Annotated in this window: 56 protein-coding genes and 1 riboswitch (2 of these 57 cut by a window edge); of the genes, 33 read left to right on the forward strand and 23 right to left on the reverse strand. The window is 69.6% G+C overall.

What is annotated here, in order from left to right; all coding sequences use genetic code 11:
* The 4 genes from metK to FK531_RS18100 all read left to right on the forward strand — a co-directional run.
* Positions 1–978 carry the 3' portion of a methionine adenosyltransferase gene (metK, locus tag FK531_RS18085; RefSeq protein WP_142101784.1) on the forward strand. The gene continues 237 nt to the left of window position 1, outside the view, so only the last 978 of its 1215 coding nucleotides appear in the window; the start codon falls outside the window, past its left edge; the stop codon is at positions 976–978.
* A 131-nt stretch (positions 979–1109) separates the two neighbouring features.
* A complete protein-coding gene (locus tag FK531_RS18090; RefSeq protein WP_435531063.1) occupies positions 1110–3281 on the forward strand; it encodes a primosomal protein N' in 2172 nt (723 codons plus the stop codon).
* Positions 3282–3404: 123 nt separating this feature from the next.
* Complete coding sequence (locus FK531_RS18095) at positions 3405–4136, forward strand: PadR family transcriptional regulator (RefSeq protein WP_142101786.1); 732 nt, start codon at positions 3405–3407, stop codon at positions 4134–4136.
* 131 nt (positions 4137–4267) lie between these two features.
* On the forward strand, positions 4268–5227 hold the full coding sequence (locus FK531_RS18100) for an esterase/lipase family protein (RefSeq protein ID WP_142101992.1): 960 nt from the start codon (positions 4268–4270) through the stop codon (positions 5225–5227).
* Between the two features lie 114 nt (positions 5228–5341).
* Here the strand turns inward: FK531_RS18100 and FK531_RS18105 are convergent, their stop codons facing one another.
* A complete protein-coding gene (locus FK531_RS18105) occupies positions 5342–5548 on the reverse strand; it encodes a hypothetical protein (RefSeq protein ID WP_142101788.1) in 207 nt (68 codons plus the stop codon).
* Positions 5549–5882: 334 nt separating this feature from the next.
* Between FK531_RS18105 and def the strand changes: the two genes are divergently transcribed.
* From def to FK531_RS18125, 4 genes are read left to right on the forward strand one after another with little or no spacing between them, the layout of a single operon-like run.
* Positions 5883–6425 carry a peptide deformylase gene (def, locus tag FK531_RS18110; RefSeq protein ID WP_142101791.1) on the forward strand — a complete coding sequence of 181 codons (543 nt, stop codon included), beginning with the start codon at positions 5883–5885 and terminating at the stop codon, positions 6423–6425.
* Between the two features lies 1 nt (position 6426).
* Entirely contained in the window at positions 6427–7365 is a 939-nt protein-coding gene (gene fmt / locus FK531_RS18115) for a methionyl-tRNA formyltransferase (protein WP_142101792.1), read from the forward strand.
* On the forward strand, positions 7362–8840 hold the full coding sequence (locus FK531_RS18120; protein WP_142101794.1) for an RsmB/NOP family class I SAM-dependent RNA methyltransferase: 1479 nt from the start codon (positions 7362–7364) through the stop codon (positions 8838–8840). The genes fmt and FK531_RS18120 overlap by 4 nt, the downstream gene beginning before the upstream one ends.
* Before the next feature lie 2 nt (positions 8841–8842).
* The gene (locus FK531_RS18125) at positions 8843–9208 is read left to right on the forward strand and encodes a hypothetical protein (RefSeq protein ID WP_142101796.1); all 366 of its coding nucleotides are present in this window, start codon (positions 8843–8845) and stop codon (positions 9206–9208) included.
* Here FK531_RS18125 and FK531_RS18130 read toward each other — a convergent pair whose 3' ends face one another.
* A complete protein-coding gene (locus FK531_RS18130) occupies positions 9209–9562 on the reverse strand; it encodes a VOC family protein (protein ID WP_142101798.1) in 354 nt (117 codons plus the stop codon). It lies immediately after the preceding gene.
* A gap of 393 nt (positions 9563–9955) precedes the next feature.
* Here FK531_RS18130 and FK531_RS22780 point away from each other — a divergent pair, with 393 nt between their 5' ends.
* A complete protein-coding gene (locus tag FK531_RS22780) occupies positions 9956–10207 on the forward strand; it encodes an SHOCT domain-containing protein (protein ID WP_246098246.1) in 252 nt (83 codons plus the stop codon).
* Positions 10208–10491: 284 nt separating this feature from the next.
* A complete protein-coding gene (gene lplAB, locus FK531_RS18140; protein WP_142101800.1) occupies positions 10492–11541 on the forward strand; it encodes a lipoate-protein ligase LplAB in 1050 nt (349 codons plus the stop codon).
* Between the two features lie 136 nt (positions 11542–11677).
* Here the strand turns inward: lplAB and FK531_RS18145 are convergent, their stop codons facing one another.
* The 4 genes from FK531_RS18145 to FK531_RS18160 all read right to left on the reverse strand — a co-directional run bounded on the left by FK531_RS18145 (position 11678) and on the right by FK531_RS18160 (position 18405).
* The gene (locus FK531_RS18145) at positions 11678–13222 is read right to left on the reverse strand and encodes an alkaline phosphatase family protein (RefSeq protein ID WP_142101802.1); all 1545 of its coding nucleotides are present in this window, start codon (positions 13220–13222) and stop codon (positions 11678–11680) included.
* A 227-nt stretch (positions 13223–13449) separates the two neighbouring features.
* Positions 13450–15105: an NRAMP family divalent metal transporter gene (locus FK531_RS18150; protein WP_435531068.1), complete on the reverse strand. Its 1656-nt coding sequence runs from the start codon at positions 15103–15105 to the stop codon at positions 13450–13452.
* A gap of 7 nt (positions 15106–15112) precedes the next feature.
* A complete protein-coding gene (locus tag FK531_RS18155) occupies positions 15113–16453 on the reverse strand; it encodes a magnesium transporter MgtE N-terminal domain-containing protein (RefSeq protein WP_142101804.1) in 1341 nt (446 codons plus the stop codon).
* 275 nt (positions 16454–16728) lie between these two features.
* Positions 16729–16907, reverse strand: a riboswitch (M-box (ykoK) riboswitch).
* Positions 16908–17001: 94 nt separating this feature from the next.
* Entirely contained in the window at positions 17002–18405 is a 1404-nt protein-coding gene (locus FK531_RS18160) for an FtsW/RodA/SpoVE family cell cycle protein (protein WP_435531064.1), read from the reverse strand.
* A 140-nt stretch (positions 18406–18545) separates the two neighbouring features.
* On the opposite strand from FK531_RS18160, the gene rpe reads away from it, so the two are divergent.
* The 14 genes from rpe to FK531_RS22905 all read left to right on the forward strand — a co-directional run bounded on the left by rpe (position 18546) and on the right by FK531_RS22905 (position 31775).
* Positions 18546–19229 (forward strand): ribulose-phosphate 3-epimerase, encoded by a 684-nt coding sequence (rpe, locus tag FK531_RS18165; protein WP_142101808.1) that lies wholly within the window; start codon positions 18546–18548, stop codon positions 19227–19229.
* 2 nt (positions 19230–19231) lie between these two features.
* Positions 19232–20254: a bifunctional diaminohydroxyphosphoribosylaminopyrimidine deaminase/5-amino-6-(5-phosphoribosylamino)uracil reductase RibD gene (gene ribD, locus FK531_RS18170; protein WP_181763015.1), complete on the forward strand. Its 1023-nt coding sequence runs from the start codon at positions 19232–19234 to the stop codon at positions 20252–20254.
* A gap of 59 nt (positions 20255–20313) precedes the next feature.
* Entirely contained in the window at positions 20314–20922 is a 609-nt protein-coding gene (locus FK531_RS18175) for a riboflavin synthase (RefSeq protein ID WP_142101810.1), read from the forward strand.
* 92 nt (positions 20923–21014) lie between these two features.
* Positions 21015–22262: a bifunctional 3,4-dihydroxy-2-butanone-4-phosphate synthase/GTP cyclohydrolase II gene (locus tag FK531_RS18180; protein WP_142101812.1), complete on the forward strand. Its 1248-nt coding sequence runs from the start codon at positions 21015–21017 to the stop codon at positions 22260–22262.
* Entirely contained in the window at positions 22259–22756 is a 498-nt protein-coding gene (gene ribH, locus FK531_RS18185; protein ID WP_142101814.1) for a 6,7-dimethyl-8-ribityllumazine synthase, read from the forward strand. The genes FK531_RS18180 and ribH overlap by 4 nt, the downstream gene beginning before the upstream one ends.
* Entirely contained in the window at positions 22753–23205 is a 453-nt protein-coding gene (locus FK531_RS18190; RefSeq protein ID WP_142101816.1) for a PH domain-containing protein, read from the forward strand. Before ribH ends, FK531_RS18190 begins: the two co-directional genes overlap by 4 nt.
* Positions 23206–23256: 51 nt before the next feature.
* Positions 23257–25395, forward strand: a complete 2139-nt coding sequence (uvrC, locus tag FK531_RS18195; RefSeq protein ID WP_142101818.1) for an excinuclease ABC subunit UvrC — start codon at positions 23257–23259, stop codon at positions 25393–25395.
* A 17-nt stretch (positions 25396–25412) separates the two neighbouring features.
* The gene (gene rapZ / locus FK531_RS18200; RefSeq protein WP_142101820.1) at positions 25413–26312 is read left to right on the forward strand and encodes an RNase adapter RapZ; all 900 of its coding nucleotides are present in this window, start codon (positions 25413–25415) and stop codon (positions 26310–26312) included.
* Complete coding sequence (locus FK531_RS18205) at positions 26309–27385, forward strand: gluconeogenesis factor YvcK family protein (protein WP_142101822.1); 1077 nt, start codon at positions 26309–26311, stop codon at positions 27383–27385. Before rapZ ends, FK531_RS18205 begins: the two co-directional genes overlap by 4 nt.
* Positions 27376–28359, forward strand: coding sequence for a DNA-binding protein WhiA (gene whiA, locus FK531_RS18210; RefSeq protein ID WP_142101824.1), 984 nt, complete (start codon positions 27376–27378; stop codon positions 28357–28359). Before FK531_RS18205 ends, whiA begins: the two co-directional genes overlap by 10 nt.
* Positions 28360–28473: 114 nt before the next feature.
* Entirely contained in the window at positions 28474–29493 is a 1020-nt protein-coding gene (gene gap / locus FK531_RS18215) for a type I glyceraldehyde-3-phosphate dehydrogenase (protein WP_142101826.1), read from the forward strand.
* A gap of 5 nt (positions 29494–29498) precedes the next feature.
* Positions 29499–30710, forward strand: coding sequence for a phosphoglycerate kinase (locus FK531_RS18220; RefSeq protein WP_142101828.1), 1212 nt, complete (start codon positions 29499–29501; stop codon positions 30708–30710).
* Positions 30711–30712: 2 nt separating this feature from the next.
* On the forward strand, positions 30713–31498 hold the full coding sequence (gene tpiA, locus FK531_RS18225; RefSeq protein ID WP_142101830.1) for a triose-phosphate isomerase: 786 nt from the start codon (positions 30713–30715) through the stop codon (positions 31496–31498).
* Positions 31499–31640: 142 nt separating this feature from the next.
* Entirely contained in the window at positions 31641–31775 is a 135-nt protein-coding gene (locus FK531_RS22905; protein ID WP_290367637.1) for a hypothetical protein, read from the forward strand.
* A 37-nt stretch (positions 31776–31812) separates the two neighbouring features.
* Here the strand turns inward: FK531_RS22905 and FK531_RS18230 are convergent, their stop codons facing one another.
* Entirely contained in the window at positions 31813–32328 is a 516-nt protein-coding gene (locus tag FK531_RS18230; protein WP_142101832.1) for a putative immunity protein, read from the reverse strand.
* 221 nt (positions 32329–32549) lie between these two features.
* Between FK531_RS18230 and FK531_RS18235 the strand changes: the two genes are divergently transcribed.
* Positions 32550–32954 (forward strand): nitroreductase family deazaflavin-dependent oxidoreductase, encoded by a 405-nt coding sequence (locus FK531_RS18235; protein WP_142102000.1) that lies wholly within the window; start codon positions 32550–32552, stop codon positions 32952–32954.
* 28 nt (positions 32955–32982) lie between these two features.
* Here FK531_RS18235 and FK531_RS18240 read toward each other — a convergent pair whose 3' ends face one another.
* Positions 32983–34527 carry an HNH endonuclease signature motif containing protein gene (locus FK531_RS18240; RefSeq protein WP_142101834.1) on the reverse strand — a complete coding sequence of 515 codons (1545 nt, stop codon included), beginning with the start codon at positions 34525–34527 and terminating at the stop codon, positions 32983–32985.
* A 98-nt stretch (positions 34528–34625) separates the two neighbouring features.
* On the opposite strand from FK531_RS18240, the gene FK531_RS18245 reads away from it, so the two are divergent.
* A complete protein-coding gene (locus FK531_RS18245) occupies positions 34626–35231 on the forward strand; it encodes a TetR/AcrR family transcriptional regulator (RefSeq protein ID WP_142101836.1) in 606 nt (201 codons plus the stop codon).
* Between the two features lie 7 nt (positions 35232–35238).
* A complete protein-coding gene (locus tag FK531_RS18250; RefSeq protein ID WP_142101838.1) occupies positions 35239–36897 on the forward strand; it encodes an FAD-binding dehydrogenase in 1659 nt (552 codons plus the stop codon).
* Positions 36898–36968: 71 nt separating this feature from the next.
* Here FK531_RS18250 and FK531_RS18255 read toward each other — a convergent pair whose 3' ends face one another.
* Complete coding sequence (locus FK531_RS18255; RefSeq protein ID WP_142101840.1) at positions 36969–37886, reverse strand: tyrosine-protein phosphatase; 918 nt, start codon at positions 37884–37886, stop codon at positions 36969–36971.
* 182 nt (positions 37887–38068) lie between these two features.
* Positions 38069–38983 carry a tyrosine-protein phosphatase gene (locus FK531_RS18260; protein WP_142101842.1) on the reverse strand — a complete coding sequence of 305 codons (915 nt, stop codon included), beginning with the start codon at positions 38981–38983 and terminating at the stop codon, positions 38069–38071.
* Between the two features lie 217 nt (positions 38984–39200).
* Between FK531_RS18260 and secG the strand changes: the two genes are divergently transcribed.
* The 4 genes from secG (at position 39201) to FK531_RS18280 (ending at position 42943) form a co-directional block, all read left to right on the forward strand.
* A complete protein-coding gene (secG, locus tag FK531_RS18265; protein ID WP_142101844.1) occupies positions 39201–39434 on the forward strand; it encodes a preprotein translocase subunit SecG in 234 nt (77 codons plus the stop codon).
* Positions 39435–39436: 2 nt separating this feature from the next.
* Positions 39437–39847, forward strand: coding sequence for a PPOX class F420-dependent oxidoreductase (locus tag FK531_RS18270; RefSeq protein WP_142101846.1), 411 nt, complete (start codon positions 39437–39439; stop codon positions 39845–39847).
* A 43-nt stretch (positions 39848–39890) separates the two neighbouring features.
* Complete coding sequence (gene ppc / locus FK531_RS18275; protein ID WP_142101848.1) at positions 39891–42674, forward strand: phosphoenolpyruvate carboxylase; 2784 nt, start codon at positions 39891–39893, stop codon at positions 42672–42674.
* Between the two features lie 74 nt (positions 42675–42748).
* A complete protein-coding gene (locus FK531_RS18280; RefSeq protein WP_142101850.1) occupies positions 42749–42943 on the forward strand; it encodes a hypothetical protein in 195 nt (64 codons plus the stop codon).
* Between the two features lie 4 nt (positions 42944–42947).
* On the opposite strand, the gene pgl is transcribed toward FK531_RS18280, so the two are convergent.
* The 5 genes from pgl to tkt are packed head-to-tail and all read right to left on the reverse strand — an operon-like array spanning position 42948 to position 49406.
* Positions 42948–43694, reverse strand: coding sequence for a 6-phosphogluconolactonase (gene pgl, locus FK531_RS18285; RefSeq protein ID WP_142101852.1), 747 nt, complete (start codon positions 43692–43694; stop codon positions 42948–42950).
* A 9-nt stretch (positions 43695–43703) separates the two neighbouring features.
* Entirely contained in the window at positions 43704–44609 is a 906-nt protein-coding gene (opcA, locus tag FK531_RS18290; RefSeq protein ID WP_142101854.1) for a glucose-6-phosphate dehydrogenase assembly protein OpcA, read from the reverse strand.
* A gap of 19 nt (positions 44610–44628) precedes the next feature.
* Positions 44629–46173 carry a glucose-6-phosphate dehydrogenase gene (zwf, locus tag FK531_RS18295; RefSeq protein ID WP_142101856.1) on the reverse strand — a complete coding sequence of 515 codons (1545 nt, stop codon included), beginning with the start codon at positions 46171–46173 and terminating at the stop codon, positions 44629–44631.
* Positions 46174–46176: 3 nt separating this feature from the next.
* A complete protein-coding gene (gene tal, locus FK531_RS18300) occupies positions 46177–47298 on the reverse strand; it encodes a transaldolase (protein WP_142101858.1) in 1122 nt (373 codons plus the stop codon).
* Between the two features lie 5 nt (positions 47299–47303).
* Positions 47304–49406: a transketolase gene (gene tkt, locus FK531_RS18305; protein WP_142101860.1), complete on the reverse strand. Its 2103-nt coding sequence runs from the start codon at positions 49404–49406 to the stop codon at positions 47304–47306.
* Positions 49407–49658: 252 nt separating this feature from the next.
* On the opposite strand from tkt, the gene FK531_RS18310 reads away from it, so the two are divergent.
* Complete coding sequence (locus tag FK531_RS18310; protein WP_142101862.1) at positions 49659–50642, forward strand: heme o synthase; 984 nt, start codon at positions 49659–49661, stop codon at positions 50640–50642.
* Here the strand turns inward: FK531_RS18310 and FK531_RS18315 are convergent.
* On the reverse strand, positions 50635–50910 hold the full coding sequence (locus tag FK531_RS18315) for a hypothetical protein (protein ID WP_142101864.1): 276 nt from the start codon (positions 50908–50910) through the stop codon (positions 50635–50637). The two genes, FK531_RS18310 and FK531_RS18315, sit on opposite strands and share 8 nt — an antisense overlap.
* 152 nt (positions 50911–51062) lie before the next feature.
* The gene (locus tag FK531_RS18320; protein ID WP_142101866.1) at positions 51063–52028 is read right to left on the reverse strand and encodes a quinone oxidoreductase family protein; all 966 of its coding nucleotides are present in this window, start codon (positions 52026–52028) and stop codon (positions 51063–51065) included.
* Between the two features lie 34 nt (positions 52029–52062).
* Between FK531_RS18320 and FK531_RS18325 the strand changes: the two genes are divergently transcribed.
* A complete protein-coding gene (locus FK531_RS18325; RefSeq protein WP_142101868.1) occupies positions 52063–52428 on the forward strand; it encodes a hypothetical protein in 366 nt (121 codons plus the stop codon).
* Between the two features lie 65 nt (positions 52429–52493).
* Here FK531_RS18325 and FK531_RS18330 read toward each other — a convergent pair whose 3' ends face one another.
* The 6 genes from FK531_RS18330 to mptB all read right to left on the reverse strand — a co-directional run.
* Entirely contained in the window at positions 52494–52982 is a 489-nt protein-coding gene (locus FK531_RS18330; protein WP_142101870.1) for an SRPBCC family protein, read from the reverse strand.
* Positions 52983–52999: 17 nt separating this feature from the next.
* Entirely contained in the window at positions 53000–53980 is a 981-nt protein-coding gene (locus tag FK531_RS18335; RefSeq protein WP_142101872.1) for a COX15/CtaA family protein, read from the reverse strand.
* A 51-nt stretch (positions 53981–54031) separates the two neighbouring features.
* Positions 54032–55504, reverse strand: coding sequence for a hypothetical protein (locus FK531_RS18340; protein ID WP_435531065.1), 1473 nt, complete (start codon positions 55502–55504; stop codon positions 54032–54034).
* An 82-nt stretch (positions 55505–55586) separates the two neighbouring features.
* Complete coding sequence (locus tag FK531_RS18345) at positions 55587–56384, reverse strand: ABC transporter permease (RefSeq protein ID WP_142101874.1); 798 nt, start codon at positions 56382–56384, stop codon at positions 55587–55589.
* A 2-nt stretch (positions 56385–56386) separates the two neighbouring features.
* Entirely contained in the window at positions 56387–57331 is a 945-nt protein-coding gene (locus FK531_RS18350; RefSeq protein WP_142101876.1) for an ABC transporter ATP-binding protein, read from the reverse strand.
* Positions 57328–57671, reverse strand: partial view of a polyprenol phosphomannose-dependent alpha 1,6 mannosyltransferase MptB gene (gene mptB, locus FK531_RS18355; protein WP_142102002.1) — the 3' portion only. It continues 1315 nt past the right edge of the window; only the last 344 of its 1659 coding nucleotides appear in the window; the start codon falls outside the window, past its right edge; its stop codon occupies positions 57328–57330. The genes FK531_RS18350 and mptB overlap by 4 nt, the downstream gene beginning before the upstream one ends.

Here is a 57671-nt window from a genome sequence, read left to right on the forward strand (position 1 = left end):
GGGTACGACTCCTCGGCCAAGGGCTTCGACGGCAACTCGTGCGGCGTGAACATCGCCATCGGTGCGCAGTCCCCGGAGATCGCGCAGGGCGTCGACCATTCGCACGAGGCCCGAGTCGACGGCGTCACCGACGACGAGATCGACCGTCAGGGCGCCGGCGACCAGGGTCTGATGTTCGGGTACGCCTGCACCGACACCCCCGAGCTCATGCCGCTGCCGATCGCGCTCGCCCACCGGCTCTCGCGGCGGCTCACCGAGGTCCGCAAGTCGGGTGTGCTGCCGTACCTGCGTCCGGACGGCAAGACCCAGGTCACCATCGAGTACGACGGCGACATGGCCGTCCGGCTCGACACCGTCGTCGTGTCCACCCAGCACGCCGCCGACATCGACCTCGACAACCTGTTGACCCCGGACATCCGCGAGAAGGTGCTGGGTTCGGTGCTCGCCGAGCTCGGCGTCGACACCCTTGACACCTCCGACGTGCGGCTGCTCGTCAACCCGACCGGCAAGTTCGTGCTCGGCGGCCCGATGGGCGACGCCGGCCTGACCGGCCGCAAGATCATCGTCGACACCTACGGCGGCATGGCCCGCCACGGCGGAGGCGCGTTCTCCGGCAAGGACCCGTCGAAGGTGGACCGCAGCGCGGCCTACGCGATGCGCTGGGTGGCCAAGAACGCGATCGCCGCGGGCCTGGCCGAGCGCATCGAGGTCCAGGTCGCGTACGCGATCGGCAAGGCCGCCCCGGTCGGGCTGTTCGTGGAGACGTTCGGCACCGAGAAGGTCGATCCCGCGCGGATCCAGTCGGCGATCACCGAGATCTTCGACCTGCGCCCGGGCGCGATCATCCGCGACCTGGACCTGCTGCGTCCGATCTATGCGCCGACCGCGGCGTACGGACACTTCGGTCGCACCGACATCGACCTGCCGTGGGAGCACACGGACCGCGCCGAGAAGCTGCGCGCGGCCGCCGGGCTCTAGATGCACGCTGCCGCGAGCCGCTCACCGATCGTGGTGGGCGGCTCGTGCGCTCTCGGGCGATGTTCTCTCGGGCGGAGCCTCGGGCGAGGTTTCAGCCTCGGGTCGTGTCACCGTCTCTGTGAGGGGATTCGGTGACGGCGACCCGTGAACCGGCCGAACTCCTGCCCGTCGCCCGGGTGCTGCCGATGCTGCCGCTCGCGCACCTGGACCGCGAGTTCGACTACCTGGTCCCGCGTGAGTTCGACGAGCAGGCCCAGCCGGGCGTCCGGGTCCGGGTCCGGTTCGCGGGACGACTCGTCGACGGCTTCCTCGTCGAGCGCATCGCGGTCAGTGACCATCCCGGCAAGCTCGGCTGGCTGGACCGGGTGGTCTCCGCCGAGCGGGTGTTGACACCCGAGGTCGCCGCGCTGGTCGACGCCGTCGCGGCCCGCTACGCCGGCACCAGGGCGGACGTGTTGCGGTTGGCGATCCCGCCCCGGCACGCGCGGGTCGAGGCAGAACAGATTCCCGAGGCCCCGCCCGAGGCGGTATCGCTGCCCGAGGCTTCGCCCGAGGCGGTATCGCTGCCCGAGGCTTCGCCCGAGAAGGAACCACCGCCCGCTCCGTCGCCCGGCCCAGTGGGTGTGAACGGACCGTTCAGGTCTACCGAGAGCCTGAACGGTCAGTTCACGCCGGACCAGGTGGCGGAGGTGGAGGTGGCGGCGTGGGCCGCGTACCAGCACGGCGCGGGGTTCGTCGCGGCGGTGGCCGACGGACGCGGACCGCGGGCGGTCTGGCAGGCGTTGCCGGGCGACGACTGGCCGCGGCGGCTCGCCGAACTTGCCGCGGTAGTGGCTCGGCGCGGACAGTCCGCTGTTCTCGTGGTGCCGGACCAGAAGGATCTCGACCGGGTCGCGGCGGCCTGCGTGGACGTCGCCGGGGACGACCTGGTCGTCCCGCTGGCCGCGGGCCTTGGCCCCGCGATGCGCTACCGCCGCTGGCTCGCGGCGCTGCGCGGTACCGCGCGGATCGTGGTCGGCACCCGCAGCGCGGTCTTCGCGCCGGTGCCGGACCTCGGGCTGGTCGCGGTCTGGGACGACGGCGACGACAGTCACGCCGAGCCCCGTGCCCCGTACCCGCACACCCGGGAGGTCGCGTTGCTGCGCGGGCACGGGACGGGGTGCGCGGTGGTGCTCGGCGGCCACGCGCGGACCGCGGAGGCGCAGGCACTGGTGGATTCCGGCTGGGCCCACGATCTCGTCGCGGCCCGGCCTCAGGTGCGGGCGCGGGCCCCGCAGGTCACCGCGCTCGCCGACAGTGACCAGGCGTTGGCGCGGGACCCGGGTGCGCGGGCCGCCCGACTGCCCGCGGTGGCGTTCGCGGCGGCTCGGGAGGCGTTGTCCGCGGGTGCGGGCGTCCTGGTGCAGGTCCCGCGGCGCGGGTACGTGCCGTCGCTGGCCTGCGGCAAGTGCCGGACGCCCGCTCGGTGCCGTCGCTGCAACGGGCCGCTGTCGCTGCCGTCGGCGGTCGGGCCGGACGGGGCGGGCACCCCGACCTGTCGCTGGTGCGGGGTCGCCGACGCGGCGCACCGCTGCCACGCGTGCGGTGCCCGGTCGTTGCGGGCGGTGCTGGTCGGCGCGGGCCGCACCGCGGAGGAACTCGGTCGAGCCTTCCCGGGTGTCCCGGTGCACACTTCTGGTGGCGACGCCGTGATCACTACTGTGAAATCCGGTGCAGCCCTGGTTGTTTCGACGGTCGGGGCCGAACCGGTGATGCCCGGCGGGTACGGGGCCGCGTTGCTGCTCGACGGCTGGGCCCTGCTCGGCCGGGCGGACCTGCGGGCGGAGGAGGAGACTCTGCGACGCTGGATGACGGCCGGCTCGCTGGTGCGGCCTGCGAGCGAGGGTGGTCGCGTTGTGGTGGTCGCGGACTCGGGACTGCCGACGGTCCAGGCGCTGGTGCGGTGGGATCCGGTCGGCGCCGCGCAGTCGCAGCTGGCGGAACGGGCGGAGGTCCGGTTTCCGCCCGCGGTGCACCTCGCGGCGGTCGACGGCACGCATGCGGCGATCGAGGACCTCCTCGCAGCGGCGAAACTCCCCGACGAGGTGGAGTTGCTCGGTCCGGTGCCGTTGCCGCCGGGGGCCCGACTGCCCTTCGCGGGCGACGGTCCGGAGCCCGCGGAGGTCGAGCGCATGCTCCTGCGGGCGCCGCGCGGGGCGGGCGGCGCGCTGGCGGCGGCGCTGGCGCAGGCGCAGGCTGTGCGCGGGGCCCGCCGGGAGCAGGGGTCGGTGCGGGTGCAGATGGACCCCGTCCGGATCGGCTGAAACCGTGGTGTGATCGAGTCGACCCTTGCAGTCGAGCTATTGCCGATATATCGTCGAATACGTAATCGACTGAACGGTGGCGCGGTCCGAGGATCGCGTCGGCCGACCGAGAAGGAGCACGACATGGAGAACATGCAACGACACAACGGGCGCGGACGGCGCCACCCCGGACACGTGGGCCGGGACCGTCGCGCCGACGGATTCGGTGCGGACTTCGGCTTCGGGCCGGACGCCGGCTTCGGGCCGGGACGGCGCGGGGCGCAACACGGCGGCGAGCGGCGCGGCGGCTTCGGCGGCGGACGCCACGACCACCGGGGTGGACCCGGCGGCGAGCACTTCGGCCGGGGTCGCGGGCGAGGCGGCCGGGGCAGGCGCGGAGACGTGCGGGCGGCGGTCTTGCTGCTGCTGGCGGAGTCGCCGATGCACGGCTACGAGCTGATCCAGCGGATCGCGGAACGCAGTGACGGACTGTGGAAGCCGAGCCCCGGCTCGGTCTACCCGGCGCTGGCCCAGCTCGAGGACGAGGGTCTGGTGCTGATCGAGAAGGTCGCCGGCCGCAAGACCGCCCGACTGACCGAGTCCGGCGTGACCTTCGTCGAGGAGAACAAGGGCGAACTCGGCGACCCCTGGGGTGAGGTGCGGGCCGGGGTCGGGCGCGAGGCGCGGGATCTGCGCGAGCTCGTCGGAGCACTGACCGGGGCCGTCCGGCAGGTCGCATCGGTGGGCACACCCGATCAGGCGCGGGCGGCGGGCGAGGTCCTCGTCGAGGCGCGGCGCGCGCTCTACCGCATCCTGGCCGACGAGCCGACCACGGTGGAGAGCCCGGACGAGAGCGATCCCGAGACCTCGCGTTGACCTGAACCCGGGGCAGCCCGTGCCGAGATCGTGACCGTGTCCGCGGTGGGCATCGACACAGCATCGGGCCATGATGGGCCTAGCGACTCGGCATCCTCAGGACGGGGGAGGACACGATGAGGCGAACGACGATGGCGTGCGCCGCAGCGTTGGCCGCGGCTCTCGGTGGCGGCTCGCCTGCGCTCGCAGCCGCGGTGCCGCCCGCGGTCGGGATCATGTCTGTCTCCGAGGTGCCGACGACCAGCGGCCCGCCGCAGCTCACCCACCTCGATGCCGCGAACTACTCCGACACCCATCCCGGCAGCGCACCCGCCGGCACCAACGACTTCTCCTGCCGCCCCACGTCCACGCACCCGTATCCGGTGATCCTCGCCCACGGTAGCGACGCCAGCGCCTACTCGGACTGGTCGGAGATCGCGCCCCGGTTGAAGGACCGTGGAATCTGCGTCTTCGCACTGAACTACGGCGGCAAGGCCGGCGGCCGCTCCTTCGGGACCGAGGACATGTATCTCAGCGCCGGGCAGGTCGCCGACTTCACCCACCGCGTGCTGGCCGCGACGGGAGCCGCGAAGGTCGACCTGGTCGGCTACTCGCAGGGCGCGACCGTCACCCGCTACTTCGTCAACCGGCTCGGCGGGTCCGCGGTCGTCGACCAGTGGGTCGGTCTGGCCTCACCCAGCTACGGCGGGGTGTTCTACGGGTTGGTGCCGCTGGTGGAATCGGTGCCGGGCGCCAAGGATGCGGTCGGGTTGGTCACCACTACCGCCGTCGCCCAGCAGATGCAGGGCTCGGACTTCCTGAACGGGCTGAACGCCGGCACGGACACCGTTCCCGGCGTGGGATACACCACAATCGGAACCCGGTTCGACGAGATGATCCAGCCGTTCTCGAATGTGTCGCTGCACGGTCCGGGCGCCGAGAACATCCTGATTCAGGACCGCTGCCCGCAGGACCAGACCGGGCACATGAACATGGTGTACGACCCGTTCACGGTGTCCCTCGTGGTTGCCGCACTCGACCCGTCTGCGCCGGTCGCGCCGTGCCAATCGGTGCCGCTGGGAACGGGAATGGCGGGAATGGTGGGGCGCTGACCCGGAATCAGCGCCGACCCGGAATGCAGGCTGACCCGGAAAACAGTTCGACACCGAATTCGCCCGACGCGACAGACGTCGGGCGAATTCGGTGTCGAAAGGGTGAGGCGGGGACTACTCGGCCAGCTTGGCGAACGCCTGAGCCCAGAGGAAGAACTTGTTGGTACCGAGGTCGCCGACGGTCTTGATGTTGAATGCCGCTGCCAGCTTCTCCGCGTCGCCGTCGCTCACGCCCTGCAGGGCCGTGACCGGGGCCTTGGCGATGTCCTCGATCGACTTGCCCTCCCAGGCCTTGATCAACTTGTTGTCAGTAGCGGCCATGTCAACCTCCATGTGAGTGCGCGACAATTCCAAGGGCCGGCGGACGCAATTCGACTTCCCGCGCACCGCCGGACCGAACAACACTGACAGTCAATACCGCTCGCGCCCGGTTGGGCACTATTACACGCGCCGTGTTCGCAAACATTTCGCGAATTGGTCGGTTGGTACATCTCGAATCCGGCCAATCGGTCACCGTGAGGCCGTGGCGGGCGCGGCGCCGCCTCGGACCGGTGTGGTTCGAACCGTTTCCCGGCTTCCCTAGACTGTTGCTACACCGGACCCGCTGCAACAGTGGGCGCACACACGTACACATTCGACAAGCCGGAGCAGCCTCGTGAGTATTCAGCCCGTCCGCCTGTTCGGCGATCCCGTCCTGCGGACACGCGCGGACGAGGTCGTCGACTTCGACCGGGAGTTGCACCAGCTGGTCGAGGACCTGACCGACACCATGCACGACCGCGGCGGCGCGGGCATCGCGGCACCGCAGATCGGCGTCGGCCTGCGGGTGTTCACCTACAACTGCGGCGGGCTGTCGGGGCACCTGGTGAACCCGACTTACGAGGTCCTCGGGTCGGGGGAGCAGGTCGGACCGGAGGGCTGCCTGTCGATCCCCGGGGTGCGCGCCGACTGCAGGCGCGCACTGACGGTGCGGGCCAAGGGCGTCACGATGCACGGCGAGCCGGTCAGCTTCGAGTGCGAGGGCATCATGGCGCGCTGCGTCCAGCACGAGACCGACCACCTCGACGGCGTCCTCTTCCTCGCGCGCCTCGAACCCGCCGACCGTAAGGACGCGATGCGGGTGATCCGGGAGTCGGACTGGTTCCGTGCGGGCATCACCGTCTCGACCGAGGCCGCGGCGCCGGCGGGGGGACGCTGACATGCGGATCGTCTTCGCCGGCACCCCGGAGCCCGCGGTCCCTTCGTTGGCCCGGTTGCTCGCCTCGTCGCGGCACGAGGTGGTGGCTGTGATCACCCGACCCGACGCGATCGCGGGCCGCGGACGGAAGGTGACCCGGTCGCCGGTCGGGCTGCTGGCCGACGAACACGGCATCGAGGTGCTCACCCCGGCGCGGGCATCCGATCCCGAGTTCCTCGCCCGGCTCACCGAACTCGCCCCCGACTGCGCTCCCGTGGTCGCGTATGGTGCGCTGCTGCCGCGACCGGTGCTCGACGTCCCGAAGCACGGTTGGGTGAACCTGCACTTCTCGCTGCTGCCGGCCTGGCGCGGCGCGGCGCCCGTGCAGGCGTCGATCGCGGCCGGCGACGACATGACCGGAGCCAGCGCGTTCCTGCTCGAGGAGGGTCTGGACACCGGGCCCGTCTTCGGTGTCATGACCGAGCGGATCCGCCCCGAGGACACCGCGGGCGAGCTGCTCGGCCGGCTCGCGGAAAGCGGTGCGGTGCTGCTGGATTCGGTGCTCGACGGCATCGAGGACGGAACGCTCCGGCCGATTCCGCAGCCCGAGGAGGGCGTCTCGCACGCGCCGAAGGTGACGGTGGAGTCCGCGCGGATCCGGTGGGACGGTCCGGCGCTCGCGGTGGACCGGCAGATCCGCGCCGTCACGCCGGCGCCCGGCGCGTGGACGCAGGTGGGGGAGCTCCGGCTCAAGGTCGGTCCGGTCACCCCGGTCGAGGCGGCACTGCTCGACGAATCGCTCGAACCCGGCCAGTTCCTGGTCCGCAAGGACGGCTGCTACGTCGGGACCGCGACGACCGCGGTCCGGCTGAGTCAGGTTCAGCCACAAGGCAAGAAGGCCATGGCGGCCGCCGACTGGGCGCGCGGAGCGCGCCTCGACCCCGAGGTGCGTGCACAGTGACCGAATCCCGCAGACCTTCCCGTGGAAACCGGGCGAATCCGTCGAAGAGCGGCGACGGCGGGGCCGGCAAGGCCAGGGCCGGCAAGGGCGGCCCGAACACCCGGCCGCGTCAGCCCCGCCGGCCGGACGACGCGGGAGTCGACCAGCCGCGGCTCGCGGCACGCGACGTGCTGCGCGCGGTCCGCGAACGCGACGCCTACGCGAACCTGGTACTCCCCGGCCTGCTCCGGGACCGGAAGATGGACGGCCGCGACGCCGCCCTCGCCACCGAACTTGCCTACGGCGCGAGCCGGGCCCGCGGACTGCTCGACGCCGTCATCGCGGCCGGCGCGGGCCGGTCGGTCGACGAGATCGACGGCCCGCTGCTCGACGTGCTGCGCCTGGGTGCCTACCAGCTGTTGCGCACCCGGATCGCCCCGCATGCGGCGGTCGCGACGTCGGTGGACCTGGTGCGTGGCGAATTCGGCGGCGGCAAGGCGGGATTCGTCAACGCGGTGCTGCGGCGGGTCGCCGAGAAGTCCGAGGACCAGTGGGTGGCCGAGCTCGCGCCGGACGCTGCGTCGGACCCGGTGGGGCATCTGGCGTTCGAGTACGCGCATCCGGTGTGGATCGCGCAGGCCTTCGCCGACGCGCTCGGTGCGGACGCGGCGGAGCTGGAAGCGGTGCTCGCCGCGGACGACGCCCGCCCGGTGGTGCACCTGGTGGCGCGGCCGGGGGAGATCTCGGCGGAGGAGCTGGCGCTGGTCACCGGCGGCGAGGTGGGACCGTACTCGCCGTACGCGGTGCATCTCGACGGCGGCGACCCGGGACAGCTCGACGCCGTGCGCGAGGGACTCGCCGGTGTCCAGGACGAGGGCAGCCAGCTCGTGGCGCGGGCGTTGACCCTGGCGCCGGTGGTCGGTGACGACGGTGGGCGCTGGCTCGACCTGTGTGCGGGCCCCGGCGGCAAGGCCGCGCTGCTCGGGGCGCTCGCCGACATCGAGGGTGCGCGGGTGGACGCGGTCGAGCCCGCCGAGCACCGCGCCGACCTGGTCCGCAAGACCACTCGCGGGCTGCCGGTGGACGTCCATGTCGCCGACGGCCGCGAGCCGGGACTCGCACCGGGGTACGACCGGGTGCTCGTGGACGCGCCGTGCACCGGTCTCGGCGCGCTGCGCCGGCGGCCCGAGGCGCGCTGGCGCCGCCAGCCCTCCGACGTCGCGGCGCTGGTGAAGCTCCAGCGCGAACTGCTCGCCTCGGCGATCTCGCTGGTCCGTCCCGGCGGGGTGGTGCTCTACTCGACCTGCTCGCCGCACCTGTCGGAGACGGTTGCGGTGGTCGCGGACGCCGTCCGCCGGCACGGGGTGGTCCCGCTGGACACCCGCGAGCTCGTTCCGGGCGTGCCCGACCTCGGCGAGGGCCCGGGGGTGCAGCTGTGGCCGCATCGGCACGGCACCGACGCGATGTTCATGGCTGCGCTGCGCAAGCCGGAGTAGCCATGACCGCGTTCCAGAGGTCGGTGGCCCGCGCCAACTGCCTGGCCAATCGTCTGGTCGTTCCGGCGCTCGGCGTGCCGCTCGTCGGCCGGACGCTGGGTCGCGGGATCGTGATGATCGGCTATACCGGACGCCGTTCGGGAACCCGCGTCGAACTGCCGGTCGCGTACCGGCGGCGGGGTGACCACGTGCTGATCCGCGTCGCGGTGCCGGACGGGAAGTCGTGGTGGCGCAACTTCACCGGCGCCGGCGGGCCGCTCGAGGTGCACTTGCCGGGCGGCACGAGAATCGGGCACGCCGTGAGCGGACGGGACGACGCCGGGGCAGTGACGGTGGTGGTCGCACTCGATCCGGTCGCTCCGGTGTGATCAGTCGTGGTGCGCGACGACGTTGACGACGGTCCCGTCCGGGGCCCGCACGAAGAACCGCCGCACACCCCACGATTCGGTGGTCAGCGGGTGCACGACCGCGTAGCCTGCCCGGACCGCCGCGTCATGGGCGGCGTCGACGTCGTCGACGTGCACGGAGATCGCCGAGTCCTCCGGCGCTGTGGCGTCGTGGGTGACGAGCTGAACGTGGGCGCCGGTCTCAGGAGAGGTGTAGCGGGCCACCCAGCCGAGGTTGAACTCCTCGGCGCTCAGGCCGAGGAAGTCGGTGTAGAAGACCTTGGCGGCGTCGATGTCGGCGACCGGCAGGTTGGTGGTGATTCTGGTGACGCGCATGCGGTTCTCCTGTCCGAAAGGGGTGAGGTCGATCATCGGACGGACTTCTCCGCATGTCGACCCGGAGTGATTCTGCGGCCTCGGTACCGGCCGGTTCCATGCCGATCGAATCAAGGCTGCTGTCGATCGTGTGGAGGGCAGTGGATTCGGTTGGTGGGCGGTCTGGTTGAATTCGCTGCGCGTAACGGGCATTGGTCGCATCCCCGACAGTGATCGCTGCCGGGGCCCGGTCGCCTACTGCGGTGCATTCGGTCATCGCGACGGAACTGCCCGCGACCGGGACCGGCGAACGCGGGTCAGGTTCGCCATGTCGACATCGGTGTGGCGACTGTGGCCCTTCCTGCGTCGTTCCGTCATGCCGCAATCCGGGACATTCCCAATCCCCGTGAAGCGGTGACGATCATCAACCGCGTCGCGCACGACGCGCGCCTCGCCGCGCACGACGCGCGCCTCGCCGCGCACGCCCTGGCGAACACGCGCCATCACCTGACCGGATCGTCGCAGCCCAGCGCGCCAACCCTCGAGAACGCCAGCGCAGGCGACCCGATGGAGCAGCTGGCGAAACTGGGGCAGCTCCGCGACGCAGGTGTGCTCACCGACGACGAGTTCGCAGCGAAGAAGGTCGAAATCCTCGCTCGCATGTGACGGACGGTCGAACGACCTGCGCCGCAGTCACTTTCACGACTCACCTCGAGCTTGCCGTCGGTCCGCTGCGTGAGATGTTGGCCATCCGCACCTCCCGACCAGACCCTCGACAAGCAGTCGGGCGCGCTCGACATCCGCCGCCTGCGCAGCAGTCGCTCCTCGTCGGCCGCCAGCCACGGCTTCACCCCGAACTCGGCTGCTGTGGGGATTCCGGGCGGTGCCGGTGGTGCTGGCAGTCTCCACCCCGATCGGGCCGTTGCTCGAACGTCGATAGGCTGCCCGGTATGCGTGGTGAGTACAAGGTACCCGGTGGCAAGCTCGTGGTAGTCGACGTCGAGGTCGAGGACGGTCGCCTGGCGCAGGTGTCGTTGTCGGGGGACTTCTTCCTCGAGCCGGACGAGGCACTCGACGACATCGTCGAGGCGGTGACCGACATGCCCGTTACCGCCGACGCCGCGCAGTTCGGTCAGGCCATCACCCGGGCACTCGGCGCCGAGGCGTCGATGATCGGTTTCACCCCCGAATCGGTCGGCATCGCGATCCGGCGTGCCCTCGGCCACGCGACGAGCTGGCACGACCACACCTTCGACGTGATCGCACCGGTGGTGCTCGACCCGGCGATGCACGTCGCACTCGACGAGGTGATCACCCGTGAGGTCGCCGCAGGCACCCGCCGCCCGACATTGCGGTTCTGGGACTGGGCTTCGCCACTGGTGGTGCTCGGCTCCTTCCAGTCGGTGCGCAACGAGGTGGATGAGGCGGCCGCCGCGCGGCACGGCATTGGTATCGTGCGGCGCATCTCCGGCGGCGGCGCGATGTTCATGGAACCGGGTAACTGCATCACCTACTCGCTGTCGGTGCCCACCTCGCTGGTCGACGGCCTGAGCTTCGAGCGCTCCTACGAGTTCCTGGATCAGTGGGTGATGGGCGCGCTCGCCGACGTCGGCATCAAGGCCCGCTACGTCCCGCTCAACGACATCGCCTCCGAACACGGCAAGATCGCCGGCGCCGCGCAGAAGCGGTTCGTCGCGGGCGCGGTGTTGCACCACGTGACCATGGCCTACGACATCGACGCCGACAAGATGACCGAGGTGCTGCGCATCGGCCGGGAGAAGATCTCCGACAAGGGCATCACCAGTTCCGGCAAGCGGGTCGACCCGATGTCGGCGCAGACCGGCATGGCCCGCGCCGACATCATCGCCGCCTTCGTCGCGCACTTCCGCGACCGCTACGACACCCGTGAATCCACCTACACCGACGCCGAACTGGCCGCCGCGCGGGAACTGGTCGAGGCCAAGTTCACCAACCCCGAATGGACGTACCGGGTGCCGTGACCGGTCAGCCCGTCCCAAGCTCGACCGCCTTCACGACCAGCAGGATTGCCCCGACGACGAGGTAGCCGCGCAGGGCGAGCATGCCGAGTTTGGTCCCCGACGACGAGACGGGTTCGAGTAACGACGGCCGGTCGTGCTACCGCGCAACCACGCCGGACGGCGCCGGCCGTGTACCAGGTTCCTGGGTTGGCATCCGGTTCGGCGGCACCGGGTACGGGGCGCCCTTGCCGAGGGTTCCCGTCGCCATGTTGGGTCCGCACTGCAGGACGGCGTTCCGCGTTCCCGCCGCCGGGTCGGACAGCGCCGGTTTGCCCGTGTCGGGTGGCGCGGCGAAGTTGAATGCCGACGTCATGTCCCCGACCGTTGAACGGCGCCACGGCGTGAGGTTCGGCACCGGCGCACCGAATCGTTTCTCCAGCAAACGCAGCTGGGAGGTGTGGTCGAACACCTCCGACGCGATCAGGCCGCCGCGGCTGTACGGCGAGACAACCAGGGCCGGCACGCGGTACCCGAGTCCGATCGGCCCGGCAACACCCTTCGCGGAGGACACCGAACTCAACGGAACGGTGAGGAACTCGCCGGGCGTGCCCGGCGGCGGGGTGGGCGGAGTGACGTGATCGAAGAAGCCGCCGTGCTCGTCGTACGAGATGATCAACGCGGTCTTGGCCCACACGTCGGGATTCGACGTGAGGATATCGAGTAGTTCGATGAAGCCTGCGGCGCCGAATGCCGGCGGCAGAGCAGGATGCTCGCAGTTGAGAAGGTTCGGAATGACCCAGGACACCGCCGGTAGCGTTCCGTTGGCGACGTCGCTGCGGAAATCATGGGGGTAGGTCGGATCGATTCCCTTGCGGGCCAGGGCGGAGTTGGGGTCTCGGGCCTGCTTGAAGCAGCCCATCATGCCGTCGAGAGCGACCGAGGAGACCGGACCGAAGTCCTTGTTGTTGTAAATCTTCCAGCTCACCCCCGCCTCTTCGAGGCTCTCCGGATACGTCTTCCAGGAGTACTGGAACTTCGGGATCAACGTCGGCGTCTCCACCAACGGCCCGCCCGCCAGTCCGTCGGGGTCGATGGTTCCGCTCATCCAGTACAGCCGGTTGGGGTCGGTCGGGCCGAGCACGGAGCAGTGGTAGTTGTCGCACAGGGTGAAGGCATCAGCGAGCTGGTAGTGGATCGGGATGTCTTCCCGGGTGTAGTAACCCATCGCGGCTGGGCCGTTGCCGACGCCGACCGAGGCAATGGACATGGGCATCCACTTGTCGTTGGCTCCGTTGTTCCACGCCTCGTGCGTGCCGGCCCACGAGTGGTCCGGATCGTTGATGCACTCACCGTCCAACGACGCACCCCGGGTCGTGTCCAACCGGAACGGGTTGATGAATCCCGTCGGGTCCACACCACGTTCGGGCGAGTAGCCGAACTGCTTCCACGCCGCGGACGGATCGTCGAATCCGCGTCCGCCCGAGAGTGTTCCGAAGTAGTGATCGTAAGAGCGATTCTCCTGCATCAACAGCACGAAGTGCTCGATGTCGTTGAGAGAGCCGTGGCCGATGTCGGACATGGTGTGTGCCCTGGCGATGATGGGACTCGCCCAGGAGTTGAGCATCGCCACCGAACCGACTGCGGTCGCCTTCGCGAGAAACTCCCGGCGAGACAGTCCCGCGAACGGGTTTCCATGCACCATATGGCGATGATTTCACCCGCAGTCACGACCCGCAAGCGGAGCCTCCGACGTAGCGAAGTTGGTGTGCCACAACGGGGTCGAAGAACGTGCCAGGTTGTGGGGCGATTGTCCGCTATGCCGTTTCGGTGGTCGTAGCTCAGGAGCCGAAACGACTGCGGGCGAGCCACTGCGACGGTTCCCGCTGAACCGGTCGTCCGTGGCTCGCCCGACGCTCGTCACCCGTCGGGTCAGCCCATCCCCAGCTCGACCGCCTTCACGACCAGCAGGATCGCCCCGACGACGAGGTAGCCGCGCAGGGCGAGCATGCCGAGTTTGGTCCCCGACGACCACGAGACGGGTTCGAGCAGGGCGAGCGGCGGCATCCGCCACTGCGACTTGTCGACCCCGTCGAACTCGACGGCCGGCGCCGGTGCGGCTGCACCCCGAAGCCGCTCGAGCACCTTCACTCCGAGCATCGCGGCGCAGGCCACGACGGTCATCGCGACCGCCAGGTCGATCGACACGCTCCGTACGTCGAGGTCGGGGAACAGGGTGGTGGCCATCAGGATTCCCGAGAGCAGCAGGAGGATCCCGACGATGAGACCGGCCACGATGTTGAGCCAGCGGCGGTTGGCCCAGGGCCCGAGCACCTGCCGGTCGTTGCACAGCAACAGCAGGAACACCGTGGCGCTGGGCAGCAGCAGTCCGGCGAGCGCCTGGACCGCGGTGGTGATCAACCCGAGCGGCGCCCCCGGGATCAGCGTGATGCCTGCGGCGAGGGCGATCATCGCGCTGTAGGAGAGGTAGAACTGCTTGGCGTCCTTGAACCCGCGGTGCAGCGAGTGCTTGACACCGAAGACGTCGCCGAACGCGTAGCTCGTCGACAGCGTGACGGCCGCCGCGCCGACGATCGACGCGTCGAGCAGCACGATCGCGAAGATCGACCCGAGCGTGCTGCTGCTCATGCCGAGCAGGTGTGCGACCTCACCCGCGTCGACGAAGTCACCGATGGTTCCGGTCGACCGCGCGGCGTAGTCGGCGGTCATCATCAGCGCGGCCGCGCCGATCACCACGACCACAGCACCGAGCACGGTGTCGGCCCGTTCGTAGCGGATGAAGCGCGGCGTGATCCGCTTGTCGATGATGTTCGACTGCTGGAAGAACAGCTGCCACGGCGCCACCGTGGTGCCGACGATCGCGATGATCAGCAGCACCGCGTCCGAGCTCACCCCGCCCTTGATCCCGGGGATCACGAAGTCGCGGGCGGCCTGACCCCAGTCCGGGTGGGAGAGCAGCAGCATCGGGATCTGTACGACGCTGATCGCGATGAAGACGAACATCGCCCGTTCCCACCGGCGGAAGCTGCCCGACGCCATGATCGCGATCAGGGCGACCGCCGCGGTCGGCACCACGATGTACCGCGAGATGCCGAAGTAGCTTGCCACCAAGGAGATTCCGATGAACTCGGTGACGATCGTGAGAAAGTTCAGGGCGAACAGGTCGCCCACGCTGAACCAGCCCCAGCCGCGACCGAAGCGCTCGTTGATCAGCCGCGCGTGGCCGACGCCGGTGACCGCCCCCAGGCGCACCACCATCTCCTGGTTGACGACCAGCACCGGGATCAGCAGCAGCAGTACCCACAGCAGGGAGTAGCCGTAGTTCTGGCCTGCCTGCGCATAGGTGGCCACGCCGCCGGCGTCGTTGTCGCCGACCATCACGATCAGGCCGGGACCGACGATCGCGGCCATCGTGAGCAGTCGGGTCTTGAGCGTGCGGCCGGTGTCGGGGTCGGTGACACTGATCCGGCCGAACGCGCCTTCGATGTCGCCGAGATGCGCGCTGTCGAGCACGGCGGTCCGGCGAGCCTCGGTTCGGGTGGGTTGTTCCGGTGCGGTGACGACGATCTGGTGCTCAGTCACGACGATCACCGCGCTCGCGTCCGGTCGCGGCGCCGGCCGCGGGTTCGGTGACGGGTCGTGGTGCGGGTTCGCGTCGCCGCCAGTCCTCGGGGATGGTCGCCTCGAGTACGTCGTCGACCGTCACCACGCCCAGGACCCGGTCGCTGTCGTCGACCACGGGAATGGTCGCCAGGTTGTAGTCGGCCATCAGCAGGGCGACATCGGTCAGGTCGGCGTCGGCCGACACCCGGACGGGGTCGGAGTCCATGAGTTCGGCGACGGGGACGGCCGGATCGGCCTGCAGGAGGCGGATCACCGAGACGACACCGACCAGTTGCCCCGTCCCGGTCACCACGTGCACCTTCAGCAATGCCTCGGACTGCATCGACTTTGCGCCGGCGATCACCGAAAGTCCTTGGGCGGCACTGTCGGTGACGCCGCACGACGCGACGTCCACGGTCATCAGACCGCCCGCGCTCGAGGGGTTGAACCCCATCAGCGTGACGACCTTGGTGCGCTGACCGGGGGGCATGAGCTCGAGCACCCGCCGGCGGCGGGACTGGCGGAGGTCCGCGACGGCGTCGGCCGCGTCGTCGGCCTGCATGCGGCCGAGCACGCCCGCCACCTCGGCGTCGGTCATCTCTTCGAGCAGCTTGGTGGCCTTGTCGGGGTCGAGCTCCTCGAAGACGTCGGCCTCGAGTTCGGGGTGGGTGTGGACGCGGTCGAGGATCTCGCCACCCTCACGCTTGGTGGCGTCCTCGAGCAGGTCGGCGATCTGGGCGGGCTTGAGCGTGCTCAGTCGTTCGCCCTCCTGCCGCACCTCGACCGACTGGTTGTGACCGATCAGCGGCTCGAACGCCTTCCAGTCGCGACTCGCCTGTCCGCCTTGGCTCTTGATCAGGCCGAACAGTCGGGCGGGTCGGCGGGTGTCGAGGCGGGCGAGCACCCAGCCTGCGCCGGAGTCCTCGATCTCGATGTCGTAGGCCTGGACCAGTTCGGCCGCCGGAACGTCGATGAGGCGGTGGTCGAGGAGGTCGGCGCCGAGCAGGACCTCACCCTCGCGCCGGGCGAATCCGCGCAGGTCCACCTTGTTCCTGGACAGGTTCACCAGGTCGGGGGTGAGGTCGCTGACCTGGTCGGTCGACAGGTACACCCGGCGTCCTCCCATGTCGACGACCAGGCCGGTGACGAGTGGATAGGCGTCGACGCCGCGGAGACGGACGACGACGTCGTCGACGCGACCGACGGTCTCGCCGGACAGGGCGACCACCGGCAGCCGGCGCAGGCGGGAAAAGTAGACAACCCGGGTACTGCCCGGCGGTGACGTCGACTCGTTCGAATCGAATGTGTTCATGGGAGGCTCTCTGGCTCGATCGGCGCCGCGACTCGGCGGCGCCGCGCGGCACGCCGCGGCCGGTCGAACCCGGGAACGGGTGCGGGGGGACGCGAGCGATCAGGCGGTGCGGTTGTGGCCGCGGAAGTGGAACGCGGATGGGTTCGGATCAGGATGCGGACTGTCGCCGGTACTCACGTCGTTCCTCACCTCCTCGCGGTCGGGACGCACGGGGGCGTCGTTCGTCGCACAGCGTCGTCACACGCAGGGGAGGGGCCCAGGCGAGCACGCCTGAGCGGGCACCCCTCTCGTCAGAGCTTCGGCACTGCACGGCGTATCCGCTGACCGTCCGGTCGCGAAAGCCACTTGGGCTCAACCCTTAATCCGGGAGGAGCTGTCCTGACCCGGGGCGTCTCTCGACGTTCGGGGTCAGTGGCCTGTGTCCGTGCAGACGCCTCGCCTAGCGAGGTGCTTGCAGGGGCAAGAGTGGACCCGGTATTCGACGATGTCAACCAAAAGCTTGGTAAACGCCAAGTGTTGCGATGAAAGATGTTCTGCACGTGGGTGATTCATTCACTCCGGGCCGGTGTCCTCGCCTGGTGTGAGATCCGGATCACGAGCGCAACCATTATGTAGTTGGCGAGTAGCGACGACCCGCCGTAGGACATGAACGGCGTCGTGATGCCGGTGAGGGGGATCAGCTTGGTGACGCCCCCGACCACCACGAACACCTGCCATCCGATCGAGAAGGACAGACCGGCCGCGAGCAGCTTGCCGAACGGGTCACCGACCGCGAGCGCGGCCTTGAACCCACGAAATGTGATGACCAGGAACAAGATCACCACGACGGTCAGTCCGATCAGACCGAGCTCCTCGCCGATCGTCGCAATGATGAAGTCGGTCTTCGCGAACGGGACGATCTGCGGTCGTCCGGCGCCGAGGCCGGTCCCGAACAGGCCTCCGGTGCCGAGGCCGAACAGGGACTGGGAGATCTGGTAGCCGGTGTCGTAGTACGTGGCGAACGGGTCCCTCCAGGTCTGCACCCGCACCCGAACGTGGCCGAACAGTTGGTAGGCGATCACGCAGCCGACCGCGAACACCGCCAGACCGATCAGCAGCCAGCTGACCCGGTTCGTCGCGATGTACACCATCGCCAGCACAGTTCCGAAGATCAGCAGCGAGAAGCCGAGGTTCTTCTCTACCACCAGCACGACCACCGCCAGGCCCGCGACCACGAGCAGCGGTCCGATGTCGCGAGGCCGGGGGAAGGTCATGCCGAGGAACCGGGTGCCTGAACTGGTGAACAGTTCGCGGTTCGCCACCAGATACGCCGCGACGAACACCAGCAGCGCGACCTTGGCGAACTCGCCCGGTTGCACGGAGAATCCGTGGAACATGATCCAGCTCTTGCCCCCGTTGACCTCGCTGAACCGGGCGGGCAGTACGGCGGGAATCAGTAGCAGCACCAGCCCGGCCAGGCCGGTGGTGTAGCTGTAGCGAGCGAGGACGCGATGATCGCGCAGCAGAGCCAGGACGCCGGCGAACAGCAGCACCCCGATCGCGGTCCAGATCATCTGGTTCGCGGCGTCCGCTGTCGGAGCGGGCATTCCGTGTGACCTCGCGTCGGTCGCCTCGGCGGCGTCCAGGCCGGAGATCAGGACGAGCCCGAGGCCGTTCAGCAGGGCGACGCAGGGCAGGATCAGCGGATCGGCCTCGGCGGCGAACCGCCGGACCGCCAGGTGGGCGACCAGGAACAGTGCGGCCAGTCCGGCCGCGTACCGCAGGATCGTGCCGTCGAGGGCGACGCCCTGGCCGGCGTCGGTGAGTAGCCACCCCGCAACGGTCACTGCCATCGCGAACCCGAGCAGAATCAGTTCCGTGCGCCGGGCGTGATCGTCACCGGGCCCTGCCGCGCGGTTCGTGCGGCCGCCCGGGCGCCGCGTCGGGATCGCCATGGCGGCAATTATCGACATGTCCTTCGGTGGTTGCGCGCGGGGGTGACCTGCAGGAACCCGATCCGGGACGATTCGGGCACGGCGGAGCGGCCCGAGAGGGCGGCGGCGCAGCGCACACAGTCGTCGACGGTGAAACGCACCCACTAAACTCGGCGTCTGTGGCTCACCCGATGATCGCTCCGTCCATCCTGTCCGCCGATTTCGCCCGACTCGCCGACGAGGCCGCCGCCGTGGCCGGCTCCGACTGGCTGCATGTCGACGTGATGGACGCGCATTTCGTGCCGAACCTCACCCTCGGCCTTCCGGTCGTGCAGTCGTTGCTCAAGGCGACCGACATTCCGCTCGACTGCCACCTGATGATCGACAACCCCGGCCGCTGGGCGCCGCCGTACGCCGAGGCCGGTGCGCACAACGTCACCTTCCACGCGGAGGCCACCGACGATCCGATCGCCGTCGCCCGCGACATCCGGGCGGCCGGGGCCAAGGCGGGCCTGTCCGTCAAGCCGGGCACCCCGATCGAGCCGTACCTCGAGATCCTCAAGGAGTTCGACACCCTCCTGGTGATGAGCGTCGAACCCGGCTTCGGCGGGCAGTCGTTCATGCCGGAGGTACTGAGCAAGGCCGCCGCCGTCCGCAAGCTGGTGGACTCGGGTGAGCTGACCCTGCTGGTGGAGATCGACGGCGGCATCAACGTAGACACAGTCGAGGCCGCCGCCGAGGCCGGCGTCGACTGCTTCGTCGCCGGGTCCGCGGTGTACGGCGCGGCGGATCCCGCCGCCGCGGTCCGCGGCCTGCGCGCCCAGGCGGCCGCCGCGTCCCCGCACCTGACGATCGTCCAGTAGTCGTGCCCGGCCCCGTCGAGGACGCGGTGCTCACCGCCCTGCGGGTGGCTGTCGACGCGTCCGAGCAGGTGCGCGGCACCACCAGCCCCAACCCGCCCGTCGGTGCGGTGATCCTCGACGCCCACGGGGTGATCGCCGGGGTCGGAGCCACCACGCCCGTCGGTGGCCCGCACGCGGAGGTGATGGCGTTGCGCGCCGCGGGTGCCCGCGCTCGCGGTGGCACCGCGGTCGTCACCCTCGAGCCCTGCAACCACCAGGGCCGGACCGGTCCCTGCGCGCTCGCCCTCGTCGAGGCCGGGATCTCGCGGGTGGTCTTCGCCGCGGCGGACCCCAGCCCGCAGGCGGCGGGCGGGGCGCAGACCCTGCTCGCGTCCGGAATTGAAGTTGTCGCCGGGGTGGGGGCGGACGAGGTCGAGCGCGGCCCACTGCGCGCCTGGTTGCACCGCCAGCGCACCGGCCGCTCGCACGTGACCTGGAAGTTCGCGGCCAGCCTCGACGGGCGCAGCGCCGCCGCGGACGGCACGAGCCAGTGGATCACCGGCGCGGAGTCGCGGGCCCGCGTGCATGCGCAGCGCGCGCGACTCGACGCGATCGTGGTGGGCACCGGGACGGTCCTCGCCGACGACCCCTGGCTGACCGCACGCGATCCCGACGGCGGCCTCGCCGCACACCAACCGCTGCGAGTCGTGGTGGGGGAGAGGGAGATTCCCGCTACGGCCCGGGTCCTCGACGACGCTGCACCGACCCTGCTGATGCGCACCCGCGACCCGCACGAGGTGCTGGCCGCACTCTCCGACCACCCCGACGTCCTGCTCGAGGGTGGCCCGCACCTTGCCGGGGCCTTCCTCCAGGCGGGACTGGTCGACCGGATCCTGGCGTTCCTCTCACCGGTACTGCTCGGTGCGGGCACGGCCGCGGTGGAGGATGCTGGGGTCGGCACCATCGCACAGGCACTGCGGTTCGAGCGGGAGTCGGTCGAGACGGTCGGCACGGACCTGCTGCTGAGCCTCACGCCCGGCGCTTGACGCAGTGATCTTCACCACAACAATGCAGTCACAAACAACAACGCGAGGAGCGGACTGAAGTGTTCACCGGGATCGTCGAAGAACTGGGCGAGATCGTCGCCAAGGAGGACCTCACCGACGCCGCACGATTCACCGTGCGCGGTCCGCTGGTCACCTCCGACGCGTCGCACGGGGACTCAATCGCGGTCAACGGCGTGTGCCTGACCGTCGTCGACGTTTTGGACGGGGACAGCTTCACCGCCGACGTGATGGCCGAGACCCTCAACCGGTCCAGCCTGGGGGCGCTCGAGGTCGGCAGCCGCGTCAACCTCGAACGGGCGGCGGCGCTGAACAGCCGACTCGGCGGACACCTGGTGCAGGGCCACGTCGACGCCACCGGCGAGATCGTCAGCCGGTCGCCCTCGGAGAACTGGGAGGTTGTGCGCATCTCGCTGCCCGCCTCGATCTCCCGCTACGTGGTGGAGAAGGGTTCGATCACCGTCGACGGCGTCTCGTTGACCGTCTCGGCGCTCGGCTCCGACGAGAACGGCGAGTACTTCGAGATCTCGCTGATCCCGACCACCCTGGAGTTGACGGTGCTGGGCAAGGCCGCGCCGGGCACCCCGGTCAACCTCGAGGTGGACGTCATCGCCAAGTACGTCGAACGACTGCAGACCGCCGGCCGGTAGGTCGCGTTTCGGTCCCCGTGCCCGGGGGTCGTACTGTTGAGGTGCACCTTTCCAGGGTGGACGAAGCATTCAAGACTGATGGAGCGCAGCACGTGACCAGGTTCGACAGTATCGAGCGCGCAGTTGCCGATATCGCCGCAGGCAAGGCCGTCGTCGTCGTCGACGACGAGGACCGCGAGAACGAGGGTGACCTCATCTTCGCCGCCGAGAAGGCGACCCCGGAACTGGTGGCCTTCATGGTCAGGTACACCTCCGGGTACCTCTGTGTGCCGCTGGACGGCGACGACTGCGACCGCCTCGGCCTCCCGCCGATGTACTCGTCCAACCAGGACAAGCACGGCACCGCGTACACCGTCACGGTGGACGCGAAGGAAGGCATCGGTACCGGTATCTCGGCGTCGGACCGCGCCGCCACCATGCGACTGCTGGCCGACCCGACCACCGGCGCCAACGACTTCACTCGGCCCGGCCACGTGGTGCCGCTGCGCGCCAAGGAGGGCGGCGTGCTGCGCAGGCCCGGCCACACCGAGGCCGCCGTCGACCTGGCCCGGATGGCCGACCTGCGGCCCGCCGGCGTGATCTGCGAGATCGTCAGCCAGAAGGACGAGGGCCACATGGCCCAGACCGACGAGCTGCGGGTGTTCGCCGACGACCACAACCTGGCGATGATCTCGATCGCCGACCTGATCGCGTGGCGCCGCAAGCACGAGAAGCACGTCGTGCGCATCGCCGAGGCACGCATCCCCACCACCCACGGCGAGTTCAAGGCCGTCGGCTACCAGAGCATCTACGACGAGGTCGAGCACGTGGCCCTGGTCAAGGGCGACATCAGCGAGGGCGACGGCGCCGACGTCCTGGTCCGTGTGCACTCCGAGTGCCTGACCGGCGACGTGTTCGGCTCGCTGCGCTGCGACTGCGGTCCGCAGCTCGACGCCGCGCTGGAGATGGTCGCGGCCGAGGGGCGCGGCGTGGTGCTCTACATGCGTGGGCACGAGGGCCGCGGCATCGGCCTGATGCACAAGCTGCAGGCCTACCAGCTGCAGGACGCCGGATCGGACACCGTCGACGCCAACCTCGAGCTCGGACTGCCCGCCGACGCCCGTGACTACGGCATCGGCGCGCAGATCCTGGTCGACCTCGGCATCAACTCGATGCGGCTGCTGACCAACAACCCGGCCAAGCGGGTCGGTCTCGACGGGTACGGCCTGCAGATCACCGAGCGGGTGCCGATGCCGTTGCGCGCCAACGCCGAGAACCTGACCTACCTCCGCACCAAGCGGGACCGGATGGGCCACGACCTGGTCGGGCTGGACGACTTCGAGAAGGGCGGTGCGGTGTGAGCGGAGAGGGACTGCCCACCCTGCAGTTGGGCGAGGCGAAGGACCTCAGGCTCGCAATCGTCGCCGGATCCTGGCACCCGGAGATCTCCGAGGCGCTGATCGCGGGTGCACGGCGGGTCGCCAAGCAGGCGCAGATCGAGGACGTGACACTGATCCGCGTCGCCGGCGCGATCGAACTGCCCGTCGTGGCGCAGGCGCTGGCCCGCACCCACGACGCAGTCGTCGCGCTGGGCGTGGTGATCCGCGGCGGCACCCCGCACTTCGAGTACGTCTGCGACGCCGTCACCGCCGGCCTGACCCGGGTCTCGCTGGACGAGAGCACCCCGGTCGGGAACGGCGTGCTCACCTGCGACACCGAGCAGCAGGCGCGGGACCGTTCCGGCCTGCCCGGCTCGGTCGAGGACAAGGGCGAGCAGGCGTGCTCGGCGGCGATCGACACCGCCGTCACGCTCAAGCACCTGCGCCGGCCGGGGACCGAACGGTCGGTCCGATGACGGGCTGGGACATGGACGTGCGATCGAGGAAGTCGGCCCGCGTCGCGATGGCCGTGGCCGCCTTCTTCGTGATCGTGTTCGTGGTGCTCGCGCTGTTGTTGCGCAACTCGGCGACCGGTGTGTACTTCCGGGCCGCCGACCAGCTCGCGATGATCGGCATCGGGCTGATCCTCGCCGGCGGTGCGCTGCTGCTGACCCGTCCCCGGCTGCGTGCGAACGCCGACGGCGTGGTCGTGCGCAACGCCTTCGGCGAGCGGTTCGTGGACTGGGACCTGGTGCGCGGCCTGTCGTTCCCGGACGGTGCCGCCTGGGCGCGTATCGACCTGCCCGACGACGAGTACATCCCGGTGATGGCGATCCAGTCGAACGACCGCGAGCTGGCCGTCTCGGCGGTGCGCTCGTTCCGTGCGTTGGAGGCGAAGTACGCGCCGCAGGGCGAGACCGACTAGGCACTCTCGCCCGCCGTCGCGGTGTCGGCGGGGGCGACTAGCCTGGATGACGTGCCCGATCCAGCCACCTACCGTCCCGCCGCCGGAACCATCCCGGTCGCGCCTGGTGTGTACAAGTTTCGCGATCCGCACGGCCGGGTCATCTACGTCGGCAAGGCGAAGAGCCTGCGCAGCAGGCTGAACTCGTACTTCGCGGACGTGGCCTCGCTGCACCCGCGGACCCGCCAGATGGTCACCACCGCGGGCTCCGTCGAGTGGACGGTGGTCGGCACCGAGGTCGAAGCGCTGCAGCTCGAGTACAACTGGATCAAGGAGTTCGACCCGCGGTTCAACGTCCGTTACCGCGACGACAAGACCTATCCGGTGCTCGCGGTGACGCTGAACGAGGAGTACCCGCGGCTGTTCGTCTACCGCGGACCGCGTCGTAAGGGTGTGCGGTACTTCGGGCCGTACTCCCACGCCTGGGCCATCCGCGAGACCCTCGACCTGCTGCTGCGGGTGTTCCCGGCACGCACCTGCTCGGCGGGAGTGTTCAAGCGGCACAACCAGATCGGCAGGCCCTGCCTGCTCGGTTACATCGACAAGTGCTCGGCGCCGTGCGTCGGACGGGTCAGTGCTGCCGAGCATCGCGGCATCGTCGAGGACTTCTGCGACTTCCTCGCGGGCCGCACCGACAAGCTGGTGCGCGAGCTGGAGTCGCGCATGCAGTCCGCCTCCGACGACCTCGACTTCGAGACCGCGGCCCGGCTCCGCGACGACCTGGGGGCGCTGCGGAAGGCCCTGGAGAAGCAGGCGGTGGTGTTCGGCGACGGCACCGACGCCGACGTCGTGGCGTTCGCCGCCGACGACCTCGAGGCGGCGGTCCAGGTGTTCCACGTCCGCGGCGGACGGGTGCGCGGGCAGCGCGGCTGGGTGGTCGAGCGCTCCGGCGACAGCAGCGACGGACAGGACGGCGGCACCGGCCAGGACAGCGGTCAGGACAGCGAATTGGGGGACCTCGTCGAGCAGTTCCTGACCCAGTTCTACGGTGAGCAGGCGGCCCTGACCGACCAGTCGGAGTTGCAGGCGGACAAGGCGACCGTCGTTCCGCGGGAGGTGCTGGTGCCGGTGCTCCCGCCCAACGCTCCGCAGCTGCAGGAGTGGCTCAGCGGTCTGCGCGGGTCCTCGGTGGCGTTGCGGGTTCCCCAGCGTGGTGACAAGAAGGCGCTCGCCGAGACGGTCGAGCGGAACGCGAAAGAAGCTCTGGCGCAACACAAGCTGCGGCGGGCGGGTGACCTCACCTCGCGGTCGGCGGCGCTGCAGGGTATTCAGGATGCGCTGGACCTGGACCAGGCGCCGTTGCGGATCGAGTGCATCGACATCAGCCACGTCCAGGGCACCGACGTCGTGGCCTCGCTGGTGGTGTTCGAGGACGGTTTGCCGCGCAAGTCCGACTACCGGCACTACTCGATCAAAGAGGCCGCGGGGGACGGGCGTTCGGACGACGTGGCGAGCATCGCCGAGGTCACTCGCCGCCGGTTCCTACGGCATTCCTCGGATGCCGCGCCGCTGGCTGTCGTTGCCGCGCCTGAGGATTCGGACGGCGGCGGCGGAGGTGACCTGGCGCCGGAAGCGGCACTGGACCCGCAGACCGGTCGCCCGCGCCGATTCGCCTACCCGCCCAACCTGTTCGTGGTGGACGGTGGGCAGCCGCAGGTGACCGCGGCCGCAGCCGTCCTCGACGAGTTGGGTGTCACCGACGTCGCAGTGGTCGGGCTCGCGAAGCGACTCGAGGAGGTGTGGGTGCCGGGCGAGCCCGATCCGGTGATCCTGCCGCGCACCAGCGAGGCGCTCTTCCTGCTGCAGCGGGTTCGGGACGAAGCGCATCGCTTCGCCATCACGTTCCATCGCAGCAAACGCTCGCGCCGGATGACCGCCTCGGCGCTGGATTCGGTGCGGGGGCTCGGTGAGGCCCGGCGCACCGCGCTGGTCACGCATTTCGGCTCCGTCGCCAAGCTCAAACAGGCGACCGTGGAGGAGATCACGGCGGTGCCGGGAGTCGGTGTCACGACCGCACGGGCGGTGCTCGCAGCCCTCGGTGGTGAAACGAAACCGGCCGGCGAAGGCGATGACACTGTGGCAGACCGCGCGGTAGGGAATGATGAGCGCAGCGCGAAGTCGGGCACATCGATCATCAGCGTGACGGATTGAGGGAGGGCGGGGGCGGAGTGAACGACCGAACCGACGAAGGCGAGACCGGCATCGACGTCGCCCTCGTCACGGGCCTGTCGGGCGCGGGTCGGGGGACCGCGGCGAAGGTGCTCGAGGACATGGGCTGGTACGTCGCAGACAATCTGCCGCCCGAACTGATCTCCCGGATGGTCGACCTCGGGCTCGACCCGGCCTCCCGGATACCGAAGCTCGCGGTGGTCGTCGACGTGCGCAGCCGACTGTTCAGCAACGAGCTCGTCTCGGTGATCAAGGAAGTGGCGGCCAAGACCACTCGGACGCGGGTGCTCTTCCTGGAGGCCACCGACCAGGTTCTGGTGCAGCGGTTCGAACACGTGCGGCGCAGTCATCCGCTGCAGGCCGACGGCGTCGACGGGACTCTCGTCGAGGGCATCGCGGACGAGCGTGCGCGGCTCGCCCCGGTCAAGGCTGACGCGGACCTGGTGATCGACACGTCCGCGCTGTCCGTGCACCAACTGCGCCAGAAGATCGAGTCCGCTTTCGGTGGCGGCTCGGCGCCGTCGGTCGCGGTCACCGTACAGTCGTTCGGATTCAAGTACGGACTGCCGATGGACGCCGACCTGGTGTGCGACGTCCGGTTCCTGCCCAACCCGCACTGGGTGCCGGAGCTGCGCGAGCACACCGGCCAGGAGGCGCCGGTGCGGGACTTCGTACTCGGGCAGGACGGTGCCGAGGACTACCTCGACACCTATCACCACGTGGTCGAGCTGACGACCAACGGATACCGTCGAGAGGGCAAGCGGTACATGACGATTGCGGTGGGATGCACCGGTGGCAAACATCGGAGCGTCGCGATGGCGGAGGCCCTCGCGGGCCGGCTCGCGGGCGACGAGTGCATCACGGTCAAGGTCGTGCACCGCGACCTGGGGCGCGAATGACGGCCGACGACAAGGCGGTCGCAGCGGGTGCGTCCAACGATCGGCAACAGCCGTCGATCGTGGCACTCGGCGGCGGTCACGGTCTCTACGCGACTCTCAGTGCGGCGCGCAGACTGAGCTCCGACGTCACCGCCGTCGTGACCGTCGCGGACGACGGCGGCTCGTCCGGCAGGCTGCGCTCCGAACTCGGCGTGATCCCGCCCGGCGATCTGCGTATGGCGCTCGCGGCGCTGTCCGGACACGAGCCCGCCCGGAGTGGAGCCGGCGGAACGACCCATCCAGACGTGCAGACGTGGACGAAGACCGTCCAGCACCGTTTCGGTGGCACCGGGGCGCTCGCGGGGCACTCGGTGGGCAACCTGATCCTCGCCGGCCTCACCGAGGTTCTCGGCGACACGGTGGCGGCCCTCGACGAGATGGGCCGGCTGCTGCGGATCGAGGGTCGGGTGCTGCCGATGTCCCCGATCGCCCTCGCGATCGAGGCGGACGTGGTGGGCCTCGAGGCGGACCCGAGGGTGAGCCGCTGCATCCGCGGACAGGTCGCGGTCGCGACCACACCGGGCAAGGTGCGTCGGGTGAGGCTGCTGCCGTCGAACCCGCCGGCCTGCGCCGAGGCCGTCGAAGCGATCGACCGAGCCGATCTCGTCCTGCTCGGTCCGGGCTCGTGGTTCACCAGTGTCATCCCGCACGTGTTGGTGCCGGACCTGCTGGCGGCCCTCACCGAGACGACCGCGCGGAAGGCACTGATCCTGAACCTGGCTCCCGAACCGGGGGAGACGGCGGGCTTCTCCGCCGAGCGGCACCTGCACGTGCTGTCCCAGCACGCGCCCGAACTGACCGTCGACGACGTCGTCGTGGATTCGGGGTCGGTCCCCGAGGGCGGTGAACGCGAACACCTGCACCGGGCGGCCCGACAACTGGGTGCCGAGGTCAGCTACGCCGACGTCGCGGAAAGCGGAACAGCCATCCATCACGCGGGCAAGTTGGCCGCGGCACTCGATCGAATCGTGTCCCTCGCAGCGGCGCGGGACCGACAGGCAACACCGGGAAGGGAGACCACTTCGTGGCAATGACAGCGGAGGTCAAGGACGAGCTGAGCAGGCTCGCCGTGACCCAGGTCTCTGCCCGCAAGGCCGAGGTATCGGCGTTGCTGAGGTTCGCGGGCGGACTGCACATCGTCGCCGGTCGGGTGGTGGTGGAGGCCGAGGTCGACCTCGGTTCCACCGCTCGACGGCTGCGCGGCGAGATCTTCGACCTGTACGGGTACGGATCGGACGTGCATGTGCTCGGCGCGGGCGGACTGCGCAAGACCGCCCGCTACATCGTGCGGGTGTCCAAGGAGGGCGAGGCGCTGGCGCGTCAGACCGGACTGCTCGACCTGCGCGGTCGACCGGTACGCGGGCTGCCCGCCCAGGTGGTCGGCGGCAGCGTCGTCGACTCGGAGGCGGCGTGGCGAGGCGCGTTCCTGGCACACGGGTCGCTCACCGAACCGGGCCGGTCGTCGGCGCTCGAGGTGAGTTGCCCGGGGCCGGAGGCCGCGCTGGCGTTGGTCGGCGCGGCGCGCCGACTCGGCGTGGCGGCCAAGGCCCGCGAGGTGCGTGGCAGCGACCGGGTGGTGGTGCGGGACGGCGAGGCCATCGGCGCGCTGCTGACGAGGATGGGCGCCCAGGACACCCGGCTGGTCTGGGAGGAGCGCCGGATGCGGCGTGAGGTCCGGGCCACCGCGAACCGGCTGGCGAACTTCGACGACGCGAACCTGCGGCGGTCGGCCCGGGCGGCGGTGGCCGCGGCAGCGCGGGTGGAGCGGGCACTCGAGATCCTCGGCGAGGACGTCCCCGACCACCTCGCTGCGGCGGGCAGTCTGCGCGTACAGCATCGGCAGGCCTCCCTCGAGGAGCTCGGTCAGCTGGCCGATCCGCCGATGACCAAGGACGCCGTCGCGGGCCGGATCCGTCGGCTGCTGTCCATGGCGGATCGAAAGGCGAAGGAAACGGGGATCCCGGACACGGAGTCCGCGGTGACCGCGGATCTGCTCGACGAGGCGTAGCGCGGGGAATCGGGAGATGTTCCCGCCGTGGGAGCTGGGTGAGGTGGGGTCAGCGCACTACGCTGTGACGCACATCCGAACGTGCACACGAGAACTGGTCGAAGGGAGCGAATTGTGACAGTCCGGGTAGGCGTGAACGGCTTCGGTCGTATCGGACGTAACTTCTTCAGGGCCGTCGATGCGCAGAAGGCGCTCGGCACCACCGACATCGAGATCGTGGCGGTCAATGACCTGACCGACAACGCAACCCTCGCTCACCTGCTCAAGTACGACTCGATCCTGGGCCGACTGCCGCACGACGTCTCGCTCGAGGGCGACGACACCATCGTCGTCGGCGAGCAGAAGATCAAGGCGCTGTCGCTGCGCGAGGGCCCGTCCGCGCTGCCCTGGGGAGACCTCGGTGTCGACGTGGTCGTCGAGTCCACCGGCATCTTCACCGACGCTGCCAAGGCCAAGGGTCACCTCGAGGCCGGCGCCAAGAAGGTCGTCATCTCCGCGCCCGCCAAGGGCGAGGACATCACCATCGTGATGGGCGTCAACGACGACAAGTACGACGGCAGCCAGAACATCATCTCCAACGCCTCGTGCACCACCAACTGCCTCGGCCCGATCGCCAAGGTGCTCGACGACGAGTTCGGCATCGTCAAGGGCCTGATGACCACGATCCACGCGTACACGCAGGACCAGAACCTGCAGGACGGCCCGCACAGCGACCTGCGTCGCGCCCGTGCCGCCGCGCTCAACGTCGTCCCGACCGGCACCGGCGCCGCCAAGGCCATCGGACTGGTCCTCCCGCAACTGCTCGGCAAGCTCGACGGCTACGCGCTGCGCGTGCCGATCCCGACGGGTTCGGTCACCGACCTCACCGCGAACCTGCGCAAGTCGGCCACCGTCGAGGAGATCAACGCCGCGATGAAAGCCGCCGCCGAGGGCCCACTCAAGGGAATCCTGAAGTACACCGAGGACCCCATCGTGTCCTCGGACATCGTCACCGATCCGCACTCGTCGATCTTCGATGCCGGCTTGACCAAGGTCATCGACGACCAGGCCAAGATCGTAGCCTGGTACGACAACGAGTGGGGCTACTCGAACCGCCTCGCCGACCTCATTGACCTCGTAGGAAAGTCGCTCTGATAACTGTGACAGTAAAGACACTCAAGGATCTGCTGGACGAGGGCGTCACGGGCCGCACCGTGCTGGTGCGCTCGGACCTCAACGTCCCGCTGGACAACGGCACGATCACCGATCCGGGCCGCATCATCGCGTCCGCGCCGACCATCCGTGCACTGGCCGAGGCCGGCGCCAAGGTGATCGTGATGGCGCACCTGGGCCGTCCCAAGGGGGAGGTCGTCGCGGCGCTCTCCCTGGCCCCGGTCGCCGCGAAGCTGGGCGAGGTGCTCGGACGCAACGTCCAGCTGGCGGGCGACGTCGTCGGTCAGGACGCGCTGGCGCGTTCGGAGGGTCTCACCGACGGCGACGTGCTCCTGCTGGAGAACATCCGTTTCGATCCGCGTGAGACCAGCAAGGACGACGCCGAGCGGCTCGCGTTGGCGAAGGCGCTCGTGGAGCTCACCGACATGAACGGTGCGTTCGTCTCCGACGGCTTCGGTGTGGTGCACCGCAAGCAGGCGTCGGTCTACGACGTCGCGACGCTGCTGCCGCACTACGCGGGCACCCTGGTCGCCACCGAGGTCGAGGTCCTGCAGAAGCTGACGCAGGAGTCGGAGCGGCCGTACGCGGTCGTGCTCGGCGGCTCGAAGGTCTCGGACAAGCTGGCCGTGATCGAGGCGTTGGCCACCAAGGCCGACACCCTGGTCATCGGCGGCGGCATGTTCTACACCTTCCTTGCCGCGCAGGGGATATCCGTCGGCAACTCGCTGTGCGAGGAGTCGATGATCGACACCTGCAAGGATCTGCTCGAGCGGTTCGCCGACGTCATCCACATCCCGCAGGATGTGGTGATCGCCGACTCGTTCTCCGCCGATGCGGAGTCCAGGACGGTCTCGGCGCTGGATATCCCGGACGGCTGGATGGGCCTCGACATCGGACCGGACTCGGTGGAGCGCTTCGCGGCGATCCTCGGGGCCGCGAAGACGGTGTTCTGGAACGGCCCGATGGGCGTGTTCGAGTTCGCGAAGTTCTCGGACGGCACCAAGGGTGTGGCCGAGGCGATCATCGGTGCGACCGCCAAGGGCGCGTTCAGCGTCGTCGGCGGCGGCGACTCCGCGGCCGCGGTCCGGCTGCTGGGCCTGCCCGAGGACGGCTTCTCGCACATCTCCACCGGCGGCGGCGCCTCCCTCGAGTACCTCGAGGGCAAGTCGCTCCCCGGCATCGAAGCGCTGGAGGCGTAGGCATGGCACGTAAGCCGCTCATCGCCGGCAACTGGAAGATGAACCTCAACCACCTCGAGGCCATCGCCCTGGTGCAGAAGATCGCATTCTCGTTGCCCGCGAAGTACTTCGACAAGGTCGACGTGACGGTGATTCCTCCGTTCACTGACATCCGCAGCGTGCAGACGCTGGTCGAGGGCGACAAGCTCCTGCTCACCTACGGTGCGCAGGACGTCTCGGCGCAGGACTCGGGTGCGTTCACCGGCGAGATCAGTGGTGCGATGCTGGCCAAGCTCGGCTGCACCTACGTCGTGGTCGGACACTCGGAGCGTCGCACGCTGCACGGGGAGACCGACGAGACGGTGCTCGCCAAGACCAAGGCGGCGCTGAAGAACGGGCTCACCCCGATCGTGTGCATCGGCGAGGGCCTCGACATCCGCGAGGTGGGCGAGCACGTGGCGTACAACGTCGCCCAGCTGCGGGGCTCGCTCGCCGGTCTGTCCGCGGACGAGATCTCGAAGATCGTCGTCGCGTACGAGCCGGTGTGGGCCATCGGCACCGGTCGCGTCGCCTCCGCGGCGGATGCGCAGGAGGTGTGCAAGGCGGTCCGCGACGAGCTGGTCGCGCTCGCCTCGGCTGAGGTCGCCGCCGGTGTCCGGGTGCTCTACGGCGGCTCGGTCAACGCGAAGAACGTCGGCGAACTGGTCGCGCAGCCCGACATCGACGGGGGACTGGTCGGCGGTGCCTCGCTCAAGGCCGACGAGTTCGCGACGCTGTCTGCCATCGCTGCGGGCGGTCCGCTGCCGTGATCTGACGATCGCAGAACGAATGCCGGTGGGCACGGGGACCTTTCGAGGATCCCGTGCCCACCGGCGTTTCACGCGGCCGGTGTTCGCGGTTCCCTACGTCGGTGTCGATGCCTCGAGGATCTGCTTCAGTCGGGACAGGTCCTTGACGTTCGCCGTCCGCATGGCCATCGCCATGACCGGTGCCGCAGGCGTCGAGAATTTCCGGGAGGAGTTCGGCGACCTCGTACGTGTCGGTCAGGGTGCGGCCGAGGAACCGCGCGGTGAAACGCGTGCGTGAGGTGGGTGGGGCGAAGGTGCTGACGCTCGACGCGTGATCAGCAGTCGAAGACGGACCAGCAGATGTCGTTCCGCCACCGCTGGTCGTCGAGTACGAGTTCGCGAATCGCCTCCGGGAGCTGGTCGCGCTGCCACTGGCACTCGAGTCGCCCTGCGGCGTCGCCCTCGCCTCCCGGCGCGGCAGCACGTGCCGCCTTGATCGCGTAGGCGGCCGCACCGAGCTCGTGCGCGGCGACGTGCGCGACGGCCCCGGCTTGGCCGGCGGCGTACGCGGCATGGCGCGGCGCCCCGGTCAGGTCTCTCGCCGCGCCCATCGCGTGGCCGCCCGCCGCACGAGCCTGGGTCATCGTGACCTCGCCACGCACCCACGCGCGGGCATGCTCGATCGCCTCACGCGGCCGTGGGTCCTCGGGCCGAGCCGACTCGAAGAGGTCGAGGACGTGCTCCGCGCAGGATGCCGCCCACAGCGCGAGGAGATGGTGGTCCGGATCGGTGAGGGTCCCACCGCGCCGGACCGTCACGAAGCGAGGGTCCCGGACCTTCGGAAGGATCATGGTTCGGCGCCTCTCCGTCGTGCATACGCCCGACAGGCGGGCGCGCGCGAACCAACCATGCCACCACCCTGTCGGGTTGACCAATGCCAGTCGGTCAGTGGCCGGAGGACGTCGGTTCAGTGGCACACGGGCGGTAGCGTGGTGTCCACGATTGCCGCCGATGAGGAGGACGCCACGTGAAGTTCGAGGAGAACCCCGTCGTGAAGAAGCTCGGTGTCGAGATGCTGCGTGCGCACCAGTGGATCTACGAGCGGACAGACGGCCGGATCGGACATCGCCTGCTCGGGGTGCCGTGCCTGCTGCTCGACACGGTCGGCGCGAAGACCGGTCAGGCCCGGGTCAACAGTCTGACCTACGTGCGCGACGGCGACGACTACGTGGTGGTGGCGTCCAACGGCGGTGCGCCGCGGTCGCCGGGGTGGTACTTCAACCTGCGCAAGCGACCCGAGGCCCGGATTCGGGTCGGTACCACGGGAATTGCGGTCACCGCCCGGACGCTCGGTCCCGAAGACGGGGACTACGCCCGACTGTTCGCCGCCGCCGACGCGAACAACGGCGACCGCTACACCGGCTATCAGCGGCACACCGCGCGGCCGATCCCGATTGTGGTGCTGACGCCCCGCTGATCTCGTGCGGTGTGGAGACCGCCTCGGATCACGGGACGTCCCCGTCGGTGTCCGAGCCGTGACTGTCTCTGTCGTTGTGGCCGCTGGATCGGTAGCCACTGAAAGTCGGGTCCCACTTCGCGCGCCATTCACGTAGCTCCGACTCTTCGCGAGCAGTGATGATCCCGTGCAGAATCCCGAACAACTCGTCCAGATGATGCCGGTGATTGACCCGCGGGGTGCGGGTGGGGTCTATGTGTGCCGGCGGGATCCACAGTGTCCGTCCCGCGTACTCCGAATCCGATGGCGCCACCTCGGTTTTCCAGCCACCGGGTCCGTCGTGGATCAGTGCATGGCAGTGGTCGCAGGCGAGGTCCTCGGAGTCGATGTCGGTGCGACCACCTGTGACCCAATCCCGAACATGGTGGACTGCAGTCATACTCGCAGGTGCATCACAGCCGGGGCGGGTGCAACCGCGGGACGCGGCAATGAGGGCAAGGCGCTGATCCGCAGAGGCGAGGCGTTTCTCCCGGCCCAGATGCAGTGGCCTTCCGTTGTGGTCGAAGAGGACGAGCACCGGATTGGCACGTTCGGCCAATCGGAGTGCGTCGGAGACGGGGACGATCCCGCCCGATGCAGTCGTCACCACCCCGGATGCTTGCTCCAACTGCTGCAGCGTCATCGTGATGATCGCAGTCACAGGCAGACCGCGATGACGGCCGAGGACACCGGAGCCGAGCAGGTGTCGGAGTCCGACCTTGAAGGCGTCGTGGTTGCGTTGCGCCGTCGTCCGCGTGTCCCGCGCGGCGGCATGGGCGAGGGCATCACGGTCGACGCGCTCGGATTCGCAGGTACCCGACGGAGAGGCCGGATCGTCGGGATTGTTCATCCCCGGTCGCGCCATCTTCGCCAGCAACGGTTCGAGTAGAGCCCGGGTCTCGGGATCGAGCATCCCGGAGATCGGCGTCATGAGGTCCGCCCGTTGGCGCCCGATGCGCAGGCCCCGTTGGCGTTTGCGGTCGCTTTCGGTGTAGTCGCCGTCAGGATTCAGATAGGCGAGCAGGTCGAGGCCGGCGCGGGTGACGTATTTCGGGTCCGCATGCCGCGCCAACAACGCCAGGATCTGCTCGGCGGCCTCGACTTTCGTGGCGTCGATGTGGGACGGGATCTGTCGCATGACGTCCCGGACCGCCTCGACGTGCGCCCATCCGATCGCCCCGTCGCGGAACGCCTGCGCGGTGTGCGGGTAGTCCGGGGACTGTTCCTCGCCATGGAAGGAATGCCACGTCCCGGTACGTTTCGCTGCGCGCAACCGGACCGTCGCGTCGCCTTCGGAGATCCGGACCGTCTTGACGAGGAACTCGACCGGTGTGATGTCGAACGAGCCAGGCAGGGACCGTTCCGCGGACTCGACGATCACCCGCTGATCGGCTGCGGCGAGCGTGCGCATCGAGGTTTCGATGCGCTGCAGCGCCTCGACGACGTCGTCGTTCGAGAGCCCGGTCAGCCGGTCGGTGAGCAGGGTCTCGACGGCAGCGTCGAGCGCAGTCAGGTGCTCACTCACCCGGCCCGCGTCGACACGGTTCGAAAACATGTTCGAACAATAGCGGAGGGGTCCGACAAGAATTCGTGGATGCGGATGGCTGTTCAGTTCGCGGGCGGGAGCTCGATCGATACATTAATGTATCGAACATGCCGAGGAGTCGAGCGCAGACGAGAGAGCGGCTGCTCGTCGCCGCCCTCGACGTGTTCGCCGACGAGGGATTCGGCCGCTCGACGGTGGAACAGGTCTGTGAGCGTGCGGGATTCAGTCGCGGTGCGTTCTACTCCAACTTCGACTCACTGGACGAACTGTTCTTGGCGATGTGGGAGCAGCGGTCGGCCGCGATGCTCGACGGGATCCGGAATGCGGTCACCACCGCGGAGTCCGACGCCGCCACCGAACCCTTCGATCTCGATCGTGCCGCCGCCCGCATCCTCGCCGCGATCCCCGTCGAGGACCGTTGGTATCGCGTCACCGCCGAGTTCACCGCGCACGCCCTGCGCAACCCGGAGCTGAAGCCTGTGATGGCGGCACGGGAGTCCGCCATCCAGGCGACGATCCTGCCGATCGTCGAGGCCGCCCTCGGTGGTGCAGGACGGGTCGTCACCGATGCGCAGGCACTCTGCCGTGCACTCGTCGCCGTCCACGACGGCACGTCCGTTCAGGTTCTGATGGAACCGGACGACCCCCGGATCACCCGTGCACGTGTCGACCTGTTCGTACACGTGCTCCGCAGTTACAGCGAGAACGATTGAGGTGCAGATGTCCGAGACAGTCGATGTCATCGTGGTCGGGGCCGGGCTCGCCGGTCTGGTCGCCACCTACGAACTGACCAGGGCGGGCAAGTCCGTCCTCGTCGTCGATCAGGAGAACGAGGCCAACCTCGGTGGCCAGGCATTCTGGTCGCTGGGCGGTCTGTTCCTGGTCGACAGTCCCGAGCAACGCCGCATGGGAATCAAGGACTCCTACGAGCTGGCCATGCAGGACTGGCTGGGCAGCGCCGGCTTCGACCGGGAGCGCGAGGACCACTGGGGCCGGCAGTGGGCTCGGGCCTACGTGCAGTTCGCGGCCGGGGAGAAGCGCGCCTACCTGCACGACCTCGGGCTCAAGGTGATGCCGAATGTCGGGTGGGCCGAACGTGGTTCGGGTACGGCCACCGGGCACGGCAACTCGGTGCCGCGTTTCCACATCACCTGGGGTACCGGCCCCGAGGTGGTCCGGGTGTTCCGCGAACCGGTCCTCGAGGCCGCCGGCCGCGGACTGGTCACCTTCAAGCACCGCCACCAGGTCGACGAACTGATCGTCGAGAACGGCGCCGCGGTCGGCGTGCGGGGCACGGTGCTCGAGCCGTCCACGGAGCCGCGCGGGGTCAAGTCGAACCGAAACCCGGCGGGGGAGTTCGAATTGCGCGCTCAGGCGGTGATCGTCACCTCCGGCGGCATCGGCGGAAACCCCGACCTGGTCAAGGCGAACTGGCCCTCCGAGCGCCTCGGCCGGGTTCCCGACCGGATGATCACCGGGGTGCCCGCGCACGTCGACGGCCGGATGCTCGGCATCACCGAATCGGCGGGCGGAAACATCGTCAACCGCGACCGGATGTGGCACTACACCGAGGGCATCGTCAACTGGGATCCGATCTGGCCCGACCACGCGATCCGCATCATCCCGGGCCCGTCGTCTCTGTGGCTCGACGCGACCGGTCAGCGGCTGCCGGTGCCGCTGTTCCCCGGCTTCGACACCCTCGCCACCCTCAAGCACATCCTGGGGACCGGGCACGACCACACCTGGTACATCCTGACGCAGTCGATCATCGAGAAGGAGTTCGCGCTGTCGGGCTCCGAGCAGAACCCGGACATGACGGGCAAGGACCTGAAACTGTTGCTCGGCCGCGTCAAGAAGGGCGCGACTGGCCCTGTGGAGGCGTTCAAGCAGCACGGCGAGGACTTCGTGGTGCGCGACAACTTGCGTGACCTCGTCGACGGGATGAACGCGATCAATCCGGGCCCGCCGCTGGACTTCGAGCAGGTCGAGCGGGAGGTGGTCGCTCGCGACCGCGAGGTGGACAACGCGTACTCCAAGGACATGCAGCTGATGGCGATCAAGAACGCGCGCGCCTACACCCCGGACAAGGTCATCCGGGTCGCCAAGCCGCACAAGCTGCAGGATCCCGCGCACGGCCCGATGATCGCGGTCCGGCTGAACCTGCTGACCCGCAAGACGCTCGGCGGTCTCGAGACGAACCTGGACTCCCAGGTGATACGTCCCGACGGCAGCGCGTTCGACGGCCTGTATGCGGCGGGCGAGGTCGCAGGCTTCGGCGGCGGCGGGGTGCACGGCTACAACGCGCTCGAGGGCACCTTCCTCGGCGGGTGCATCTTCTCCGGCCGTGCGGCCGGCCGTGCACTCGCCCGCGACCTGTAGCGCCTGCGGCAACTGTGCGCGCGGTTCACCCCAACTGGGGTGAACCGCGCGCACAGGCAGCGAAGCTGCTTCTACCCGAGCAGTTTGGCCTTCAGCGCAAGGATGGCCTGCGGGGACAGTTTGAGCCCTTCGGTGAGGTAGCGGTCGACCGTGCCGTAGTCGGCAGTGAGCTGGTCGATACCCGCCTGCAGGAAGCTCGGTTCGACCCCGACCAGCGGAGCCATGTTCGCCGCGGCGTCGCCGAAGATGCGATGCAAGGTCGCGAGACTCGCCGCAATCGAGTCCTTCGTGTACTCGTTGGTGAGCAGGTAGTCGTCCATGATCGTCTTCGAGTCGACCCCGGCGATGGACAGCAGCAGGTAGGACGTCCACCCCGTCCGATCCTTGCCTCCGGTGCAGTGGAAGACCACCGGTCCGGTCGCGGTGGCCATGTCGGTGAGCATCGTCCCGAACTGGGTGCGTACGTCCTCGCCCGTGACGAATTGTCGGTTCATCGCCTGCATGAAGGCACGCGAATCGTCAACAGACTTGATCTGGGACAGCACCGTGGTGTAATCGCCGGCCCCGATCGGCAGGCGGGTGTAGGTGACGCCGCCGGGCAGTACGTCGGGCTTCTTGGTGACCTCGTAGTCCGTGCGCAGATCGAAGACGGTGGAGAGCTTCAGGCCGGTGAGGGTGGCCAGGTCCGCGTCATTGGGCACGATCGCGTTCGCGCGGTAGAATAGTCCCTTGTTCACGTGCCGTCCGGCGAGCCCGGTGTATCCCGGGCCGGTGCCCGCGACGTCGCGAAAGTTGTCGATGCTGGCCAGCCGCGGGGCGTCCGGGGCGGGAGCCGAACTGCCGAGGGCGGCAGAGCCGGAGTCGAGTAGTGCCGTGACCGACGCCGGGAGGGTCGGGTCAGCCTGGGCGACGCCGATGCCACCGATGCTCGGGACCAACGCCGCGCTGGAGATGACGAGAACTCCGGCAGTTCTGGAACGATGAGACATACGTACTCTTTCCGATCGACGTGCTGGACGTGTGTACAAACCGGAATTGATACGGATTTCGTGACCTTCGTCATGCTCGTGTCTCGTTCAGCGGGAGGACCCAGTCGGCGAACGCCACGGCAACTGTGCGCGCGGTTCACCCCAACCGGGGTGAACCGCGCGCACAGGCAGCGAAGCTGCTACTACCCGACCAGCTTGGCCTTCAGCTTGCCGATGGTGGCGGGGCTCAGCCCCAGCCCCTCGGTCAGGTACTTGTCCATCGAGCCGTAAGTCGTCGCGACCTGGTCGAGTCCGGCCTGCAGGAAGCTCTGCTCGACGGTGACCAGCGGCAGGAAGTTGACGTAGGCGTCGCCGAACGCGCGCTTGAGGCCCTCGGTGTTCTTGGCGATCGAGTCCTTGGCGTACTCGTTGGTCAGCAGGTAGTCGTCCATGATGGTCTGGTTGGACACTCCGGCGATACTGAGCAGGACCGCAGAGGCCCAGCCGGTACGGTCCTTGCCTGCCGTGCAGTGGAAGACCTGGCCGCCGTCGGTGGTCGCCAGATCGGTGAGCAACTCGCGGAACTTCGCCTTCTCGACGTCGCCGGTCGCGAAGGACCGGTTCATGTCCTGCATCATCTTTCGCGCGTCGTCGGGCGACTTGATCTTGCCGAGCATCGCGTTGATGTTCCCGGACAGGATGGGGATGCGCTTGTAGGTGACGCCGGAGGGCAGGACGTCCTGCTTCTGGGCGACCTCGTCGTCGGTGCGCAGGTCGTACACCGTCGAGAGCTTCAGACCGGCGAGGGTTGCCATGTCGGCCTCGTTGGGCACGATCGCGTTGGCGCGGTAGAAGACGCCCTTGTTCACGTGGGTCCAGCCGGCGGCGTACCCGGCGCCGGTGCCGGCGACGTCACGGAAGTTGTCGATGCTGGCGAGGCGGGGCGCGTCTGCCGCGGGAGCCGAGCTGCCGAGGCCGGCGGATCCGGCGTCGAGCAGTGCGGTGACGGCGGGCGGGTTCGAGGGCTCGGCCTGCGCGAGGGCGCCGCCGACGCCCGAGAGCAGCGCCGCGCCGCTGACCACGAGTGCGCACGCGAAAGTGGAACCGTGTCGAGACATGAAGGACCTTCCGATCGGATGAGGGGCTTCGTGGACGTGGAACGAAGCCACGGTCGCCCGGCGAGGCCTCGAGGCGCGCCGGTCCCTCCCGCTCAGCGGTCAGGATTCGGTACTCGCGGGCATTCGCCGGTCCGATTGCCTCAGGCGACCACCCGTACCGGTAGGCTGGGGCGGCTTGTGGCCGTACCCGTCGCGTGAAGGGCAGAGAAGAGCCGAGATGAAACTGTTCCTGGACATCCTGCTGGTGATCACCAGCGTGCTGCTGATCGTGTTCGTGCTGTTGCACCGCGGTAAGGGCGGCGGCCTGTCCAGCCTGTTCGGCGGCGGCGTGCAGTCGAGCCTGTCCGGCTCCACTGTGGTCGAGAAGAACCTCGACCGCCTGACCCTGTTCACCGCCGCGGTCTGGCTGATCGCGATCCTCGGCATCGGCCTCGAGATCAAGTTCAGCTGACGGTGGCCGATCTGATCCGGTCGGCCGTCCTGCCCGACGCCGGGGCCGCACTGATCGATGCCCCGGAGTTCGCGACTCTCGCGACGATCGAGCCGTCCGGACAGCCGCAGTTGTCGGTGATCTGGGTGCAGCGCGACGGTGGCGACGTGCTGTTCTCGACCGTGCAGGGCAGGCGCAAGGCAGCCAACCTCGAACGCGACCCCCGGGCCACCCTGCTGGTGTACCCGGCGTCGCGACCGTACAGCTACCTCGAGGTGCGCGGCACGGTCACGTTCACCGAGGACCCGGACGGTTCGCTGATCCACGCCCTCGCGACGAAGTACACCGGCGCCCAGCGCTGGGAGTTCGACGCGCCCGGCACGCCGCGCGTGATCGGCAGGCTGACCCCCGACGCGGTGGTGTTCAAGGCCTGACGTTCGCGCTGCGGCGCGGCGTCCGCGCCCCGATACTGGGGCGATGACGACCTCGCAGCCCAGCCTCGACGCGTCCCGTGCGGCCACCGAGCCGCTGCGTGAGGACATCCGGTTGCTCGGTGGCATCCTCGGACAGACCGTCCGCGAGCAGGCCGGCGGCGACGTGTTCGACCTGGTCGAACGCGCTCGAGTCGAGTCCTTCCGGGTGCGGCGTTCCGAGGTGGATCGCGCGGAGCTCGCTGCGATGTTCGCCGATGTCCCCGTGGACCAGGCGATCCCGGTGATCCGCGCGTTCAGCCACTTCGCGCTGCTCGCGAACCTCGCCGAGGACCTGCACCGGGAACGTCGGCGCGCCCTCCATGTCCGCGCGGGGGAGCCGCCGCAGGACAGCAGCCTCGCCGCCACGTACGCGAAACTCGATGCCGCGCAGCTCGATTCGTCCGTGATGGCACGCGCGTTGGCCGGGGCGCAGGTGGTCCCGGTGATCACCGCGCATCCCACCGAGACCCGACGCCGCACCGTGTTCGAGACGCAGAACCGGATCACCGACCTGATGCGGTACCGGGACCGCACCGAACTCGACGCCGCCGAGACCGCCGAGGTGGAGCACGCGCTGCGCAGGCAGATCCTCACGCTGTGGCAGACCGCGTTGATCCGATTGTCCCGCCTGCGGATTCAGGACGAGATCGAGGTCGGGCTGCGGTACTACGACGCGGCGCTGTTCGAGGTGGTGCCGCGGATCAACGCCGCGCTGCGCCGGGAGCTGCGGCGGCGCTGGCCGGACGCCCATCTGCTGCCGGAACCGATGTTGCGCACCGGATCCTGGATCGGCGGCGACCGGGACGGCAACCCGAACGTCACCGCCGACGTCGTACACCGCGCCACCCACCGCGCCGCGGCGACCGCACTCGACCGGCACCTGCACGACGTCGAAACGCTGGAACAGGAACTGGCGATGTCGGCGCGCCTGGTCACGGTGTCGGCCGACCTGGATTCGCTCGCCGCGTCCTCCGGCGACAATGCGCCGTCCCGGGCCGACGAACCCTACCGGCGGGCGCTGCGCGGCATGCGGGCCAGGCTGACGGAGACCGCGATCGTGATCCTCGGCGCCGACCTCGCCCGCACCTCCTCGGCCGCGCTCGCCGACTCCGGTCTCGCGCCGTACGGCGGTCCGGCCGAGCTGCTCGCGGATCTGGCCGTCGTGGACGCCTCGCTGCGTGGACACGGCGACGACCTGATCGCCGACGACCGGCTGGCGACCGTCCGGGAATCGGTGGAGGCCTTCGGTTTCCATCTCGCGGGTCTCGACCTGCGGCAGAACTCCGAGGTGCACGAAGAGGTCATCGCTGAACTGTTCGCCTGGGCGGGGGTGCACCGGGACTACTCCTCGCTCGACGAGCCGCGGCGGGTGGCGCTGCTTGCGGCCGAACTGCGTACCCGGCGCCCGCTGACCCGACCCGGTGCGGTCTTCGGGGAACGGACCACCTCGGAACTGGCGATTCTCGCGGCGGCCGCCGACGCGGCCGCGACCCTCGGTCAGGGCGCGATCCCGAACTGCATCATCAGTATGTGTACTTCCGTCAGCGACATGCTCGAGGCCGCGGTGCTGCTCAAGGAGGTCGGACTGCTGGCGCCCGGCGACCCGGATCGACACGGCCCGAACGTCGTGCCGCTGTTCGAGACGATCGAGGACCTGCGCGGGGGAGCGGCGACACTGCGGGCGGCGCTTGCGGTGCCCGAGTACCGGGCGCTGGTCGACGCCCGCGGTGGTCTGCAGGAGGTGATGCTCGGCTACTCCGACTCGAACAAGGACGGCGGCTACCTGGCCGCCAACTGGGCGCTCTACCGTGCCGAACTCGAGCTGGTCGACGCCGCGCACGACACCGGAATCCGGTTGCGGCTCTTCCACGGTCGCGGCGGAACCGTCGGCCGTGGTGGCGGTCCCAGCTACGAGGCGATCCTGGCGCAGCCGCCCGGCGCGGTGTCCGGGTCGTTGCGGATCACCGAACAGGGTGAGGTGATCGCCGCGAAGTACGCGCAGCCGCCGATCGCGCACCGCAATCTCGAGACGCTGCTCGCGGCGACCCTCGAGTCGACCTTGCTCGACGTCGAGGGACTCGGCCCGGGCGCGGACGCCGCGTACGCGTTGCTCGACGACCTGGCCGAACGTGCCCGGGTCGCGTACGGCGAACTGGTCCACGAGACACCGGGTTTCGTGGAGTACTTCACCACCTCGACGCCGGTCGCGGAGATCGGCGACCTCAACATCGGTTCGCGTCCCACCTCCCGCAAGCCCACCCGCTCGATCGGCGACCTCCGAGCGATCCCGTGGGTGCTGTCGTGGAGCCAGTCGCGGGTGATGTTGCCCGGGTGGTACGGCAGCGGCACAGCGTTCGAATCGTGGGTGGGTGGCGACGCGCAGCGGCTGGCCCGGCTGACCGACCTGTACGAGCGGTGGCCGTTCTTCCGGACCGTGCTCTCGAACATGGCGATGGTGATGGCCAAGTCCGACATGGGACTTGCGGCCCGGTACGCCGAACTGGTCCCCGACACCGAACTGCGCGAACGGGTGTTCGGCATGATCACCGCCGAACACGCGCGCACGGTCGCGATGTACGAGGCGATCACCGGTAACGACTCGCTCACCGCCGACAACCCGGCACTGGAACGGTCGGTCTACAACCGCTTCCCGTATCTGGAACCGCTCAACCACCTGCAGGTGGAGTTGCTGCGCCGATACCGCGCCGGCGACGACAGCGACCTCGTCCGCCGCGGCATCCAGCTCACCATGAACGGGCTCGCGACCGCACTGCGCAACAGCGGCTAGCGTCGAACGCGGAACCGGATCGGCGGTGTGCGCGTCCAACTCACCAACAGCCGACAACCGGAAGGAGTCCCGCGATGACGCAGTGCACGGGTACGCAGGACTGGCGCGGCGGGGTGCGCCCACTGGCGCACACACGGGCGACACCCCGCGCCCACGCGTTGCTGCACGGCCGACGAGCGGGCCGGCCGGGGCCGCTGCCGGGTCCCCGGCCGCCCGTGCCGCGCGAGAAGAACCCGCACGCCGCGGGCGAGGGGCAGGAGCCGGACTGAGGTGTCAGGCCGTCGGCAGGTCCGCGGCGGCGGCCCGGTCGACGAACCAGACGGTCGACTCGGCGCCCAGCGCACCCGCGGCGGGAATGTCGTTGGGGTCGGCGCCCGCGACGGCCGCGGCGACGGCCTCCGCCTTGTCCGCGCCCGCCACGAGCAGCCACACCCGGCGCGCCCGCCGCACCGCGGGGAGGGTGAGGGTGACCCGCTCGGACGGGGGCTTGGGGGAGTCGGTGACGCCGACGACGAATCGCTTCGTCTCCTGCACGGCCTCGGTGTCCGGGAAAAGCGAATTGACGTGTCCCTCACCGCCCATGCCCAGCAGGTGTACGTCGAAGTCCGGGATCGGTCCGCCGTCCGCATGCGCGGCGAGCAGGTGCTCGTAGGCATGCGCGGCGGCGTCGGGGTCGCCCGCGTAGAGCCCGTCGCCGTACGGCATCGGATGCAGCCGCGCCGGATCGACCGGCACGTGGTCGAGCAGCGCCTCGTGTGCCTGAATCTCGTTGCGGTCCTTGTGGCCTGCGGGAAGGAACCGCTCGTCGCCCCAGAACACGTCGAGCATCGCCCAGTCGATTGCGCCCGGGTTCTCGCGGAGCTTGCGCAGCAGGCCGATCCCGTTGCCGCCTCCGGTGAGCACGATCGAGGCCGACCCGCGCTCCGCCTGCGCGCCGACGATCACCTCGACGAGTTCGGCGGCAGCTGCGGAAGTGAGGGCGTCGGCATCGTCGTAGGTCTGCACACGCACGTCAGTCATGGACACACATCATTCGTAGATGACGCGCGAAAGTCCAGCGAGTGCGGCGCGATATATTTCGTCGGGATCGAGCCGTCGCAGGTCCTCGGCCAGACAGTCGCGAGTCTCGCGGCGCGCCAACGACACCAACGCGTCCGGCATACCGGATCGGCTCAGTGTCGCGGTCTTGCCGGTCTGCGGCCTGCTCAACGACACCGAACCGGTCTCCCGTTCGAGGTCCACCTTCAAGATGCCGACGCGGCGACGCACCGGACCGTCGATCCGGCTGGCGAGCCAGCCCGCGATGAGGTCGACAGCGGGTTCCTCGGCCAGCCCCGACACCGTTGCCGAGAGCAGCCGTTCGTGCGGTGGCTGGTCCAGCGCGGAGGTGAGCAGGGCCCGCCACGGCGTGATCCGGCTCCACGCCAGGTCGGTGTCGCCCGCGGTGTACGAGTCGAGCCGCGACTTGATGGTGGCGCCCGGGTCCGGTGCGCCGGTGGCGTCGGTGATCCGCCGGATCGCCAACTGCCCCAACGGGTCACGCGCCGGCACCGGCGGGGCTTCGCCCGGCCACCAGGCCACCACCGGGGTGTCGGGCAGCAGGAAGGGGATCACCACGCTGCTCTCGTGTCCGGCCAGTTCGCCGAACAGCCGCAGCACCACCACCTCGGAGGCACCGGCGTCGCCGCCGACCCGGATCTGCGCGTCGAGGCGCGAGTCGCCGGCGCGATCGCCGCGGGTGACGACGATGACGCGGCAGGGGTGCTCGCGGCTGGCCTCGTTCGCGGCGTCGATGACCGACTCCGAGTTCGCGCCGTCCGCGCTGACCACCAGGGTCAGCACGCGGCCGAGGGTGACAGCGCCGCCGGTCTCACGGAGTTCGACGAGCTTCTTGTTGACGGTCTCGGTGGTGGTCTCGGGGAGGTCGATGATCACTGGAGGGTCTCCACATTCGTCACGGCCTTCTCCATTCACGTCCGGTGCGGCGCAGCATCTCCTGTGCGGACGGCGGACCCCAGGTGCCCGCCTCGTACGGTTCGGGACGGCCGCCCGCCGCCCAGTGCTCGAGTACCGGGTCCAGGATCTTCCAGGACAGTTCGACTTCCGCGTTCACCGGGAACAGGGACGGTTCGCCGAGGAGCATGTCCAGGATCAGGCGCTCGTACGCCTCGGGGGAGGACTCGGTGAACGCCTGCCCGTAGCTGAAGTCCATGTTGACGTCCCGGACCTCCATCGACGACCCGGGCACCTTCGACCCGAACCTCATGGTGACGCCCTCGTCCGGCTGCACCCGGATCACCAGGGCGTTCTGTCCCAGCTCCTCGGTCATGGTCGCGTCGAACGGCAGGTGCGGCGCCCGCTTGAACACGACTGCGATCTCGGTGACCCTGCGGCCCAGACGCTTTCCGGTGCGCAGGTAGAACGGCACGCCGGCCCAGCGGCGGGTGTTCACTTCCAGCGTGATCGCTGCGAAGGTCTCGGTGGTCGAGTCGGCGGCGAAACCCTCCTCGTCGAGGAGCCCGACCACCTGGCGGCCGCCCTGCCAGCCGCCCGCGTACTGGCCGCGGGCGGTGGTCTCGTCGAGCGGCTCGGCGAGCCGGGTCGCGGAGAGCACCTTGATCTTCTCCGCCTGCAGCTCGGACGGCTCGAAGCTGACCGGCTCCTCCATGGCGGTGAACGCGAGCAGCTGCAGCAGGTGGTTCTGGATGACGTCGCGGGCCGCACCGATGCCGTCGTAGTAGCCGGCGCGACCGCCGAGGCCGATGTCCTCGGCCATGGTGATCTGGACGTGGTCCACGTAGTGCGCGTTCCAGATCGGGTCGAACAGCTGGTTCGCGAAGCGCAGCGCCAGGATGTTCTGCACCGTCTCCTTGCCGAGGTAGTGGTCGATGCGGAACACCGAGTCCTCGGGGAAGACGGTGTTGACCACCTCGTTGAGTTCCTTGGCGCTGTCGAGGTCGTGGCCGAACGGCTTCTCGATGACCACGCGGCGCCACTGGTCGGCGGTCTGCTTGGCCAGCCCGGACTTCGAGAGCTGTTCGCACACCGTCGGGAACGCGGCCGGCGGGATCGCCAGGTAGAAGGCGTGATTGCCGCCGGTGCCGCGCTCCTCGTCGAGCGCGGCGAGCGTCGAGGTCAGTTCGGCGAAGGCGGCGTCGTCGTCGAAGCTGCCCTGCACGAACCGCAAGCCCTCGGCGAGCCGGTCCCACACGTCCTCACGGAACGGTGTGCGGGAGTGCCGTTTCACGGCGTCGTGCACGACCTGCCCGAAATCCTCGGTCGCCCAGTCCCTTCGGGCGAACCCGACCAGCGCGAAACCCGGTGGCAGCAAGCCGCGGTTGGCCAGGTCGTAGACCGCGGGCATCAGTTTCTTGCGCGCCAGGTCACCGGTGACCCCGAAGATCACCAGTGAGCACGGGCCCGCGATGCGGGGCAGTCTCTTGTCCCTCTCGTCTCGCAGCGGATTGACCCACTGCGGCGCGGCGCCCGTGCTCGCCATCGATCAGCCCTGGTGTGACACGGCCGTGAGCTGGCCGGAGATCGCCTCCAGCAGCTCGTTCCAGGACGCTTCGAACTTGTCCACGCCCTCCGTCTCGAGCTTGTCGAACACCTCCGGCAGTGACACCCCGACCGCGGTGAGCGCGTCGAAGACCTGCTGCGAGGCGGCCGCGGTGCCGGAGATGGTGTCGCCGGCGATGGTGCCGTGGTCGGCGACCGCGTCCATCGTCTTCTCCGGCATGGTGTTGACGGTGTTCGCTGCGACCAGCTCTGTCACGTAGAGCGTGTCGGGGTAGTCGGGGTTCTTGACGCCCGTCGACGCCCACAGCGGGCGCTGCACGCGGGCGCCGGCGGGCGCCAGTGCGGCGAACCGGGCACCGCCCTCGAACACCTCCTGGTACGCGGCGTAGGCCAGGCGCGCGTTGGCCAGACCGGCCTTGCCGCGCAGGGCCAGCGCCTCGTCGGAGCCGACGGCCTCGAGCCGGGCGTCGATCTCGGTGTCCACGCGGGAGACGAAGAAGGACGCGACGGAGTGGATCGTCGACAGGTCGTGCCCGGCGGCGGCCGCGGCTTCGAGACCCGCGAGGTAGGCGTCGATGACGGCCTTGTGCCGCTCGACCGAGAAGATCAGCGTCACGTTGACGCTGATGCCCTCGGCGATCACCCGGGTGATCGCGGGCAGGCCCGCGAGGGTGCCCGGGATCTTGATCAGCAGGTTGGGGCGGTCGACGATCTTCCAGAGTTCGATCGCCTGCGCGACGGTGTCGTCGGTGTCGTGCGCGAGCCGCGGGTCGACCTCGATCGAGACGCGGCCGTCGACGCCGTCGGTGGCCTCGTACTGCGGGGCCAGCAGGTCGCACGCGTTGCGGACGTCGTCGGTGGTCAGTGCGCGGACGGTGTCGTGGACGTCCGCTCCGCGCCCGGCGAGCTCGGCCAGCTGGCCGGCGTACTCGGCGCCCTTGAGTGCGGCCTGGAAGATCGACGGGTTGGTGGTGACCCCGACGACGCTCTTCTCGCGGACGAGCTCGGCCAGGTTGCCGGACTCGAGGCGGCTGCGGGACAGGTCGTCGAGCCACACCGAGACCCCGGCCGCGGACAGTGCGGCGAGGTTCTGATTCTGTGCCATCTGCGTCATCCGTTCACTCGGGCGAGGGTGCGATGTGCGGCCGCGGTGACGGCCTCGGCGGTGAAGCCGAACTCGCGGAACAGGGTCTTGTGGTCGGCGGAGGCGCCGAAGTGCTCGATCGACACGGCTTCACCGGCATCGCCGATGATCCGGTACCACGGCATCGCGATGCCGGCCTCGACCGAGACGCGGGCGCGGACCGCGGGCGGCAGCACCTCGTCGCGGTAGGCCTGGTCCTGCTGCTCGAACCAGTCGAGGCAGGGCACCGAGACGACCCGCGTGCCGATGCCCTCGGCCTCGAGTGCCTCGCGGGCCGCGGTCGCCAGGTGCAGCTCGGAGCCGCTGGCCAGCAGGATCACCTGCGGGGTGCCGGTGGACGCCTCGGCCAGGACGTACGCGCCGCGGGCGACACCGTCGACGGCCTTGTCCTTGGTTCCCTCGAGGACCGGGATGTCCTGACGGGTCAGTGCGAGTGCGGTCGGCCCGGTCTTGTTCTCCAGGGCGTTCTTCCAGGCGTGGGCGGTCTCGTTGGCGTCGCCCGGCCGGACCACGGCCAGGTTCGGGATCGCACGCAGTGCGGCCAGGTGCTCGATCGGCTGGTGCGTCGGGCCGTCCTCGCCGAGGCCGATGGAATCGTGCGTCCACACGTAGATGGCGGGCGTCTGCATCAGCGCGGCCAGTCGGACGGCCGGCCGCATGTAGTCGCTGAACACCATGAAGGTGCCGCCGTACGGGCGGGTCGGTCCGTGCAGCGCGATGCCGTTGAGGATCGAGCCCATCGCGTGCTCGCGAATGCCGAAGTGCAGCGTCCGGCCGTACGGCTGGGCCGTCCAGTCCTTCGTCGAGATCGACGGCGGGCCGAAGGAATCCGAGCCGTCGATGGTGGTGTTGTTGCTGCCCGCGAGATCGGCCGAGCCGCCCCACAGCTCGGGCAGGATCGGGCCGAGCGCGTTGAGCACCTTCGCCGACGCCTTGCGCGTCGCGGCGCCCTTGGCGTCCGGCTCCCAGGTCGGCAGCGTGTCGGTCCAGCCGGCCGGGAACTCGCCGGCGTGCAGGCGGTCGAAGAGGGCCTTGCGCTCCGGCTCGCGGGCGGCCCACGACTCGAAGCCGGCCTCCCACTGCTGACGGGCGGCCGCGCCGCGGGTCAGGGCCTCACGGGCGTGCGCCAGCACGGCCGGGTCCACGTCGAACGACTTCTCGGGATCGAAGCCGAGCGCCTTCTTCACGCCTGCGACCTCGTCGGCGCCCAGCGCCGCGCCGTGCACGTCGCCGGTGTTCATCTTGGTGGGGGCCGGGTAGCCGATGATGGTGCGCAGGATGATGATCGACGGCTTGTCGGTCACAGACTTGGCGTGTGCGACGGCGTCGAGGATCGCGGAGACGTTCTCGCCGCCCTCGACCCGCTGCACGTCCCAGCCGTACGCCTCGTACCGCTTGGCGACGTCCTCGCCGAACGCGATCGCGGTGTCGTGCTCGATGGAGATCTCGTTGTCGTCGTAGAAGACGATCAGGTTGCCCAGCTGCTGCACGCCCGCGATGGACGAGGCCTCGGAGGTGACGCCCTCCTGGAGGTCGCCGTCGGAGGCGATGACGTAGATGTCGTGGTCGAACGGGCTGTCACCGGCCGTGGCGTCGGGGTCGAACAGACCGCGCTCGCGGCGCGCCGCCATCGCCATGCCGACCGCGGAGGCCAGGCCCTGGCCGAGCGGCCCGGTGGTCATCTCCACGCCGACCGTGTGGCCGTACTCGGGGTGTCCGGGAGTCAGCGAGCCCCAGGTGCGCAGCGCCTCGATGTCGGCGAGCTCGAGGCCGTAGCCCGACAAGTACAGCTGCAGGTACAGGGTGAGGCTGCTGTGCCCACAGGACAGCACGAAGCGGTCGCGACCGACCCACTTGGCGTCCGACGGGTCGTGGCGCAGGATGCGCTGGAAGAGCGTGTAGGCGAGGGGAGCGAGGCTCATCGCGGTGCCGGGGTGGCCGTTGCCCACCTTCTGCACGGCGTCGGCCGCGAGGACACGGACGGTGTCGACGGCCTTGGTGTCCAGCTCCGACCAGTCGGAGGGGTGCACCGGCTGGGTGAGGACGCGGATCTCGTCTGTGATCGACACGAGCAGAAGTCTCCTGACATAGGTGAACGGCGACACATAGGTGAGGCGGCGCGATAAGCCCAAGCGTAGTTCCGTCACAACAGTAGTGCCCGAGTGCATCGCGGTCGATCAGGCTCGGTCGACCCCTGCAGTTCGGTTCTCGGCGCGCCGCCGTCTACCATCGGGTGTAGTAGTGCTCGGGTCTGACCGTCGTGTGGACCGCCGGAGCTGGTTGTCGTTCGCGCGGTTCGGTGCAGATTGAGGGCAGGAGAAATGGTGCGGATAGTGGAGCGTGGCGGACACGGTCTCGCTGGAGCCCCCAGCCCCACCCCCCCGAGCGGGTCCGACACGCTCTTGGGGCGGGCGCTCGGAAAGGTTCTCGCCTACCTGGCGTTGACCAAGCCGCGGGTGATCGAGCTGCTGCTGGTCGCGACCATCCCGGCGATGCTGCTCGCGGACCGCGGCACCATCGACTTCCCGCTCGTCCTGGCCACCCTGTTCGGTGGCTGGATGGGCGCCGCCAGCGCGAACACCCTCAACTGCGTCGTCGACGCGGACATCGACAAGGTGATGAAGCGCACCGCCCGGCGGCCGCTGGCCCGGATGGCCGTGCCGACCTCGCACGCGCTGATCTTCGGCCTGGTCCTCGGCGTGGGTTCGTTCGCCTGGTTGTGGTGGGCCGCGAACCTGCTCGCCGGCCTGCTGGTGGTCGCGACGATCGCCTTCTACGTTCTCGTCTACACGATGGTGCTCAAGCGCCGGACCTGGCAGAACGTCATCTGGGGCGGCGCGGCCGGCTGCATGCCCGTGCTCGTCGGCTGGGCCGCGGTCACCGGGACCCTGAGCTGGGAACCCGTCGTGCTGTTCCTGGTCATCTTCTTCTGGACGCCGCCGCACACGTGGGCCCTGGCCATGCGGTACAAGGAGGACTACAAGGCCGCGGGCGTGCCGATGCTGCCGGTGATCGCGACCGAGGAACGCGTCACCAAGCAGATCGTCGTCTACACCTGGCTGACCGTGCTCGCGACGCTCGCGCTGGTCCCGGCCGCGGGCGTGGTGTACGCCGCGATCGCGCTCGTCGCGGGAGCCTGGTTCCTGCTGATGGCGCACCAGCTGTACGCGGGTGTGCGCCGCGGTGAGTCGGTCAAGCCGCTGCGGCTGTTCCTGCAGTCGAACAACTACCTCGCGGTGGTGTTCCTCGGCCTCGCCGTCGACTCCGTGCTCGGCATGAGCACCATCGGGTCCTTCTTCAGCTGATCGCCCGTTTGCCTGTGCGCGGTCGGTGCCCTGAGCGGCGCTTGTCCGGAACCCAGTAGCCATGCAGGAAGACGAGCACGGTGGCGGTCGAGCCGGTGAGACTGGCGACGTCCGAGGGTGTGAAGGAGTGCGGGAACACCGAGACGACAACGGTCCAGACGATCGTGGCTACAGCGCCTGCCGTCGACGACCACGTGACCTTCGGCGAGATCGGGCGTCGGGTACGTCGCTTCGACTTCGCCGGCCGAACGGACTCGATTGCCACCATGATTGTTCCCCGCCTTGGTTGTCGAGCGGCCGAATGCTGCTCGGGTGGGAAATACTCTGGTCGACGTCTGTCTGCTGATCCAGCACCCCGAGGGGCGGTCGCAGCCGACCGCAGGGTGCGCGCTCGACACCCTGGGTGCGACCCGGCGACCGCTACGGGATCAGCACGATCGAGCCGGTCGTCGCGCGTCCCTGCAGGTCCCGGTGCGCCTGCGCGGCCTGCTCGAGCGGGTACTGCGCCCCGACCCTGATCTGCAGCGAACCGTCCGCGACGGCAGCGAACACCGCGCCCGACCGCCACAGCAGCTCGTCGCGGTCGCGGGTGTAGTGCGCGAGCGTCGGCCGCGTCAGGAACAGTGACCCGCCCGCGTTGAGGCGCTGCGGGTCGAACGGCGGTACCGGACCGCTCGCCGCACCGAACAGAGCGAGCGTGCCGCGGATGCGCAGCGACGCCAGGCTGGCCTCGAACGTGGACGCGCCGACGCCGTCGTACACGGCCGCCACGCCCTCGCCGTCGGTCAGCGCGCGCGCCTGGTCGGCGAGGTCGTCGCCGTAGCGCAGTATCTCCGCGGCTCCCGCCGCCCGCGACAGCTGCTCCTTCTCGTCGGTGGACACCGTCGTGATCACACGCACTCCGCGTGCGGCCGCGAGTTGGGTGAGCACCAGTCCGACCCCGCCCGCCCCGGCGTGCACGAGCACGGTGTCGCCGGGCTGCGCCGGGTACACCGAGTTGAGGAGGTAGTGCGCGGTCATGCCCTGCAGGAGCGTCGACGCAGCCACCGGACCGGAGACCCCGTCGGGGACGGGGACGGCCTTGGCGGCGGGGACCACGACCAGTTCGGCGTAGCTGCCGGGTGCGTCCGACCATGCCACCCGATCGCCGACCGTCAGATCGGACACCTGCGAGCCGACCGCCTCGACAACTCCGGCGCCCTCGCTGCCCGCGACGTACGGCAGCTCCACCGCGTAGGCGCCGGTGCGGAAGTAGGTGTCGATGAAGTTGACTCCGACGGCCTCGGTGCGGACCAGGACGTCGTGGTCGCCGGGGAGGGGGTCGGGCAGCTGGGCGACCTGCAGGACGTCGGGGCCGCCGAACTCGGTCACGGTGATTGCGCGCATGACCCTATTTCTACTCTCCCGTATTCTGTGGACCATGACTGTCGAGACCCAGGATTCCGGCGCGGCCGCCCCGGCTGCCGCGCTGCCGTCGCACATCGTCGCTTCGGTGCGCAAGTTCGTTGCCGAGCACGGCGATTCGGCGACCGCCGTCATCCAGCCGGTCGGCTACGCCGGCGTCCGGATCACCCTGGTCGGTGCGGACGGTGTCCTCGGTGACGAGGTCGTCGCCGACCTGGCCACCGCCAACGCCGTGGTCGCCGCGGTGGACAACGTCACCGTCGGGGAGTGGGAGCGCTCGGTCACCAGCATCGTGACCCCGCGCGTCGGGCACTGGCGCAAGATGGCCGGCTGGGTAGCGGGCCAGACGAGGTTCCCGAAGGCCCGCAACGGGCTCGGCTGACATCCGCCACGTAGACGACGTCGGGGCGGCTCACCACAGCGGTGAGCCGCCCCGACGTGTAGCGGTCAGCCGACGAGTTGCTTGAGCACCGCCAGGTTCGCCGCCATGCCCTTCCGCCACACCGACATCCGGTGGTCGAGTATGTTGGCCTCCTGGGCCGGGTGCTGATCGATGAAATCGGTGAGCGGGGACCGCCCGGTGCCGACCTTCGCCCATTGCCGGACGAGCGTGCCGTCACCGTCGGCGTCGACCTCGAAGCCCCACAGGGAGAACGGCGCCTCCGAGGTGCCCACCTGCCACACCCAGCGGCGGCCGTCCTCGACCTCGACGATCTCGGGTTCGGTGTGCCATTCACCCATCTGCTCACTGGCGTTGTAGCCGCGGAACCGGGCGCCCAGGGCGACCCCGGTGGCCCCGTCCAGCCACTCGGCCCGCTGCAGTTCGCCGTCGGCGCGGGTGGGCAGCTCGATGTCGGTGACCAGCGCCCAGGCGCGCTCCGGGCTGCAGGCCAGACGTTCGGTGACCTCGACGGTCGGGGTGTCGCGCAGACGCATGACGGCTCCTTCGGTGTTCAGTCGACGCTGACGCCCGCGGTCGCGGGCGTGACGGCAGTGGGTGCGGGTTCGCGGACCCGCCCGGCGGCGTAGAGCGCTGCGGTCGCGGCCGTGCAGGCGCCCGCGAGGGCGACGTGCACCGTGACCAGTGCGGCGGGGACATGGGTCCAGAACTGGACCAGCCCGACACAGGCCTGCGCGACGACGAGCGCGACCACGACCTTCAGTCGCAGCGTCACCGCGGCCCGCACACCGACCGCGTACAGGCCGAAGCCCAGACCGATCAGCAGTGCCAGGTACGCGACGAGCAGTTCGGCGTGCAGGTGGACCAGGTTCGTGATGTCGAGGTCGAGGCGTGCGACGGTGCGTTCCGGGTTCTTGTCGCCCGCGTGCGGGCCCGCGCCGGTCACCATGGTGCCTGCGACGAGCGTGCCCGCCATCGCGACGCCGGAGAGTGCGGTGAGCCAGCGCAGCTGCTTGGGCACCGTGATGGTCTCGACGCCGTCGTCGGGCTGGTCGATCTTGTGGAAGAGCACCACCGACAGCCACACCATCGCCATGGACACCAGCAGGTGCAGGGCAACCGTCCACCACAGCAGGCCGGTGAGCACCGTGATCCCGCCGAGGACCGCCTGCGCGACCGTCGACAGCGGCATCAGCCAGGCGTACGCGAGCACCTCGCGGCGTCGCCCCGCCCGGGTGACCGCGAGGACGACCGCGGCCGCGGTGGCGATGACGAGGAACGTGAGCATGCGGTTGCCGAACTCGATGCTCTGGTGGAACCAGGGCGCGGTCGACGACGACGTCGGGATGAAGCTGCCGGGATAGCACTGCGGCCAGGTGGTGCAGCCGAGGCCGGACGCGGTCACCCGGACCACCGCCCCGGTGACGGCGATGCCGCCCTGGGACAGGATCACCGCGAAGGCGATCCACTTCTGCACCGCCGACGAGGGGAGCGGTAGACGGTTGACCAGGCTCACAAACCCGCGATACAGCACGCCCCCGATGGTAGAGCCTCCTCAACTACACGCTGTCGTTGGGCGGTGCGCTCAGCTGCCGGAGCTGCCGGAGCTGCCTGCACTGCCCGTGCCACCGCCGGCCCGGACCCGCAGCATCCCGGTGATGGTGCCCTGCAGGTAGTCGCCCTTGGCGGTGATCAGCGCCGACATCTGGAGCGTGTCGTTCGCGGTGGTGCCGGGCAGTCCGGTCTTCTTCAGCACCGCACCGGTGGCCGGGTCGATCGCCGCGAACGAGTAGCCGTCCAGCGGCGAGGTGGTCGCGGCACCCTCACGCAGCACCGTGTACAGGTGTCCGTCCGCGGTCGACAGGTGCGGCACCGCCGAGCTGCGCAACGTGTTGTCCCACACCTGGTGGCAGCCGGCGCCGTCGAGGTCGACGCGGGTCATGCCGCCGGTGAACGGTGCCGATTCGGGCACCGCGGGACCGGCGCCCGCCGGGACGGTCGGGTAGGGATAGCCGTAGGTGCTCGCGACGAACACGGAGTTGCCGACGCCGATCGGGGAGTTCTCGCTGCCCGGACCGCCGGAGGTGAGGACAGGGATCTTGCAGACTTCCTGGCCGGTGTCGGTGCGGCGCACGAGCAGGTTCACCCGGGTGTCCGCATTGTCGACCATCGCGACGTATTCGTATCCGGTGGTCGGACCGAAGTACGTGGGCGTGGACCCGGTGCCCCAGCTGAGCTGTCCGGGCTTGCGGGCGGACCCGCGATCGTAGGTCTGTCGCCAGTCCACCTTCGGGGTGCCGTCCGCGGCGAGGCTCAGCTGGTACAGCGCATGGGTGGTCGCGACCGAGACTCCGGCGGGGGAACTGGAGATGCTGTTCTGCACCTGCTCGCCCTGCGGGACCTGCACGGTCCGGGCGGTGCCTGCCGCGTCGACCGAGCCGATCACGCCGCCGCCGGTGGCGAACCAGACGTTGCCCTGCCAGTCGGGAACCAGCCCGGTCACCGCATCTCCGGCCGGAACCGCGCCGGTGAGATCGACCGTCGAATCGATGAACAGACTGTTGCCGGTGTGACCGATCCGCTGCAGCTTGCGGTTTCCGTCGACCGCCACCAGGCGGTTGTGGTTGTCCAGGAATGCGTACACGCCGCCGAGCAGGCTGCCCTTGGCGAGTTCGAGCTTGGCGATCGATCCGCCGGTGGGGACGGCGGGCGCAGCGGGGTCGATCAGGTAGACGGTCGGGTTCTGGCCGAGGACCGAGGTGCACAGCGCGACGACGAGTCCGTCCGAGCCCTGCAGCGCCGTGGGGCAGGCGGCGAGCAGTGGGTACGAGGTGACGGAGACCGCACCTGCTCCGGGGCCGGCCAGCCGTGTGGCGTCCGAGGAACCGGCGTCGCCGTGCATGGTCGAGGTGCCGTCGGGACCCAGGTACGGGTTCGGTGCGGCGAGTGGGCCCCACGTCGGTTGCGCGGTCGCGCTCCCGGTCCCGAGGGCGAACGAGAGGGCGACAGCGGAGACGGCGGCTAGCGCGCGCAACGGTGTTTTCGGCACGACGTGCATGATGCCGCCTCACTATCTGGTGTGGGGTGAAAACCCGTATGTGAGTTCAAAAGACAAGGGTTTCGAAAGACAGGGGTTCGGCTCAGGTGAACTTGAACAGCCGCGTCGCCAGCCAGCCCGCGACCGAACCCCACAGCGCCAGCACGACGATCGCGAACACGTCCACCGAACCGGACACGGCGTGGTCGAGTGCCTCGGCGAGGGCGCCGGACGGGACCACGCGTGCGGCGGTGTGCAGGGGTCCGGGGATCGAGTCCGCGGACGCGAAGACGACCGAGCCGATGCCGGCCATCACGAACCACAGCACGTTGGCGAGGGCGAGCACGATCTCCGCGCGCAGGGACCCGCCGAGCAGCAGTCCGAGCGCGGCGAAGGTCGCGGTGCCGAGCGCGATCACGACCGCGCCGAGCAGCAGTCCCGCCGGGTCCGGTCGCCAGCCGAGCGCGAAACCGATGGCGCCCAGGACGATCGACTGCAACGCGACGACGATCACCACGGCGGCGCTCTTGCCCGCGATGATGCCCCAGCGGGGCAGTGGGGTCGCGCCGAGCCGCTTGAGGGCGCCGTAGCGCCGGTCGAACCCGACCGCGATGGCCTGCCCGGTGAACGCGGTCGACATGATCGCGACCATCATCACGGCGGGAACCACCTTGTCCACCCGCGGGTCGCCGAGATCGCCGACCGGCAGCAGGGACAGCCCGATCAGCAGGGTGATCGGGATGAACAGGGTCAGCAGCAACTGCTCGCCGTTGCGGAGCAGCAGGGTGAGTTCGAGCTTGGTCTGCGCGGCGAGCATCGCCAGCGGCGCATTGGGTTTCGGGTCGGGGGTGAAGGTCCCCGGCTCGAAGCGGTTGTCCGCGAGGCGGTCCTGGTAGGTCATGCTCAACCTCTCAACTCCTTGCCGGTGAGGTCGAGGAAGACGTCCTCGAGGCGGCGCTGGTCCACGCGCAGTTCGGTGGCCAGCACGGCCTGTTCCGCGCACCACGTGGTCACCGCGACGAGCACGGCGGGATCGATGTCGCCCTCGACGACGTACTTGCCCGGAGACGGTTCGCTGGGCGTGAAGCCGTCGGGTAGGGCGGCGGCCAGTCCGGCCAGGTCGAGGTGTTCGGGCGCGGTGAACTGCAGTTGGCCGGCGGCGCCGTGGCGGGTCAGCTCGCTCGGTGTGCCCTCCGCGACGATCCGGCCGTGGTCGATGATCACGAGTCGGTCGGCGAGGGCTTCGGCCTCGTCCATCAGGTGGGTCGTCAGCAGGACCGCGACGCCGTCGCGGCGCAGTGCCTCGATCAGTTCCCACACCATCAGCCGCGCCTGCGCGTCGAGCCCGGCGGTCGGCTCGTCGAGGAAGACCAGTTCGGGGCGCCCGACCAGTGCGCAGGCCAGGGCCAGCCGCTGCTGTTGCCCACCGGACAGCCTGCGGTACGGGGTCCGCGCGGCGTCGGTGAGTCCGAGGGTGCGCAGCAGCCAGTCGGGGTCGAGCGGTCGGGCGGAGTACGCGGCGACCAGGTCGAGCATCTCGCGGGCCTTCGAACCGGGGTAGGCGCCGCCGCCCTGCAGCATCACGCCGATCCGGGAGCGCACCTCGCCGGAGTCGGCGATCGGGTCGAGTCCGAACACCCGCACGGTGCCGGCGTCGGGGCGCAGGAACCCCTCGCACATCTCCACCGTGGTGGTCTTGCCTGCGCCGTTGGGGCCGAGAAGTGCCAGCACCTGGCCGCGTTCGAGGGACAGGTCCAAGCCGTCGACGGCGGTGACGTCACCGTAGGTCTTCACCACGCCGTCGAGGCGGAGAACGGGGTGCGTCGTGGTCGACGCCGAGGAGCTCACGGGGTCTCAGCGTAGGCGGCGGTGGTTCGCGGCCCGGCCGACGCCCCACCGTCGGACCGCCACGGCAGCCGGTTGCGGGTGACGAAGATGAGCGAACCGCAGACGAGAACGGTGACGATCGCGGCCTGCACGATGACGAACGGCTGGTACTCGCCGCCGTTCGGCATGACCATCAGGCTGACCACCGACGAGAACGCGATCGCCGGGATGCGGAACGAGGGCCGAGTCGCCCACGCGGCCAGTGGGATGACCGCCCACAGCAGGTACCAGGGCTGCACCACCGGGAACAGCAGGACCAGCACGCCGAGCGAGACGCCGAGCGCCCCGACCGGGTGGATCC

Source organism: Rhodococcus spelaei, from assembly GCF_006704125.1.
Lineage (GTDB): Bacteria > Actinomycetota > Actinomycetes > Mycobacteriales > Mycobacteriaceae > Rhodococcus_G > Rhodococcus_G spelaei.

Coding starts and splice junctions, on each gene's coding strand:
- FK531_RS18205 (WP_142101822.1), top strand. CDS start 26,309: ATGACGGCCGACGACAAGGCGGTCGCAGCGGGTGCGTCCAACGATCGG.
- zwf (WP_142101856.1), bottom strand. CDS start 46,173: ATGGCGAGCACGGGCGCCGCGCCGCAGTGGGTCAATCCGCTGCGAGAC.
- FK531_RS18230 (WP_142101832.1), bottom strand. CDS start 32,328: ATGATCCTTCCGAAGGTCCGGGACCCTCGCTTCGTGACGGTCCGGCGC.
- FK531_RS18095 (WP_142101786.1), top strand. CDS start 3,405: ATGGAGAACATGCAACGACACAACGGGCGCGGACGGCGCCACCCCGGA.
- FK531_RS18125 (WP_142101796.1), top strand. CDS start 8,843: ATGACCGCGTTCCAGAGGTCGGTGGCCCGCGCCAACTGCCTGGCCAAT.
- FK531_RS18160 (WP_435531064.1), bottom strand. CDS start 18,405: ATGTCGATAATTGCCGCCATGGCGATCCCGACGCGGCGCCCGGGCGGC.
- fmt (WP_142101792.1), top strand. CDS start 6,427: ATGCGGATCGTCTTCGCCGGCACCCCGGAGCCCGCGGTCCCTTCGTTG.
- FK531_RS18235 (WP_142102000.1), top strand. CDS start 32,550: ATGCTGCGTGCGCACCAGTGGATCTACGAGCGGACAGACGGCCGGATC.
- FK531_RS18245 (WP_142101836.1), top strand. CDS start 34,626: ATGCCGAGGAGTCGAGCGCAGACGAGAGAGCGGCTGCTCGTCGCCGCC.
- FK531_RS18325 (WP_142101868.1), top strand. CDS start 52,063: ATGACTGTCGAGACCCAGGATTCCGGCGCGGCCGCCCCGGCTGCCGCG.
- tal (WP_142101858.1), bottom strand. CDS start 47,298: ATGGCACAGAATCAGAACCTCGCCGCACTGTCCGCGGCCGGGGTCTCG.
- FK531_RS18310 (WP_142101862.1), top strand. CDS start 49,659: ATGGTGCGGATAGTGGAGCGTGGCGGACACGGTCTCGCTGGAGCCCCC.
- FK531_RS18280 (WP_142101850.1), top strand. CDS start 42,749: ATGACGCAGTGCACGGGTACGCAGGACTGGCGCGGCGGGGTGCGCCCA.
- pgl (WP_142101852.1), bottom strand. CDS start 43,694: ATGACTGACGTGCGTGTGCAGACCTACGACGATGCCGACGCCCTCACT.
- FK531_RS18105 (WP_142101788.1), bottom strand. CDS start 5,548: ATGGCCGCTACTGACAACAAGTTGATCAAGGCCTGGGAGGGCAAGTCG.
- FK531_RS18155 (WP_142101804.1), bottom strand. CDS start 16,453: ATGAACACATTCGATTCGAACGAGTCGACGTCACCGCCGGGCAGTACC.
- FK531_RS18345 (WP_142101874.1), bottom strand. CDS start 56,384: ATGACCTACCAGGACCGCCTCGCGGACAACCGCTTCGAGCCGGGGACC.
- FK531_RS18340 (WP_435531065.1), bottom strand. CDS start 55,504: ATGCACGTCGTGCCGAAAACACCGTTGCGCGCGCTAGCCGCCGTCTCC.
- FK531_RS18240 (WP_142101834.1), bottom strand. CDS start 34,527: ATGTTTTCGAACCGTGTCGACGCGGGCCGGGTGAGTGAGCACCTGACT.
- secG (WP_142101844.1), top strand. CDS start 39,201: ATGAAACTGTTCCTGGACATCCTGCTGGTGATCACCAGCGTGCTGCTG.
- ppc (WP_142101848.1), top strand. CDS start 39,891: ATGACGACCTCGCAGCCCAGCCTCGACGCGTCCCGTGCGGCCACCGAG.
- FK531_RS18260 (WP_142101842.1), bottom strand. CDS start 38,983: ATGTCTCGACACGGTTCCACTTTCGCGTGCGCACTCGTGGTCAGCGGC.
- lplAB (WP_142101800.1), top strand. CDS start 10,492: ATGCGTGGTGAGTACAAGGTACCCGGTGGCAAGCTCGTGGTAGTCGAC.
- FK531_RS18250 (WP_142101838.1), top strand. CDS start 35,239: ATGTCCGAGACAGTCGATGTCATCGTGGTCGGGGCCGGGCTCGCCGGT.
- FK531_RS18315 (WP_142101864.1), bottom strand. CDS start 50,910: ATGGTGGCAATCGAGTCCGTTCGGCCGGCGAAGTCGAAGCGACGTACC.
- FK531_RS18145 (WP_142101802.1), bottom strand. CDS start 13,222: ATGGTGCATGGAAACCCGTTCGCGGGACTGTCTCGCCGGGAGTTTCTC.
- tpiA (WP_142101830.1), top strand. CDS start 30,713: ATGGCACGTAAGCCGCTCATCGCCGGCAACTGGAAGATGAACCTCAAC.
- FK531_RS18330 (WP_142101870.1), bottom strand. CDS start 52,982: ATGCGTCTGCGCGACACCCCGACCGTCGAGGTCACCGAACGTCTGGCC.
- FK531_RS18255 (WP_142101840.1), bottom strand. CDS start 37,886: ATGTCTCATCGTTCCAGAACTGCCGGAGTTCTCGTCATCTCCAGCGCG.
- FK531_RS18100 (WP_142101992.1), top strand. CDS start 4,268: ATGGCGTGCGCCGCAGCGTTGGCCGCGGCTCTCGGTGGCGGCTCGCCT.
- FK531_RS18130 (WP_142101798.1), bottom strand. CDS start 9,562: ATGCGCGTCACCAGAATCACCACCAACCTGCCGGTCGCCGACATCGAC.
- FK531_RS18320 (WP_142101866.1), bottom strand. CDS start 52,028: ATGCGCGCAATCACCGTGACCGAGTTCGGCGGCCCCGACGTCCTGCAG.
- FK531_RS18190 (WP_142101816.1), top strand. CDS start 22,753: ATGACGGGCTGGGACATGGACGTGCGATCGAGGAAGTCGGCCCGCGTC.